This window comes from Terribium retamae, assembly GCF_022347545.1.
GTDB lineage: Bacteria > Pseudomonadota > Alphaproteobacteria > Rhizobiales > Rhizobiaceae > Mesorhizobium > Mesorhizobium retamae.
This window is the reverse complement of sequence record NZ_JAKREW010000024.1, coordinates 1-57671: the sequence shown is the minus strand read 5'-3', so window position 1 is coordinate 57671 and position 57671 is coordinate 1. Positions and strand designations below refer to the sequence as shown.

Below are 57671 nucleotides of genomic sequence, written 5' to 3'. Positions count from 1 at the left end.
AGCCGAACCCCATGGCACAGACGCCAACCACACCACGCGCAATGTGGTTGAGCGGCCGCTTGGTGGAAAAGGCGGTGCCCAATTCACGCCGAAAACCGAGGAAGATCAGGATCGGAAAAATGGCAAAGAAGGAACGATAGAAGACGATCTGGCCAGCCGGCAATTCACCGGCGGCCTTGATCAAGGACGACATTGCCACGAACACGGACACCGACAGGATCTTCAGCGTGATGCCGACCAGTGTGTGGGGTTGAACGGAAGATGTATTTGAGGTCACGGCATGATGGCGTCCTGCATCGCCGGTATGTCGAGATGCTTGTCGTCCCTGTGGTGGACATCGTTGGTATAACGGCTTTGTCCGACAGCATCGGCCTCGACGTGGCGGACTGAAGTGTCCGTCGCAGATTTGGGCGTGACGACAGTCACGGCAACCTCGCAGGGGATCGGAGAAGGCTGGGAAAGGCCTTGAGAGAAGCGTGGCAACAGTTTTGTCGACGGTGCGTTTCGTGTAAAGAGCCGCAACCCCATTTATCTTGTCCCAGCGGACGCCGGCTACGCCGAAATCATCGGGAAAAATCGACGCATGCGCACAGATACCGGCCAGGTCTTCAAGCTCGAAGACTATCGTCCCAGTGATTATCTGATCCCAAAGACCGAGCTGACTTTCTCGCTTTCCAAGGAAGCCACCCGGGTAACCACTGTCCTTACCATCGAGCGCCGGAAAGGCGTGGATGCCGGAACCGCGCTGGCCCTGGATGGCGATGAACTGAAGCTTGTCGGTGTTTCGATCGACGGCAAGGCGCTCGGGGCAGCCGACTATAGTGCTACACCGGACCAACTAACCGTCTTCGCGCCGCCGCAGTCCTTCCAGCTCACCATCGAAACGGAAGTTGATCCGTCGACCAACAGCACATTGATGGGCCTCTATCGCTCAAGCAATGTGTACTGCACACAATGCGAGGCCGAGGGGTTTCGCCGTATCACCTATTTCCTGGACCGACCCGACATTCTGTCCGTCTACACCGTGCGCATCGAAGCGGATCGCACCGAGGCGCCCCTGTTGCTTTCCAACGGCAATCCGGTCCAGCATGGTAACCTCGGCGAGGGACGGCATTTCGCCGTCTGGCACGACCCGTTCCCGAAACCGAGCTATTTGTTCGCACTCGTTGCCGGCAGTCTCGGCAAGGTGGCAGACGAATTCACCACCCTTTCCGGACGCAAGGTCGAGCTCGGTATCTATGTCGAGCACGGCAAGGAAGCACTTGCCGGCTACGCCATGGACGCCCTCAAACGTTCCATGAAATGGGACGAAGAAAAATTTGGCCGCGAGTATGACCTCGACGTCTTCAATATCGTTGCCGTGTCCGATTTCAACATGGGCGCAATGGAGAACAAGGGCCTCAATATCTTCAACGACAAATATGTGCTGGCTGACGAGCAGACAGCGACCGACGCCGACTTTGCCAATATCGAGGCGATCATCGCGCACGAGTATTTCCACAATTGGACAGGAAACAGAATCACTTGCCGCGACTGGTTTCAGCTCTGCCTGAAGGAGGGATTGACCGTCTACCGCGACCATGAGTTCTCGGCGGACCAGCGCTCTCGCCCCGTCAAGCGCATCGCCGAAGTGCGCACATTGCGTGCCCACCAGTTTCCGGAAGACCAGGGTCCGCTGGCACATCCGGTACGGCCGCGCCGCTACCGCGAGATCAACAATTTCTACACCGCCACGGTCTACGAAAAGGGTTCGGAAGTCGTGCGCATGATCCGCACTATCCTTGGGACCGAGGTCTTCCGCGCAGGCATGGATCTCTATTTCGAGCGCCATGACGGCGAGGCCGCCACCATCGACGATTTCCTCAAGGTGTTCGAGGACGTATCCGGTCGCGATCTTTCCCAGTTTGCGTTGTGGTATCATCAAGCCGGCACCCCGAATGTTACCGTCAGTTCCAGCTATGATCAGAGCGCACGCGCATTCACGCTCGAGATTGAGCAATCGCTGGCTCCAACGCCCTCGGAAAGCCGCAAGCGGCTGATGCACATACCGCTCGCCTTCGGCCTCGTCGGCGCAGATGGGAAGGATTTGCCCTACGACGGCGTCGAAGGCGCAACGGTCGAGAACAGTGTCATCCACCTGCGCAAACGGCATCAGTCGGTGCGCTTCACCGGCATCGCCGAGCGGCCCGTGCTTTCGCTCAATCGCGGCTTCTCCGCACCGATAACGCTTTCGCTGGAGCAGAAGCCTGAGGACTTGATCTTTCTGGCCGGCAACGACCGCGATGCCTTCTCACGCTGGCAGGCCTTCAACACATTGCTCACCGATGCCCTGATCTCGGGTTTCCGCAATATCCTTGGTGGAAAGCAGCCAGAGTTCGGCGAGCACCTTCAGGGGCTGGCCGGGCGCATCGCTGCAGACACATCGCTGGAGCCGGCCTTCCGCGCTCTGGCGCTGACCTTGCCCGGCGAATCCGATATCGCGCGCGACATCGGCAAGGGGATCGATCCGGATGCCATCCTGGCAGCGCGCCATGCCTGCGCCAGCACGATAGCCGCAGCCAACGAACAGGGCTTCAGATATCTCTACGAAGAGTTGCGCGACAGCGAGCCATTCCAGCCCGACGCGGACGGCGCAGGCCGCCGGGCGTTGCGGAACGTACTTCTCGACTATCTCGCACTGCTGCCGGGCGGTGCCGATCTCGCCGCGAGCCACTTCGACAATGCCACCAATATGACGGACAGAGCGGCTGCTCTCACTGTTCTCGCTCAGCGTCACAGTGATTCCGCCCAAGCCGATAAAGCCTTGAAACATTTCGAGAAACAGTATTCCACCGATGCACTGGTGATGGACAAGTGGTTCATCATCCAGGCTGGTGTGCCGGGGCCGCGCGCGCTCGAGACGGTGCGCGCGTTGACCGAACATCCGGCCTTTTCGATCGGCAATCCGAACCGCGTGCGTGCACTGATCGGAACCTTTGCCGGCGCCAACCAGACGGGGTTCCATCGCGCTGACGGCGAGAGCTACCGCTTCTTTGCCGACATTGTCCTGAAGGTCGAAAAGCGCAATCCACAGGTCGCCGCCCGGCTTGCCACTGCGATGCGGTCCTGGCGCTCGCTGGAGCCCGTGCGGCAAGACAAAGCCCGCGATGCCTTGGTGTCCATCCTCAAGCAGGAAAAGCTGTCGGCGGACTTGAAGGACATCGTCGAGCGCACACTGGCCTGAATATCTGAATGAAGCTTCTACCTTCCGCGTTAACAGACCGGCGCGGCTGATACCGACGCGATTTTCCGGGCAGCCTGCGCGGCCGCGCGGGAATATCGATCGATTTACTGATTCTTCAATCTTTTTTCTCCCCACCCACTGGACAAGGCGAATCACCTTTGATTCTTTAATGACGATTCGGAAGTACGGTGTTGCCGGGTCATCATCGGGGAAAATTCGGGGAGCCATTAAATGGCCAAGGCGGACGCGTTGCGCGCGCCCGGACGGGTAGCTTTTGAGTGGCGCAGCAGACCGCGCCGCGGCAGTGCCTTGATCGGCAATGCCCGGCTGATCGCTGGCCCCGCCTACGGCAAGCTGTTGGCTGCGGAGCCGGTACTGCGCCGGTTGATTCCTTCCTTGATCATCCTTTTCCTCATCGTCGTGGCCTGCCTTCGCTTCCTCTCGATGATGAGCTGGCATGACGATATCGAACGCAATGCCAAGACGATCCTTACCCTCTCGGCAGGCGAGCTTGCCAAGGCCGGCGCTGCGGCTCCTGCCGCCGATGCGCAGGAACTGCTGGAAGACGCCGTGCGTCAGGGATCACTCAGCGCAGAGCATGTGCTGGCGGTAACCGACAGGGATTTCAAGGTACTGGCCGTGTCGCCCAAGTCGACACGGTGGCAGGGCCGCGCTCTGGACAGCATCGTTTCCGGCGGGCAGCCGCTGTTCCTGTTCGGCGAACGCGCTGGCGTGCTCGAAGTCCATATCGGCGAAACGGCCTGGTATGCAGCGGTCGATGTCAGACCCGACGGCAAGGGCGCCGCTGCGGTTCTCATTCCACAGGAAGCCGTCTTTGCAGAGTGGCGTAAGGCCGTCTCCCTCAACGTCACCCTCTTCGTGCTTACCGCCGGCGTTCTGCTAATCGTGCTGTACGCATATTTCTGCCAGGTAACACGCGCCAAAAGCGCCGACCGTATCCTCGGCGACTCCCTGCAGCGCATCGACATGGCGCTGGTCAGGGGGCGCTGCGGTCTCTGGGACTGGGACATGGTGCGCGGCAAGATGTATTGGTCGCGCTCGATGTACGACATGCTGGGCTACGAACCTTGCGAGACGATGTTGTCCTTCGGCGAGGTAGACGAGATCATCCATCCTGAAGACGGCAATCTGTTCGAGCTGGCAGAGCGCATCGTGGCGCGCGAGATCGACCAGATCGACCAGGTCTTCCGCATGCGCCATGCCGATGGTCAGTGGGTGTGGATGCGCGCGCGAGCCCAGGTGATGGATCCTGATGCGCCTGAAATCCAGCTCATCGGCATCGCCGTCGACGTCACTGAACAACGGCATCTGGCTTTGCGCTCCGAAGCGGCTGACTTGAGGCTGCGCACCGCCATCGAGAACATCAACGAATCCTTCGTGCTGTGGGATGCCCATGAGCGCCTGGTGATGTGCAATTCAAAGTTCCAGCACGACAATGGCCTGTCCGACCGCAGCGTCATGCCAGGAACAGCGCGCGCCGAGATCGAAGAACGCATGCTGGCCTTCGCATCCGAACGGCGGCTGGCCAACACCAACGGCCCGCATGGCGGCATCACGATCGAGCGCCAGCTCGGCGACGGCCGCTGGCTTCAGGTGAACGAGCTGAAGACCCGCGATGGCGGCACCGTCTCGGTCGGTTCCGACATCACCCAGATCAAGCAGCACCAGGACAAGCTGATGGACAGCGAGCGGCGCCTGATGGCGACGATTCACGACCTCAGCCTCGCTCGCCGCGCCGAAGAAGAGCGCACCCGCGAACTGGTTGAACTGAACCGCAAATATATCCGCGAAAAGGACCGCGCCGAAGCCGCCAACCAGGCAAAGTCGGAGTTCCTGGCAAACATGTCGCACGAGTTGCGCACACCCCTGAACGCGATCATCGGCTTTTCGGAATTGATGGAACAAGCGCTATTCGGGCCACTGGGTTCGGAGCGCTATGAAGAATATGCCACCGACATCAATTCATCGGGGAAATATCTGCTCGGCGTCATCAACGACATTCTCGACATGTCGAAGATCGAGGCCGGCCAGTTCTCGATCGAGCGGGAGCAGATCGACCTCGGGCCGCTGATCTCGGAAACTGTGCGGGTGGTCTCGCTTCAGGCGGCGCAGAAGGCCATCACCGTGGAAACGCGCATCGCCGACAGTCTGTCGCTGGTTGCGGACCGCCGCGCCATCAAGCAGATCGTCATCAACCTGCTTTCCAACGCCGTGAAATTCACCGGCCAGGGCGGGCATATCGTTGTGAAGGCTCGCAACGCATCAGGTGCGCTGACGCTCACCATAGAGGATAATGGCTGCGGCATTCCCAAGACGGCACTCGGAAAACTCGGTCGTCCATTCGAACAGGTGCAGAACCAGTTCTCAAAGAACCACACCGGCTCCGGCCTTGGGCTCGCCATCTCACGTTCGCTGGCCGAACTGCACGGCGGCGCGCTGAAGATCCGCTCCACGGAGGGGTCCGGCACAATCGTGTCGGTGCGTATTCCCGTTCGCAAATTGCCACAACCTGTAAAGGCCGCGGCTTGAAGACTGTCCGGCGGCAAAACCGCCGGACCCGTCTTCAGTGAAGATTATTCGACCTCGCTCTGGCGATGGTGACGGTCCCCACGCTTCGGCAGTTCGTTCTTCCCGATCTTGCCGTCATTGTTCTTGTCTAACAGTGCAAACATCTTCTTCTGGTGCGCGGTGACGTCCTCCTGGGTCAGCACGCCCTCGCCCTTGCTGTCGTAGCGCTCGATCATACGCTTTGCCATGCGCTCGAAGCGCGCCTTTTCCAGCGCCGCGGCAAGCTGTTCGACAGTGACCTTGCCGCCATTGTCGGCGAGAATTTTCTTCAGTTGCGGATTCATGGCCTCCGAGAACTGATCGAAGTTGATACCGCCGTCGGAATCCCTGACTGCCTTCTGCAGACGCCAGCGCGACCCATCGCGCATATCACCGCCCTTGTCCTGCTCGGCATAGGCTGCGGTTCCAACCAGGCTTGCGAGGGTCACAAATGTAAAAGCAAGTTTTGTCGACTTTTTCATCGGTTTCTCCTGTTGCATCGTCACCCCCGATGCTCTGGAAAACGCCCCGAGGTGTCAGTTCCTCACGAGCGTTTCCCACGCAGCAAAAGGTCGAAATTCTCTCTCACCTTTTGCGACGTCTCTTTGAGGTGCGCTTCCAGCACCTTGAAGTCCGGCAGATCGGTCGCCGCCAGAAGCAGGTCTACCAAACCTGGCGGCACGTCATCGCGTTCAAATGTGCTCGTCAGGCACAACCTGATCATCTGGCTGACCGCTAAATAAAGCGAATATGCGTCGTGCAGTTCCTGCTTGATATCCGGCTCGGCAAATTCGGGGTCGAGCCGCGCTAAAGTCTGGATGGTACCAGGCGTGCGCATATCGCCTTCGAGCTGGCCGGTAATGGTCGCGACCTGGGCTATGAATTCCAGGTCGATCAAGCCTCCGGGAACTAGCTTGATGTCCCACAGATCGTGCGGCGGCTTTTCCTGCTCAATCAGCTTGCGCATTTCGACGGCCTCAGCTGCCACTTTCGCGCGGTCGCGCGGTTGAGCGAGGATTGAAGTCACCTCAGCATCGATTTCAGCGCAAAGTGCCTCGTCGCCGGCAATCGCCCTCGCCCGTGTCAGAGCCATCTGCTCCCAGGTCCAGGCTTCCTGCCTCTGATATTTGCGGAAGGCGTCGACATGCGTCGCCACCGGCCCCTTGTTGCCCGAAGGACGCAGCCGCAAGTCCAGTTCGTACAGCACGCCCTCGGCTGTTGGTGCCGAAACGGCAGCGATCAGGCGCTGCGTGAGGCGTGCAAAATAGTGCGACGGCGCCAGCGGTTTTTCGCCGTCGGATTCTTCAGCCTGCTCATCATGGTCGTAGAGAAGGATCAAGTCGACATCGGAGCCGGCAGTCAGCTCTCGGCTACCGAGCTTGCCCATGCCCAGGAGCGTCACCCTGCCGCCGGGCACGCGGCCGTGGCGCTGTGCGAACTCGTCCATCACGGCCTGCAAGGCGGCGCCGATGGTAAGGTCGGCCAGATCGGAGAACGCCCGGCCGGCACGCATCGAATCGATGGAGCCGGCAAGGAGACGTACGCCAATGAGAAACTTTTGTTCAGCCGCGAAGATGCGCAGCCGGTCGAGCACGTCCTCGTAGGGACGATCACCATCGATAAAGGCGGCAAGTCGTCCCGAAAGGTAGGCGCGGTTGGGCAACTCGGTCAGCAAGGCCGGATCGAGCAAGCCGTCGAACACATGTGGGCGGCGCGTAATGATCGCCGCCAGCCGGGGCGCCGCGCCCATGATCGTCGCCATCAGGCGCAGCAGACCGGGATTGGATTGCAGCAGCGAAAACAGCTGGATGCCAGCCGGCAAACCAGAGAGGAATTCGTCGAAGCGCATCAAGGCCTCGTCGGCGCGGCGCGTCTTGCCGAACGCTTCCAGCAAGGCTGGCGTAAGTTCGGTGAGGCGTTCGCGCGCCTCTGCCGACCGTGTCACGCGATAGCGGCCGAAATGCCAGGTGCGGATGACACGACAGATATCGCTCGGGCGCTGGAACCCCATCTGGTGCAGGGTTTGCAGTGTGTCGGGATCGTCGACATCGCCAGTGAAGACCAGGTTGCCGACACCGGCCGACAGTTCGGGTGCCGCTTCGAACAAGGCAGCATAGTGCCCCTCTACCTGCTGCAAAGCTGCACGGAAAGCAGCAGCGAAGCTATCGGCGTCCTTGTAGCCCAGCATGTGGGCGATTCGTTCCAGCCCCTCGTCATCTTCCGGCAACATGTGGGTCTGCTCATCCGCCACCATCTGGATGGCGTGCTCGACACGGCGCAGGAACCAGTATTGATTGGCAAGCACGTCGCGCGCTTCGGTCGTGATCCAGCCGCGCGCCGCAAGTTCCCCCAGCATCGGCACCGTCTCGCGTCCACGCAGCTCGGGAAACCGGCCTCCGGCGATCAGCTGCTGGGTCTGCACGAAGAACTCGATCTCGCGGATGCCGCCGCGGCCGAGCTTGACATTGTGGCCTTTTACGGCGACCTCGCCGTGGCCCTTGTGGGCATGGATCTGGCGCTTGATCGAATGGACGTCGGCGATCGCCGCATAGTCCATGTATTTGCGCCAGACATAGGGCTGGAGTTCCTTCAGGAAAGCCTTCCCGGCGGCGATGTCGCCGGCCACGGGTCGGGCCTTGATCATCGCTGCCCGCTCCCAGTTCTGGCCTCGCCCCTCGTAGTAGGTCAGCGCCGCTTCGATCGGGATCGCAAGCGGTGTCGAGCCGGGATCCGGTCTCAGCCTGAGATCGGTACGGAAGACGTAACCGTGTTCGGTACGATCCTGCAGAATGCGAACCAGCCTGCGGGTCAATCGCGAGAACATCTCGGTGCCATCCAGCGGATCGATCACCGCCGGCGCTTCGGGATCGAAGAAAACGACAAGGTCGATGTCGGAGGAAAAGTTCAGTTCATGGGCGCCGAGCTTGCCCATACCAAGCAGAACCCAGCCGGATTTCAGCGTGGGGTTTTCGGGATCGGCCAGCTTCAACTTGCCCTGTGCATGGGCGTCGCGCAGCAGGAAATCGACCGCCGCGCGAATAGAGGCGTCGGCAAGGTCCGACAGACGTCGCACGGTCAGCGCAGTCTCCGCGACACCGCTCAGATCATCCAGTGCGATCAGGAAATGTGCCTCCGCTTTCAAGCGGCGCAATTCCATCATCAGGTTCTGTTCGGAGGCATTTTCGGCGCGTGCCGCGGCCGCCATCGCCTTGTTGACTGTCTCGAGCCGCTGTTCAACCGTTTCGTCGAGCAAGGCGTCGAGTATCTGCGGCCTGCGCCTGGCAAGGTCACGCAGGAAGGGAGAAAGATCGAAGACCGCGGCAAGAAAATCCTGTGCCGGGCCCTTGCCGGACAGGAACTTTGCCAAACGCGGCAATTCATCTTCCTTGGCTGCGGCAACGATATCGGCGAGTTTATCGCGGGCATGCCCGGCATCGAGGGGTACGAGCCTGGTTTTCGGTTCGAGTCGCCAGTTCAGCTTGTCCCGGGCTGCCGCTGCACTTGCCGTCATCCGTTTCTCCCCTGCGCCGCTTCCCGTTCCGGAAAGCTCATGACGACACATAGTCCGGGATCGGCGGGTTGCAGATCAAGGGTACCCTTGTGGAATTTCATGATTGCCTTGGCGAGGCTGAGCCCGAGCCCCGATCCCGGCTGCGAACGGCTCTTTTCCAGCCGGACGAAACGCTCGGTGACACGTGCGCGATCGGCGTCATCCGGAATACCCTGGCCATTGTCGGCAACAACGAGATTGATCTTGCCTGCAATGTGCTCGAGCGAAACCTTCACCGCCGGTTTGACTGTCGCATCGGTGGAATATTTGATGGCATTGTCGACGATGTTCGAAAGCGCCTGCCCGATCAGTTCGCGATTGCCTTCGATCAGATATGGGCCGGTGACGTTGGCCTCCAGAGTCACGCCGGCTTCTTCCGCAACCGGCTCATAAAGTTCAACGACATCGCGCACGGTCGCTGCGAGATCGACCTGAGTCGTATTCTCGGACGAATATCCGGCCTCCAGCCGCGAAATCATCAGGATGGCGTTGAAAGTTTTGATGAGTTGGTCGGACTCAGCGATCGTACCTTCCAGCGCAGCTTTGTAGTCGGCCGCGCTGTGCTTGCCCGACAACACAGCCTCGGCGCGGTTGCGCAGCCTCGTCAGCGGCGTCTTGAGATCGTGTGCGATGTTGTCGGAAACTTGTTTCAGGCCTTCGTTCAAGGTGGCGATGCGCGCAAGCATTGCATTGAGATTCTCCGAAAGGCGGTCGAATTCGTCGCCTGCGCCGGTCACCGGAAGCCGACCGGTGAGGTCGCCACCCATGATGCGGCGACTGGCTTCCGACACGTTGTCTATGCGCTTCAACGCGGTGCGACCGACCAGGAACCAGATCAGCAACGCACCTAGGCCCATCATGCCCAGTGTCAAGGTGAGTGCCCGGCGCACAACGCTGCGGAACCGCTCTGGCTCGCCGAGATCGCGACCGACCAGCAGGATCATCTGGTTGGGCAGCCGCACCACGAGCGCTATGGCGTCGTGTCCTTTGTTGCGCCGAATCTGAGGCGATGCCTGCCCGGATGTTTTTCCGGCGTCATTCGCGCCTTGAGCCTGTTCGCCACCAGTGCTCTCGCCGTAACGCTCATAGGAGAACGGGATTTCGGTCCAGCCCTCCCGCGCGATCACCCCAGGCTCGATGCTCTGGACGTTGCCGGCCAGAACCTCACCGTTCGGATCAGCAATCATGTAGAGATTCGCGCCGGGCGCACGCGACCGCCGCTCCATGGTGCGCACGAGGAATGGCAGACCGCCACGCTGATAGGAGCGTGCGAGATCCGCCACCTCTTCGTTGATGGTTTCCTGGGTCTGCGCCGTCAGCATACGCGCCGACAGCGAGGTCATGTAGAAGACCAGGAGGACGGCACAGATCGCGAACAGCAGAAGATACAGCGCGGAGAGGCGCGCCGCCGTCGTCTTCATGATGGCTGGCACGGTAAGAGCCATTGGCGCTTAGCCGCTCTTCAGCATATAGCCGGCGCCGCGGATGGTATGCAGGATCGGCTTTTCGAAGCCCTTCTCGATCTTGCCCCGCAGTCGCGACACGTGCACGTCGATGACGTTGGTCTGCGGATCGAAGTGATAATCCCAGACATTCTCAAGCAGCATGGTACGCGTCACCACCTGGCCGGCATGGCGCATCAGATATTCAAGCAGGCGAAATTCCCGGGGCTGCAAGACGATCTCTTTGCCCGCACGCTTAACCGAGTGGGAAAGCCGGTCGAGTTCGAGATCACCACTCCTGTAGACGGTCTCGCTCTCCTTCACGCCGGCGCGACGGTTCAGCACCTCGACGCGCGCCAGCAGTTCGGAGAAGGCATAAGGCTTGGTCAGATAGTCGTCCCCACCCGCACGCAGACCGGTGACGCGGTCATCCACCTCACCAAGCGCGGAAAGGATGAGCACCGGCGTTGTATTGCCCCGCGACCGCAGCGCCGCGATCACCGAAAGGCCGTCGCGGCGTGGCAGCATGCGATCGACCACCATCACGTCATAGTCGCCGCTGTCGGCCAGCGCAAAGCCAGTCTCTCCGTCGCCGGCGACATGGGCGGTATGCCCCGCCTCCGTGAAGGCCTTTTCCAGATAGTCGGCGGCTTCCCGATCGTCTTCGATGACCAGAATCTTCATGGAGCCGTTATACGCAATTTCCGAAGCCGTTGCGGCAGACATCTCTGGACATCCTGTGATTTTGCGGCAGCGGGACAAGAGCCCCGCTGCCGCTGAGGTCGGACACTACTCACTGACACGCCGACCATGCTTCCTTCGCGGTGATCCGGGGGTGCGACACCACCGCTCTGGAGGCTGAGTTTCCGGATATGGGCCAGCCCGGTGGACGGCTCACATCCGAAGGACACCGGAAGGCAAAGGCAAACCGGCTTGCTCGGGTCCGTGCCCCCACGGACCGGGCATTCCCGGCAATATCCTTGCCTGCGGCGATCGATCAGCCCTTCGCGACCGGCAGCGTCACGAAGCGGTTGGTGTCTTCGCGGCTGATCTGCACCAGCACCTGCTTGCGGCCAGACTTCTGGGCTTCCTTCATCGCTGCGGAGATGTCGGAGGCGCCAGCCACTTCCTGGGCATTGACTGCAGTGATGACATCGCCCGGCTGAATGCCACGATCCGCGGCATCGCTATCGGGATCGACGTCGGTCACGACCACGCCCTTGCCGTCTTCGGACTTGGTGACGGTCAGGCCAAGGTCAGCCAGCGAGTTGGTGCCCGACGGTTCCGACGGCTTGCCGGCCGACGCCATCTTGTCGCCATTCGGCAATTTGCCAAGGTCGACCTTGATCGTCTCAGCCTTGCCGCCACGCCAGACAGTCACATCCACCGACTTGCCGGGCTGGTAGGCGCCGATCAGGCGAGCCAGTTCCTTGGTGGTTGCGACATCCTTGCCGTCAACCTGGGTAATGACATCGCCAGCGACGATACCCGCTTTCTTGGCGGGGCTGTCGTCCTGAGCACCGGAAACCAGTGCGCCCTTTTCAGTCTTCAGACCGAGCGACTCCGCGATATCGGCGGTTACCGGCTGGATTTCGACCCCAAGCCAGCCGCGCTCGACCGTGCCGCCCTTCATCAGCACTTCCACGACCTGCTTGGCGGTGGACGCCGGAATGTCGAAGGCGATGCCGACGCTGCCGCCCGAAGGCGAGAAGATAGCGGTGTTGATACCGACCACCTGGCCACTCTGGTTGAAGGTCGGGCCACCTGAGTTGCCGCGATTCACCGGAGCATCGATCTGGATGAAATCGTCGTACGGGCCGGCACCGATGTCGCGGCCGCGGGCGGAGACGATGCCGGATGTGACGGTACCCCCAAGGCCGAACGGATTGCCGACGGCGACCACCCAGTCACCAACGCGAACTTTGGAGTCGTCCGCGAACTCGACATAGGTGAATTTCTGGTCCTTTGCGTCGACCTTGAGCACTGCAAGGTCGGTGCGCTGATCGGTACCGACCAGCTTGGCGTCGAATTCCTTGCCATCGGTCGTGACGATGGTGAAGGCCGAGCCACCGTCGACCACGTGATTGTTGGTGACGATGTAACCGTCCTCGGAAATGAAGAAGCCGGACCCCTGCGCTACCGGACGCGGCTGGCGGTTCGGGTTTTCACGATGCTGGAAGCGCTGGCCGTTGGGACCACCACGGAACTCCTTGAAGAAGCGCTTGAGCTGCGGATTATCCTGGAAGAAGTCGGGAGCGTCGAACGGAAGGCCACCTTCGTCGGAAGCCGGCTGAACCTTGGCCTTCACCTGAACCGAAACAACGGCCGGCGAAACCTTCTCGACGAGATCGGCGAAGCCCGGCACCTGCGGGGCCTGGACGCTGACGGCCTCCGCCATGACGGGAGCCGTGCCGGTGGTGAGCGCACCGACGCCGATAGCGCCAGCGATGGCCAGTGAAGCGGCGGCGGCGGCCAGACGCGAACGAGTGCGGGAGGAAGTTGGGGTAGCAGTCATCGATCCGTTATCCTCTAGAAATGGATGCTCAAGCGGCATCCTTCGGGACAACAGATAGAGAAGACGACATTACCGCTTCATTTCCGGTAGATGAAACTTTGGTAATGTTGGCCGAGGTTATGAAGAGGCGCTTAGTCGTGCTTCAGAATCGCGTCGAGCTTCGCCTTTTCGTCCGCGCTCAACCCAGGCGTTTCCACGGCTTTTGGTCGACGCGCCGCCAACACCATGAATGCGCCCCCGACCAGAAGCAGCAGCACGGGCGCACCCCAGAGCAACGCGGTACGCCATTCGAAACGCGGCTTCAAAAGCACGAACTCGCCATAGCGCGAGACGACATAGTCGATGACCTGTTTGTCGCTGTCACCGGCTTTCAGCCGATCGCGCACCAGGACGCGCAAATCGCGCGCCAGATCAGCATCGGATTCGTCGATTGACTGGTTCTGGCACACCATGCACCGCAAACCAGCCGACAAGGAACGTGCGCGCGCTTCAAGTTCCGGATCGGACAACATCTCGCCAGGCTTGACGGCATAGGCACCGCCGGAGGCGAGCAGAACGAGTCCCAACATCAATCCGGCAAGAAAACGACGCATGCTCATGACGGACTGGCCACGGGCACTGGCTTGCTCTTGCGTCTGGCGGGAGCGCCAACGCGCAGGCGACGGTCTGCCAGCGAGACCGCACCGCCCATCATCATGACGAGACCACCCAGCCAGATCAGCGTCACCAGCGGCTTCCACCAGATGCGCGCAACGACCGAGCCATCCGCAGATTCATCACCAAGTGCGATGTAAAGCTGGCTGAAGCCTATCGTCTTGATGCCCGCCTCTGTGGTTGGCATCTGGCGAGCTGGGTAGAAGCGCTTGGATGAGCTGATCGTGGCGGTCACTTGGCCACCAGCGTTGATCAGTTGGAAGTGGGCGCGATCCTCGTTGAAGTTCGGCCCCTTCATCGGCTGAATTCCTTCGAAACGGATGGTGCGGCCGGCAACTTCCACGGTCTGTTGCGGCTTCATGGTCAGGATATGCTCCTCACCGAAGTTCAGCGTGCCCACCAGCCCGATCAGCGTGATGCCAAGACCGGCATGCGCAAACGCAGTGCCGAAGACCGAACGCGGCAGCCCCACGAGACGGCGCAGCATGACCGGGAACGTCACCGACCTGAAACCCGCCTTCATGGCAAGGTCGGTGGCTGCGCCAAAGATCAGCCAGACGGCGAGACCCGCACCGGTGGCAGCAAGCACCGAACCGCCATCGATGAAAAAGAGGGTGACCAACGCCGCCAGCAAAGCAGCACCGAAAGCGGCCATCAGGCGTTGGGCGACCGCGAGAAGATCGCCGCGCTTCCAGGCAAGCAATGGCCCGAAGGGCACTAGCAACAAGAGCGGCACCATCAAGGGACCGAAGGTCAGGTTGAAGAACGGCTCGCCGACCGAAATCTTGTCGCCCGTCAGGGCTTCAAGGGCAAGCGGGTAGAGCGTGCCGATCAGCACAGTCGCAGTGGCCGTGGTCAAGAACAGATTGTTCAGCACCAATGCTCCCTCGCGCGAGATCGGCTGGAACAGGCCGCCGGCAGTGAGCGAGGAGGCGCGTAATGCAAACAGCGCCAAGGAACCGCCGATGAAGAACAGCAAGATGCATAGGATGAAGATGCCGCGCGACGGATCCGTGGCGAAGGCATGGACGGAGGTGAGCACGCCCGACCGCACCAGGAACGTGCCGAGCAGTGACAACGAGAAGGTGAGGATAGCAAGCAGCAGCGTCCAGATCTTCAACGCAGAGCGTTTTTCCATGACGATGGCTGAATGCAGCAATGCCGTACCGGCCAGCCAGGGCATGAAGGAGGCGTTCTCGACCGGGTCCCAGAACCAGAAGCCGCCCCAACCGAGCTCGTAATAGGCCCAGTAGGAGCCGACCGCGATGCCGCCGGTGAGGAATATCCAGGCCACCAGCGTCCAGGGTCGCACCCAACGCGCCCAGGCGGCATCGATGCGGCCATCGATCAGGGCAGCGACCGAGAATGAGAAGCAGATGGAGAAGCCGACATAACCCAGATAGAGCAGCGGCGGATGCACGGCCAATCCGAGATCCTGCAGGATCGGATTGAGGTCACGTCCTTCGACCGGGGCCGGGATCAAACGGGCAAAGGGATTGGACGTGATCAGGATGAACAAGAAGAACGCAAGACCGATCGAACCCTGCACAGCCAGGACATTGGCCTTGAGGCTGGCCGGCAGATTGGCGCCGAAGGCCGCGACAAGGGCACCGAAGAAGGCCAGGATCAGAACCCACAAAAGCATCGAGCCTTCGTGATTGCCCCATGTTCCGGTGAGCTTGTAGATCATCGGCTGCAAAGAGTGCGAATTTTCCCAGACATTGACGACCGAGAAGTCCGAACCGGCATAAGCAACCATGAGGGCTGCGAAGGAAAGAGCCGTCAGAGCAAAGCCGGTAATGGCTGTTGGCGCAGCCACCGCCATCATCCGGTCACTGCCGATACGCGCGCCAACCAACGGCACGATGGTCTGGATCAGTGCGAGCGCAAAGGCCAGAACCAGAGCGAAATGACCGATCTCCACCATGCCCGCTATTTCACCTGTGTTTCCTGCCAAACACCCTTGGCCTTCAGTCCGTCGGCGACTTCCTTGGGCATATAACGCTCGTCATGCTTGGCCAGCACGCTATCGGCGACGAAAACGCCGTCGGAGCCGAATGAACCTTCGGTGATGACGCCCTGCTCTTCGCGAAACAAGTCGGGCAAAATCCCGGTGTAGGTCACCTTCACCGTATCATGCGTGTCAGTGACGGCAAAAGAAACCGTGGTCCCCTGGCCGCGCACGATCGTGCCCTTTTCCACCAGCCCGCCGAGACGGATACGCTGGCCTGGCGCGAGATTGGCAACGGCAAGGTCGCCAGGCATGTAGAAATACGATGCTTTCTGACCGAGTGCATAGAAGGTCAACCCCGCAGCCAGTGCCAGGAAGCTCAGCCCCGCCACGATCACCGACAATCGCTTCTGCTTGCGCGTCATCCCCTACTCCGTTGCCGTGAGACCGAGTGTCCCGGCAAAGGCCGTGAACTGCTTCGCCTCCGGGCTATCAGCACCGAAAACCGTTATACCCCGCCGAAGGGCTGCCCGCGCTTCGTCGGTCTTTCCCAGCACCACATACGAACGAATGAGACGCATCCATCCTTCCGTATCGCGCGGGTTCTGTTTCAGCTTCTCGTCGAGACTGGCAACCATTGTCTCGATCATGGCGCCACGCTGCTCCTCCGAGAGCGAAGAAGCGGCCGCCATGTCTTCTTGCGACGGACCGCCCGCAGACGGGGCAGGATTGCCATCCAGGCTCGCCAGCGCTTGTTCAACAGCCCTGCGCCACGGAGAGTCCGCCGGCAACGTCGCCTGAACCTTCTGAAGCGTGGCGATCGCCTCTTCCTTGCGGCCTTCCTGCGAGAGCGCCAAAGCGAGATAAAAATTCGCCTTCGGGTTGTCTGCTTCAAGTTTCAACGCCGCCTCGAACACCGACTGCGCTTCAGCCGAGACGACGCCTCCGGCGCCGTTGACCATTGCCTCGCCAAGGCCGATCTGGCGAGCAGCAGTAGCCCCTTCGAGCCTGATCGCGTTGCGGTAGGCAGTGACGGCATCGGCGAAACGGCCGATGCGCAGATAGATCGGGGCCAAAACGTCCCAGCCTCGGCCATCGGAGGGATTTTTCACCAGGTGCGCTTCGGCTCTTGCGACCAGCTCGTCGACGGAGCTCTCTGCCGGATTCTTGGCCAGGCGCTCCGCCAAGGGCTGTGGCGGCACGTCAGGGGAGCCCAGACGTGCATAAATTCCCCAACTGAGCAGCGGTACGGCCAGCACGGCGACGACGGAGAAGACACGTACAGTCTTTGAAACGGCCACGGAAGCGTCAGCGGCGGCTTCGTGGCTGCCAAGACGAATGATGCGGCGTCCGATCTCGGCACGCGCCTGCTCGGCTTCAGCGGCCTGGATCAGCCCGCGCTCCAGGTCGCCTTCGATTTCGCCGAGTTGGTCGCGATAGACTTCGAGATCGTGGGCGTTTTGGGAATCCCGCCCCCTCGCCCCTCCAGCGAGAGGCAACAGCACGGCCAGGCTCGCGCCCAGCGTCAGCACCGCGGCTATGACCCAAAACAGCATGGAACTTCCAATAGCGGTCCGGCTTCGTCCTGCCAACACAAGCGTCCTGCGACGCTTTGACAGAATTGCGGTCAGGCAGCTTTGATCGAGCGCAAATACCCAATCATGATGGAAGTTTGGATCCGGCGGCTTCCTATGTCAGCGGTGTCCAGCTGCCATCGGCATTGCGACAGGCAGTGCCGCGCGCAATCTGGCCGGCACCGCCCGAATAGACGGTATGACGATACTGGCGGCAATCCTGCGATCCGACGCGATATGGCTGCGCAGCCACCACCTCGCCATAGCGGCTCTGATCACCCTTCCAGGTTACCGTCTGCCCGCTCGCGGTGTACTCCAGCGCCTTGTATTCGGCCTCCAGCGCCTTGCGCTTTTCAGCCGCATTCAGGTTCGCGCCGATATTTCCGCCGATCAAGCCGCCGCCCATCTCGGAAAGTACGGTCGAGGCAACCGAGGCGCTGTCCTTGCCGGATTTCGGTGCGATGTCAGGTCCATCCGACCCAGTCGTGGTGCAGCCGGCCAACGCCAGCATTCCGGCTACAAGGCCAATGCGAATCGTCATGCTGTCAAAATTCCCCTCTTCGCCGCGCAATCGGCGAAGCCGCGGCGATAGCCTCGATATTGGGCTGAAATTGGGCCGCAGGCCACCCCATATTGCCGATCTTCACTGGACGCTGCGCAGGCGCACAATCGCCTTCAGCCCACCGAGCGGCGAGCGCTCCAAGGCCAATGTCCCTCCATACTCCTTGATCAGGTCGGCCACGATGGCCAGTCCCAACCCTGTCCCGGGTTTGGTTTCGTCCAGGCGCTTGCCGCGCTGCAGGGCCTCGCGCGCCTTGTCTTCCGGAATGCCTGGGCCATCGTCCTCTATGAGGATTTCGAAATGATCGCCGCCATCTCCAGCGACCGCAAGCGGCCTCGCGGTGATCCTGGCGGTGCCGCGCGCCCACTTCATCGCGTTTTCGAGCAGATTGCCCATGATCTCCTCGAGATCCTCGCGTTCGCCGGCAAAGATAATTGCTTCCGCTGGCAAGGAAAGGGAAAGCGCAACCTTCGGATTAAGTTTCTGCATCACCCGCACCATGCGCTCTGCGAGTGGCGCCACAGGCGTGCGGTAGACGACACTGTCGCGTTGGGCAGCGATGCGCGCCCGCTGCAGATAATGTTCGACCTGTTTCTGCATGGATGCTGCCTGGTCGGTGATCAGTTGACCCTTTTGGCCGCCAAGCGCCCGCCCCTCGTTCAACAGCACTGCGAGCGGTGTCTTCAGCGAGTGGGCAAGATTACCCACCTGGGTGCGCGAACGCTCGACAATGCGTTTGTTGTTCTCGATCAGCGCATTGGTTTCATTGGCCAACGGCTCGATTTCGGATGGGAAATTGCCGCCGAGCCGCTGTGCCGTTCCCTCGCGCACCATGGCGAGCGCGGCCCGAACACGCCGCAACGGCTGCAGGCCAAGCAGGATGGCAATGGCATTGATGGCGATCATGCCGGCGCCGAACAATGAAAGATAAGTGAGCAGCCGCCCTTGGAAGGAGCGGATTTCTTCCTCCAACTCGCTCTTGTTGCCCATGACCCTGAAGCGGGCGATGTGGTTCTTCGCATCGAGTACGAACTCGCTCTCGAAGACCTGCAGTCTTTCGCCCTTCAATCCCCGCGTCGAATAGCTGCGCTGGAAGCTGGAGTTGAAGGGCACTTCACTGATGCTTGGCGAGGGCAATGTCTGCGCAATCATCGAAGACGAACGCAGATGGCCGCTGACCCCTTCCGACGCCGGTTCCACCGACCAGTACCAGCCGGAAAAGGGTTCGGAAAAACGCAGATCCCCGAGGTCCGGTGCACCGATCAAAACGCCTTTATCGGAAATACCGACAGACCCGATCAGGTTGAACAAATGCGCCGAAAGCAAACTGTCGAAGCCACGCTCGCTGGCTTGGCGGTAGAGTGTGGTGATCAGCGTGAAGATGACGATCAGCGTCACTACCGCCCAGATCGAAGAGAAAGCGACGACGCGGAACGTCAGCGAGCGCAGCCAGAAACGCAACGGCGCCCTTTTCTTGGTCCGTGTGGTGGTGGCAAGCGGTTCCGCCTTACGCCTCCGGTTCACGCATGCGGTAGCCCATGCCGCGCACGGTCTCGATCATGTCGACACCCATCTTCTTGCGCAGCCTTCCGACGAAGACTTCGATCGTATTGGAATCGCGGTCGAAATCCTGATCATAAAGATGTTCGACCAGTTCGGTGCGCGATACGACCTCGCCCATGTGATGCATCAGGTAAGCAAGAAGACGGAATTCATGCGAGGTGAGTTTCAAAGGCACCCCGTCGACATCGGCCTTGGAAGCCTTCGTGTCCAGACGCAGCGGACCGCAGCTAAGCTCGGAAGAAGCATGCCCGGCTGCGCGGCGGATCAGAGCGCGCACACGCGCCAGAATTTCCTCGATATGGAAAGGCTTCGTCACATAGTCATCCGCGCCGGCATCGATACCGGAGACCTTGTCGCTCCAGCGATCGCGCGCCGTCAGCATCAGCACGGGCATCTTGCGACCGTCACGGCGCCAGCGTTCCACGACGCTGATTCCGTCCATCTGCGGCAGGCCTATATCGAGCACGACGGCATCATAGGGCTCCGTGTCGCCGAGATAGTGCCCTTCTTCGCCATCATAGGCGCGATCGACGACGTAACCAGCATCGACAAGCGACTCGGCGAGTTGCCGATTCAGTTCCTTGTCATCCTCGACCACCAGTACGCGCATCCTGCCTCGTGTCGTTCTGTTCGATTGTTCAGTAAGGATATAAGCCGATTCCAGGTTGCGGAAAACGACTGCTCAGCCTGCCGGAACCACCATCTCGGCCCGCCGTGGACGCTCGCCATCCTTACCCGGCACGAGCACGACGATGACACAGACCGCCTGCCCGCCCCGCGTGGCGGATGAAGCCTTGGCAAGTGTGCCTCCGTTCTGGGCCGCGACTTCCTGGCCGATCGCATAGCAGTCGGCGGCTATACTCATCACCTGCTTGGCGTAGACAGGCGACGAGATCGGCAGTGCGCCTGCCGGCGGAGCAACCAGCAGCCCGCCGACGCCAAGCGCCAGCACAAATGACCGAAGAAGGAAACGGAACCTGTTCATGGCGCCTTTATTAGCGCACCGGGGCTGAACACGAAATGAACACCGGCCGCAATGTCTTGTGTTCTGAACCCGTCGGGGAAGCGAACTGCACGACCTTAACCGATCCAAACCGCGACCGACAACAGTCCAAAACCAACCTGGACCCACCAGGGTTCAGGCAGCATCCTCGATCACAGCGCGATAGCGGACAAGGCCGTGGTGGACGGCGAGATCGTCGTCATGGCGGATTTCGGAGAATTCAAAACGTAATTTGATCAGATGATGGGTTCCCAACGCCAACAACCCGGCGTCCAGCCGTTGCCGGATCAACCGCATGATCGCCTGCGTCTCATGCCTGCCCTTGGCCTTCGACCAAACCTGCAGCGTGATCAACTGTTCAGAACCGCTCTCGGTGGCTGTGCTCCAGTCGTAGACACCTGTGCGGCCAACGGTGAGATACGGAAAGATGACGTTGGCGGGCTCCTGATCAAATATCTTCGCGCCTCCCAGTGCCGACGTCAGCAGGGTGTCGCCCTTCAGTCGGTCGAACAGCACCTTGTGCAGATCAGCGGCAGCTGCACCTCTGCTCATCGCCGCTTGCGCTCCAGCCATCCGAGGACGCTTTGCTTTCTTCGCCATCGGCGCAGCGTACGCTCGTTCGGCAGCCGCCGCCAGATCAGGCGGCCCCATAGCCAGCAGACGAGGCGCTCCATCGATCCCGAACTGCGAACGGATTCGGAAGAGCGCGGCTTTGCCCGTATGGCTCTCGCGACTATGGTCGTCGGCGATTCCGAACCAGCTGTATTGGGCATCATATGAAACTTGGCTTCATCGGCACCGGCGCACTGACCGCCGCGATCGTTACCGGATTGAAATCCTTCGCCGATAGTTCGGTCTCTGTTCTTTTGTCGCCTCGCAACGAGGAGATAGCGACTGGTCTCGCCTCGCGATTCGCGGATGTGCATGTGGCGCCCGACAACCAGGCAGTGCTCGACGGCAGCGATACCGTTATGCTGGCGGTTCGTCCGCAACTCGCGCATGAGGTGATCCCGTCGCTGAAATTCAGACCGGATCATCATGTCGTCAGCCTTATCGCGACGATTTCGCTCCAGGAGATAGCCACACTGGTTGCGCCGGCGCAGCGGCTCGCCAAGGCGTTGCCAATGCCGATGATCGCATTAAGACAAGGGGCCACGATCATCTGCCCGCCGGACAAGGACATCGCCGCCTTCTTCGGCAAACTTGGGAAATCCATCGAGGTCGAGGACGCACGCGAGTTTGACGCCCTCAGCGTCGCGACTGCGACCTATGCCAGCTATTTCAAGTATCTCGATACCGTGCATAGCTGGCTGAGAAGCCAAGATGTCGATGAAAACAAGGGACGCGACTACATCGTCTCGCTCTTCAAGGCGCTGGCAAACGCTCCGGATACGGCACCCGATGCCGGGTTCATGCATTTGTCGCAGGAATACGCAACGCGCGGGGGCATCAACGAGCAGATCCTGCGCGAACTCGCCGATGCCGGGCTTTTTGATATTTTTGCCCAGAGCCTGGACAATGTGCACAAGCGCATCACGGCATCGCAAGCATAGTCGCTGCGGCATGTAGTGAGGTTGGCCGACCCCGCACGAGGCCGGCCACTCAGAGAGCCTATTTCGACAGCCGGTTGTACTTCTTCAGCGCTTCTTGAAGGCGATCATGCGGAATGGCGAAGGAGACATTGTCGTCGCGACCTTTCATGGTCTCCGCCGCAACCATCGCGTTGATGATCGCCTCTTCCGTGGCGTCGGCAGTTGCATGGAAGAGCGGGTTCATCTTGTCGTTGGAAACCATTTCGACCGTCGTGTTCTTCTCCTGATTGAAAGCCTCGGGATTCGCAGTCGAGAAAGTGATGAAGATATCGCCACTGCCGTTGCCCCCATAGCCGCCGGTCTTAGCGATGCCGAGCGGCACGCGGCGCGCGAGACGCTTCAGTTGATGCGGCAGCAGCGGCGCGTCGGTCGCGACCACAACGATGATCGATCCTGCTTCCTCGCGTTTCCATGACACGTCCGGCATCAGATCGGTGATCTCCTTGCCGACCGGAACGCCTGCGACAGTAAGGTCCGCGCGAGAAGCGAAATTACCCTGGACGAGCACGCCGACATTATAGCTGCCATCCTCAGCCGACAGCTTGCGCGAAGCGGTGCCGGTACCGCCCTTGAAGTTGAACAAGTTCATGCCGGTGCCGCCGCCGACATTGCCTTCGGCGATCGGGCCGGATTTCGCCGTATCCAGTGCCGTGTAGACATGCTCCTTCTTCACGTGCATGCCATTGATGTCGTTCAAGATCCCGTCCCAGGTTTCGGCCACAACCGGCAGCCGCCAATAAAGATCGCGGAAATGCGGACCGACCAGATTGTTTTCCGCCTCCCAGGAAATCACTGAGTCCCGCACCACACCGACGCTGTGCGTGTTGGTGATCATGATCGGCCCTTCGAGGAAACCGCTTTCCTCGATCCAGGTCGTTCCTGTCATTTCTCCATTGCCGTTCAGCGAATACCAGCCGGCGAATGATGGACCGAAGGCCTTGCCGCGCGGCAGAATTGCCGTGACGCCGGTACGCACCGGCCCCTTGCCGACCTGGATCTTGCCCTCGCCCTCGATGATCGTCGAATAGCCGACGGTGACCCCCGGTACATCGGTAATTGCGTTGTTCGGTCCGGGCGTCCCTACGAACGGGATACCGAGATCGCGAGCGCGTGGCTTGTCGGCGGCCGAAGCAGCAGCCGCGCTCATGGCCAGAGCCATGCCGCACATCGCCCCGACCAAACTCCTGTTTGCACGTTCCATAGTGTCTCCTCCACTTTGATGAAAACGCGCTCAGTCCTCCTTTGATCTTTCGACCAACCAAGCGACGAACACTTATCGCCATCAGGAAGCGGAAGCGGCAACCACGATTGACGCAACGTCAATGCAAAGGCGAATTCTGGACCAAAGGCTGGAGCCAGCTTGGCAAGCCGGCCGCTGTGTGGCTCGATAGTCATCTCCAAAAAAGAATGGCCCGGCCAAGGGCCGGGCCATTCTTCGGTGAAACATCACCTCGATAAAAAGAGCGAATGACTGGAGGTCAAGCCGGCACCCGCTAAAGGAGGATTGTCTTAGAAGTCGCGCTGGAAGCGGAGGATGCCGCCGACGCTGCTGTCCTTGTCTGCACCGGACCAGCTACCGCGATAGTCGGCATCGCCGAACTTGCCTTCGTTGACGTAATCAACTTCGGCCGTGACGGTGAAGCCCGGAACCAGCTGATGCGCGACGTTGACGGCGACGCCGAGGGTCTCGCCTTCGTCATACGACACCTGCGCATTCAACGAAGTCTTCTCGCTGAACTTGTAAGTGCCGCCGCCCCAGACGGCCCAGTTGCCACCCCATGGCTTGTAGAAGCTACGGTAGATGTTGTCGTCGGTACCGTAGCCGCCCATGATGAAGAGCGAGATCTGGTCGGTCGCGTTTACGTCCAGGCGAACCTTGCCGGCCCACTCTTCCCAGGAGCTGTTGTAGGCGACGACACCGGAGATGCCGCCCCAGCCCTGGGTGTACTTGGCGCCGAGAACGACGTTCGGAACGTAGCTGTCGATCGTCTGGTCATTGTCGTCGGTAAAGACCCAGTTGCCGTCACCGTCCTTGACGTAGGTGTCGTAGCTGCCCGAACCCTGTTCAAGCGACACGAGCGCGGAGAAACCGTTGCCGGCATCGAAGGTGTAGCTGATCAGGTTGGTATCGAACTCGCCGTAAGGAACGAGCGTATCCTGGATGACGTTTGCGGCATAACCCGAGAAGGTGTCGTAGGCCGACTCGTCCTTACCGACGCGCAGGCCGCCGAGCTGGATCCAGGCCCACTTGAGCTGGATGTCGCCCTTGTTGCCGGCTTCGCCGCTACCGTCGCGGTTGCCGAAGTTGAAACGGGTTTCGGTAAACGTCTTCAGGGTGCCGTATTCGGTTTCCTGGCCGGTCCAGGTACGCAGGGCCAGACGGGCGTTCTTCTGCCAGGTGTCCTGCTCATCGCCATCGAGGCGATCACGGGTCTTGGCACCGTCGAACGAACCGATATCGCCAAGGCCAGCGTCGTAACGGACATAACCGCCGATACGCAGGCAGGTCTCGGTGCCCGGGATGTAGAAGTAGCCGGCGCCGTAGACGTCGCAGATCTTGACGTATTCAGCCGGTTCCGGCTCTGCGACGACAACGGCGTCGGCGGCGCGAGCGCCGGAAACGGCGATCAAAGCCGCTGCCGAGCCGAGAAGAAGGGTGTGGATTTTCACTGATATCCCCTGTTCACACTTAAGGACCGTCAAGTTCCCCCAGTCGCAAGCAAAACGCTGCCGGAAGTTCCCGATCCGAACGGGTCGGACTATGCATAATTTGCGGCCGCGACCCCGATAACAAAAATGTTACCGATCTGTAACATCCTTAATTCAATATAAGTATCCATTTCGATACCTTAAATCTATATATCCCTGATTTCATTGTACAATTGCTTGTGTGCTGCGATTCATATGGAATAGTATTAATTTTGATACCAGTTGCGACCACATCCACCCATCGCGAATAGCGTCTTATTCGTGTTGCAATGATGCCACAATCGGTCAAGCGACCATAGAACGAGGCGACTTGGTCTGCTTCTGATCGAAAATTTGTTGTGCGTGATGAATCGCATGAGCATTGCTCTCGGACCAATCGCGCAGCACGCTCAAGGGCAACTTCAAGGAATTGCCCAACGCCGTAAGGCTATATTCGACCCCGGGAGGGGCGGTATCGACGAGGTGTCGGCTGACGAGCCCGTTGCGCTCAAGTCGCCGCAAGGACTGTGTAAGCGTCTTCTGACTGATACCGGCTATCTGTCGTTTGAGTGCGTTGAAACGTGCCGCACCGCCATCGAGATAAATTCGCCTCAGGACGAGCAGGGTCCATTTGTCGGAGAAGAGTTCGAACATCATGTCGCCATCGACGGCCCGGCGGTCGGCGGCATGATCGTTCATCTTAGTCTCCTGGCCTGCATTCCCCCCAATCAAAACCGGCGCAGTAACAATCGCAGGCGATTTTGGTTCCGTCACGATTTTCGGATTTTTGACCTCCCTGCATCCGCTTCCCAGAAGGTTCGGTTTCCGCAACACGTTGCGATTTCTGAGGCTCCCCTGAACCGGCCATCGGTGTTTCGAACGTGGAGCTCCAGCGATTGCACCAATCCAAACCGATCTCTGCACCAAAGATTGGCGCAAGTCCAAGCCAAAAGGACAAGGGCAACGAGTGCTGAATGACAGGGGATCTAGCCCAGTTGGATCAGCCCTGCATCCGTCGGTTTGAATCCACAGGCGCGGAAATAGAAGTCCCGCAAATGCGGATCGAAGTCGACATGCAGCCATTCGCAACGCGAAGCCCGGGCATACTCGGTCGCGACCCGCACGAGCTCGGACGCGTGCCCTCGACGACGATGGGTCGGAGATATCATCGTGTCGAGCAGGAAGGCATGCACGCCGCCATCCCACGCGACGTTGACAAAGCCAACAAGCTCGCCCGAAGCGCGTGCAGTCACCCAGCCAAGACTGAAACGATTGACTTGGGACCACCAGTCGTCATCGAAAAATGCATGCTCGAAGCATTCGGCATGCAGCACATTCATTTCGCCGTTTTCGAAGGCACCACGCCATTCAAAATTCGGCCGGCGAAGATCGGGCTGGTCATGAGAAGGCTGCGTCATGCGTCTTTATCGCTGGACGCTGCCTGCAGGACAACTGCGTATGCAAATCTGGACCTGCCAGTTGCTGTCTGATGTCGTTGCCCGCGGTTGTCCACGCCGCCGCAAAGATCATGAAAGGGCAGCCATCTCCGTAGTGTCTTGGCCGAAGGGAGCAGTGAGGCCGCACACGCCTTTACCCTCCCTTCACCAATCGCGCGTCCAATGGCATGGCTCTTGCCAGCGTCGCTGCAATCGACGAATAGTCGGCGGTGATCGTACAAGGTCCGGCTGCGTTCCCGATTGCGCGGCAAACGAGTATAGTGGCGCCAAGGCGCAACCAGCGTGTAACCAGCCTCGATGAGCACTCCCCAGGAACCGCGCAAGAAAAGAGGCCCGATTGCAGCCTGGCTCCTGTCGCTGGACGCGTGGCTGGATTCCAGCCTTTATGAACTGCGCTATCGCGGCGGCGAATTTTGGGAAGCCGCCACCATCTTCTTCCGCCGCTTCAAGGTCACGGGCTGGCGGCGTTGGCTGATCGAGGCCCTCTCGGAGGGTTTCACGCTTGGTGCCGTTGCCTCCGTCGCCATGCTGGCGCTGGCCCTGCCGGCCTTCGACGAAACGTCGAAGGATTGGCGCGCCCAAGGCGATTTTGCCGTCACCTTCCTCGACCGCTACGGCAACGAGATCGGTCAGCGGGGCATCATCCAACGCGATTCCGTGCCGGTCGATCAGATGCCCGATCATGTTATCAAGGCGGTTCTTTCAACTGAGGACCGGCGCTTCTTCGATCACTACGGAATCGACTTGTTTGGCCTGGTGCGCGCCCTGACGGAAAACATGCGCGCCAATTCAGTCGTGCAGGGCGGCTCCTCGATCACGCAGCAGCTCGCCAAGAACCTGTTCCTCACCAACGAACGCACGTTGGAGCGCAAGGTCAAGGAAGCGTTTCTATCGCTATGGCTGGAGGCCAATCTTTCCAAGAAAGAGATCCTGCAGCTCTATCTGGACCGCTCCTATATGGGCGGCGGCACGTTCGGCATCGAGGCCGCAGCCGACTTCTATTTCGGGAAGAGCGTGAAGGACCTGACCCTGGCCGAGGCGGCGATGCTCGCCGGCCTGTTCAAGGCGCCGACCAAATACGCCCCGCATATCAATCTGCCGGCGGCCCGCGCCCGCGCCAATGTCGTGCTCAACAACATGGTCGACAGCGGCTTCATGTCGGAGGGCCAGGTGCTGCAGGCCAGGCTTCACCCGGCCAATGTCGTTGACCGTGGCGAGCGCAAGAGCCCGGACTATTTTCTTGACTGGGCCTTCGACGAGGTCAAGAAGATCGCGCCCAAGGGCACGCATTCGCTGGTCGCCCATACTACATTCGACGCAAACATCCAGGATGCTGCCGAGGAATCGGTCGAGTTTCACCTTCGCCAATATGGCAAGGAATACCGTGTCACCGAAGGCGCGGTGGTGGTCATCGAAACCAATGGCGCGGTGCGTGCCATTGTCGGCGGCCGCGATTATGGCGCCAGCCAATTCAACCGCGCCACCAGGGCACTGCGCCAGACAGGTTCCTCATTCAAGCCTTATGTCTACGCGACCGCGATGGAGCATGGCTTCACGCCGGACTCCGTGGTGTCGAGCGGGCCGATCAGTTGGGGCAGTTGGTCGCCAAAGAATTACAGCGGCAGTTTCGGTGGCAAGATCACGCTGCTCAATGCTTTCGTGCGCTCCATCAACACCGTACCGGTCAGGCTCGCCAAAGACTCCCTGTCCATACCGCCCATCAAGAAAATGGCCGAGGATATGGGGGTGGAATCGCCGCTGGAATCGCACAAAACGATGGTGCTCGGCACTTCCGGAATGACGGTGATGGACCAGGCGACCGGATATTCGGTCTTTGCTCAGAACGGTTATGTCGGCACCCGTCATGGCGTCACTCAACTCGTCACCCACACCGGCGAAGTGGTCTATGACTGGGCCAAGGATGCGCCTTCGCCTCGCCGCGTGCTTTCCGAACAGGCGTTGCGGTCGATGAATTCCATGCTGACCCAGGTACCTGTTATCGGCACGGCACGCCGTGCCGCCCTGCCCAACATTGTCTCCGGCGGCAAGACCGGCACCACACAGAGCTATCGCGACGCCTGGTATGTCGGCTTCACCGGCAACTACACGGCAGCAGTTTGGCTGGGTAACGACGATTTCCGTCCCACCAACGAAATGACGGGCGGTTCGCTGCCGGCCATGATCTGGCAACGCATGATGGTCTACGCCCATCAGAACATAGACCTGAAACCGATCCCTGGTATCGATCAACCTTTCGTCGACAAGACGGTGGCGGCGAAGGCCGAGGAAGCGCAAAAGAAGCAGGCTGCGGAAGAAGAGGCCAGGATTGCGGCGGAACGGCCGCCTGTGCTGTCCAGCCGCACGACGCAGACATTGCGCGCGCTCTCCAACACCTTCGAGGCGGCTCCTGCACTCACCCCACCGGCTTCGTCAGAAAAGCTCTCGGCGCTGTGACGGTTGCGGAAAACGCCAGGCTTGTCTGCAACTCCTCCCGCCGCTATGTCGCGATGAACACCAGAGCGTTTCGCTTTTTCACGGAAACGCGGACGCGCTCTAGCTTTTTGTTCCTACGCAAAACCGCTACGCACTTTTGCTGGAACTGTTCCTGTCCTGATGAGCCTTCATGCTGAAAAACGCATTGCTGACGCTGCTGTCTTTAGCTATCGCCATCGGGCTCGGCGGCGGCAGTGTCTGGTATACACTTGATGCTCAGAGCGGTGCCGGCGCGATCCGCATCGGACCTTGGACTGCCTTCCCCGACATCGGCACGCTGGACGCCGATCCATATTCGCAGGCGCGAGTGGCACGCCAGGGCGCACTGACCCTCGGCCGTGCCGAGGGCCTTTCCTTCATCGCCGAAACCGATTCGAGAGGCGAGGATCTCCTGCGCGAATGCAGCTACACGATCGAAGGTGGCTTCCCGACGGCACGCTTCTGGACGCTGTATGTCGCCGACCAGGCGCTCGATCCGATTGCTTCCGGCCGCCCGCACCGGGCTGTCCTGCACTCGCATGAGATCTTGCGGCAGCCAGACAATTCTTCAGTCATTACCGTGGCTCCGAACGCCGCGCCCGGCAACTGGCTGCCGATCTCCGGCTCGGGACCGCTACGTTTTGTGATGAATTTCTACGACACCCCGATTGCAGCCTCGACCGGGCTCTCCGACGTGAAGCTGCCCACCATCGTCAGGACAGGCTGCAATGGGTAAGCTCCTGCACGCCATCCTCGTCGGCCTGGTCGGTGCCGCGATCGTGCACATCGTCGTGCTTTTGCTTGTGCCGCAGTTTTCGGAACGAGACGCATGGTCGAATCTCGCCATGAAAGCGGATTTCTACACGATGACACGGCTCGACGCGCAGCCCGGCAGTCCCACGCCCATCAAGTCGATCGATCCATCGTTCTACGCGGCAGCCTGCCGCTTCGATCTTGCCGATGGCATGGTTCAAGTGACGGCCCCGGGCCCGGTGCCGTTCTGGTCGGTCTCGGTGTATGACCGCAACGGCCACAACATCTACAGTTTCAACGACCGCTCTGCGACCAAAGGACAGATGGATGCGGTCGTGCTGACGCCAGCGCAAATGATCGAGGTGCGTAAAGCGTTGCCGGACGGTTTCGAAGGCTCCATCTTCGTCGAAGCCCCTATCGACGAAGGTATTGTCGTGTTGCGCGCTTTTGTGCCGGATGAAAGCTGGCGGCCCACGGTCGCAAAGTTTCTCGACCAGAGCTCCTGCGAACTGCAGCAGTTCTGACGATAGCGGACTTCCTTGTCTCAGTGACGCGGCAACGGCGCCGGTGTCGGCGTCGTGTTTGTTGCAGTCGCGCCAGCTTCCTGCGGCCGCTCGTAGCGGACGCCGGGGAAGATGATCACGGCCGCAGCCGTATCAGCACTGCGTGGAAGTCTGTTCGGTGCCGCCGACCGCGGCGTGAAAGACAGTATCTGTCCCATGGTTCGCGCATTCCTCTCAGGTTGTACCCAGAGCACAAACGCAACGCCTCCTTCTGTGATTAGGCTCTCAGAGGGTTAACGGAGCGCTAACGGATCGTCGCTAATTTGAAGATTGTTCGCGCGCTTCCTTTGCCGAGTCATGCTCCGGCGGAAGGAAGGCGGATCGTGTGATTTGTACAGGCGTGACCCGTGTCCTCTTCCGACTTCCGGCAAATTGCTATGCGGACAGAAACGCGAAAGGCCGAGCGGCTGTTTCGCGCTGCGATTTCAGCATTCTGCTCGCTGCCGCGCCCGTCACGTCGTGAGATCGCACAGTTGGAAGACCTTGCGCTGCCGCTGTTCGACGATGTTTCCGACGAGGCGTTGCGTTTCGGTGCGGCAGCTCTATCTGAAACCGAATATGCCCCCCGCCAGCTGGTGCTCAGGCTGGCCGATGCAAAGGTCGACGTCGCGGCTCCCCTGCTGATCCGCTCCGTGGTGCTGACCGACGTCGATCTCATCGCAATCATCGGCCGACATGGCCTGCCGCATGCGCGCGCCATTGCCCGCCGCAAGGATCTCAACCCCGCAATCAGCCATCTGATCCGCGCGCTGGAGAGACCTGCGCTGACGGTCGCGCAGGACGCCGACAAGGCAGCGGAGAAAACGGCACCCACGAAGCCAAAGCCTGGAGAGGCGGCGGATGATGCCCGTCACAGACTGCGTGCCATCATGGCCGACAGGCACGTTTCCACCACAGCAGCCGCGAAACAGACCGGAACGCGGGGCTGCAGTCCTTACCAGAAGCTTCGCGAGACGGCACTCAGCGGCAACACCGCCTTCTTCAAGACCGCACTCGCCGATGTCCTGCAGATCGATTTCGCCACGGCGCATTCGATCGTCGCTGCGGAGGACTATTCGCGGCTGCTCGCCGCGTTGCGCGCGCTAGACCTCGGCGATGATCCCGCCTTCCTCATCGCTGTCACCGTCTTCCCCGGCCTGTTCCCGCATCCACAGGCGATCCGTCTGTTCCTCGATCGCTATCGCCTGCTGCCGCCGGAAGTCGCACGCAACCAGCTCAGCCAATGGCAGGCGGAAGCCATGTCGCCGGGCTTGCGTGACGCCCGTCAGACGACGGCCAATTCCGATGTGCCCACAGGGACGCAGCCGGAGGCCGGCAAATTCTTCAAGACGTCGTGATTGCGATCAGTTCGTCGATCCGCACTGATCCCGGCTCGATCTCCACCACCCAGATGTCGGGATCGAATTTCTTTTCGCGCTCCAGCCTTTTGGTGACGATCTCTTCGTCCAGCGTCGTCTCGAGCTTGCTGAACAGCCGTTCGTCCGGTCTGGCGTCGTCGTAGCTGGTCTGCGGCGCTGGTCCGTAGAGCGTCACCTCGCCAAAGCGGTCTCGCGTCAGGACGAACACAGCACCGGCTTCGGTGGCGCCACGCTGTATGATCGCTGCGAAGCCGGTCGAAGCGAAGACCCTGCGTGTGAGTGCAGACACCCAGAGGTCCGTGGTTACACGCATGGACGATCTCCGCCCACGAGACTGCGTTGTCTGAAAAAGCTGATCATGAATTGATGCTGTAGCAGCGCGAACGCCACTGTCCAGCCTGTTGCCGCTTCAATTGGTCAGGCCGATCTCGCGCATCTTTGCGTATACGGCTTCATCCGGTTCGCCGGTCTCGGGCAAGCCGAACAAGGACTGGAACTCTCGGATGGCAGCTTTCGTGCGGGCGCCGATCATACCGTCTGTCTTGATGTCGTCATTGCCGAAAGCGCGCAGTCCCGCCTGGATCTTGACGATACGGGCATCGAGGCTGGGTTGATCCCGTATGGCGTTCGCGGCCGTTGGCTTGGCCACACCGCCGGTCAACTCGTCGCGCGGAGCAGGCTGCGGCACGACGGAAGCGGTGGTGCCGGCAATGCCGAGTTGGTCCAGCAGCGCCTCGTCGATGGTGCCGGAAACCGGCAGTCCCATCTTCTGCCGGTAGGCTTCGATCGCTTTGCGCGTCGCCGGGCCGGTCAGACCATCGATCGTGCCGTCGTAATAGCCGATATTCTTCAGAACGCCCTGCACGCGCTGCACGATCGGGTCGGCCTTGGCACCCACCACCGGAACGGACTGTGTGGCTGACGCCTGCGGTTCCGGGCGCTCGATGTTGATTGTCGTTTCCGGTTCCTGCGGAGCCGTCGCCGGAAAATTCTGAAAACTGCGTGTGGCGAAGAAGGCGCCTGTATGCAGGCCGGGCTGATACCAGAGCGCGTTGGCCGATACGTAGAACAGCGTCACCAGGAAAGCGGTCGATCCGCCCACCAGGACGGGGTTGTTGGCGATCGCTTCGCCCAGTGCCGCGGCACTGGTCTGCAACATGCCGGGGCGCTTGTTGCGCGCACCCTTTTTAGGCTGTCTTGCGGAGCGGGCTGCCAAGGCCAACCTCCTTTTCAGTCTTGGGCGGATGAGCGATCGGCAGCACCGTCGGCTTTGACGCGCTGCCCTTCGGACCGTCTACGGGAAGGCTGATCGTCACTTTGGTGCCCTCGCCCAGAGCGCTTTCCACCGACATCGTACCGTCGTGCAGGCCGACGAGACCCTTTACCAGCGACAGGCCGAGCCCAGTGCCTTCGAAACGCCGGGTGTAATCATTCTGGATTTGCATGAAAGGCTTGCCAAGATTGCAGAGATCCGCCTCCGCGATACCGATGCCGGTGTCGCTGACCCAGAAATGCAGCCGTGAACCGATGCGGCGCGCGCCAATAGAAACGGCACCACCATCTGGCGTGAACTTGATGGCGTTCGAGGTCAGGTTGATCAGAATCTGCTGTACGGCTCGACGGTCTGCGTTGATCTCGCCGGCATCGGCCTGCACTTGCGTTGTCAGCTTGATGTGCTTCGTTTCGGCCTGAATGCGCATCATCGACTGGCACATCTCGACAGCCTCGGCAAAACGGAACGGTTCGGGCTGAGCCGAATAGGCGCCCGATTCGATGCGGGAAACGTCGAGGATGGAGGTGACCACAGCCAGGAGATGCTGGCCGGAATCGCGCACCAGTTCGACATATTCCTTCTGGCGAGGGTCTTTGAAGCCGCCGAAGATTTCGTTGAGCAGCATGTCGGAGAAGCCGATGATGGCATTGAGCGGTGTACGCAGCTCATGGCTGACGGCAGCCAGGAAGCGACCCTTGGCGACATCGGCGCCCGCCGCGGATTCGCGAGCGGTGGCCAGCGCATCCTTCAGATCCACCGTCTCGTCATTTGCGCGCAGCAGCGCGACGATCTCTTCGCCCGCACGCATCAGTTCCAAGGCGAACGGCCGGTGGTTTCCGCCGGCGCCGGCGGCATCGATCCTCGGTAAACGCATACGAAGTTCGACCCGACGCAGCGTGGCCCCTTCCCGCATATCGGCGAGTGCCGACAGATAGGCAACGCGGTCGGCCAAGTGAACCCGGTCGAACAATCCGGTGCCGGACAACAATTCCGGCGCGAGTTTCAAAAGCGTGCGCGACTGGGACGATGCGTCCAGTACCTCGCCATTCCGGCCGATACGCAGCACGACAGCGTCGATGACATCTTCCAGCTGCGCCGGTTCCTGCACAGTATCGCTCGCGCCCAGAGACATCTTGAGCCCGCGCATGCGCGGCAGCCAGCTCAGGCCCCACGCAACGGGGAACAACCAGTGCCAAGCTGCCGGTGCCTCCACTGGCAGCAAGGACGTCAGCACGGACGGCAGGATGATTGCTGCGATCGCCCCGACAAAACCGAAACCGGCTGCGCGACGGGTACCGCCGACAAACAGCGCCTCTGCAGGAAGCGCGAGCGCCAGGACAAGCAAGGGTGAAGCAAGCCCACCGGCGGCGGCAATAAATCCTGCCAGGCCAAGCGACGCAGCACCGAGCGCCACGCAAGCAGTCGGCATGAGCCGCCCGGTTGCGGCTACCAGCAAAGCCATGAACCAGGAAAGACCGAAGACGGCGAAAATGGTGGCGACCGTGACACCGGCACCCAGCCTCGCCGTGACCAGCACCACTGCCATGCTTGCAGCTAGGAAGGGGACGGCCAACATCAGACCAATGAAGCGACGCTGCATGCGACGCGCAGCAGAATCGGCGACGCGCGTATGCACGAGGCGCTCGCAGCCAGCGGCAACGGCGTCGGGCAGATCAACATAACGGGTCGCAATCGAATTCAACGCAACGCACTCTCAAACGTAACGTCTGCTTCTTCGCAGATCACTTTTGGTTGGTTCGAAACTCGCATTCAGCGTTTAAGGAATGAATAAAACGAGCCCGGGCGAGGCGATCTCCCAGCCAAATATCGGCATCCCAAGGCATCCGTGCCCAGCCGTTTGTGCTCATGGTAAACGCCCGGTTAGCCGAAGCGATTTTCCGGCATTTTTGGGGTTTCGGGGTACCGTCGGAGACGGGGTCTAAAAATAGCAGTAAAAGCAAAGGTTTAGATGGTTATCACCGGCCTAACGGAAAGAACCGCCTTTTAGCCCGATCTGAATCAAAAACCGTCCCTTTCCCGATTGCATAAAATTTGAAGAAAATTCTCCGGCATGCTGCAAGCCGTTCTTTGTGTGGTTATGCCAGGATCATCCTCAACAATGAGATCGCGCCACCGATGAGCGATCCGGTCGCAACGAGAGGGTAAAGTCATGTTCTTCCTGCTTAGAGCCGCTTTCTGGTTCTCGCTGGTTCTGCTTGTGCTGCCCTTCAGCTTCAACTCTGAAGACAAGACCGGCGAAAGCGTCAATCCAATCCAGGCACTGCTGGCCGCCCGCGATGCCGTCGGCGACATTGCCGGCATGTGCGAGCGCAAGCCCGATGTCTGCGAGACCGGCAAGGCTGCAGTACACACCATCACGGTTCGGGCCAAGGAAACCGCGCGCATCGCGGCTGACATGCTGGACGAACGGCCGGAAGAGCAAGTCGCACGACCAGCTGAAACCATTCCTGCCGCCGATCACGCGACCATTACCGGCAGCGTCATTCCGACACCATCCGCCCGTCCCGATCCGAACAGCTGATCTCGATCCGCCTCGCTTTGAGAGCCTTGATCCCTTGCCGACCTTCGACATCACCGCAGGCTGCCTCCCTCTCGGCGTCTGCGGTTTTTCTTTTTCCGTGACTGTGCACAGCGTCGTGACTATATCCGCTTCATGACGACGACAATCGACGCTATCCGCGATGACTTCTCCCTGCTCGACGAGTGGGAGGACCGCTATCGCTACGTGATCGAACTGGGTGAATCGCTCGCTGAGTTTCCAGAAAGCGCACGCGTACCCGCTAACAAAGTGCCGGGTTGCGTGAGCCAGGTGTGGTTGACCACGGAACGCAGCGGCGACGTCGACCCCGTACTGACGTTCCAAGGCGATTCCGACGCCCACATCGTTCGCGGGCTGGTGGCGATCATGCTGGCGTTGTTTTCTGGGCGTCCGGCAAGCCAAATCCTGAAGACTGACGCGGATGCCACGCTGAAGACCTTGGGGCTCGATGAGCACCTGTCTCCCCAGCGGGCCAATGGCCTTCGCTCCATGGTCAAGCGCATCAAGCATGACGCCGAAACCGCGCTGACACAGGCTGCCTGAGCAATCTATCCAGATCTCGGATTTCTACGTCGTCGCCGCGCAGCAGCCGCCCCGCGGTTTCGGCAGCCGCAGGCACGAACATCGACAAAGCAAAGCGGCGCCTGAAGGCGCCGCAGAAGCTAGTGAGCGTGAGATTATGGCCTAGCGGGTCTTACGCTTGCGGCCCAGCCCCATCTTCTTGGCAAGCTGCGAGCGGGCCTCGGCGTATTTCGGTGCCACCATTGGGTAGCTCGCATCCAGGCCCCACTTTTCGCGGTATTGGTCCGGCGTAAGCCCATAATGGGTCATCAGGTGACGCTTCAGCGACTTGAACTTCTTGCCGTCCTCAAGACAGACGATATATTCGTCGTGAACCGAGCGCTTCGGATTGACAGCCGGCTTCTGCTTATCGGCAGGCGGCTGTTCCACGGTCCCACCCACACGACCAAGTGCGGCATGAACATCAGCGATGAGATTGGGCAACTCACCAACAGGAACAGGATTGTTGCTGACATAGGCGGCGACGACGTCCGCGGTGAGCTCGATCAACATATCGCTGTTCTTCGGGGGCGTTTCGGCAATATCCATGTGGTTCTGGTCCCAACGAGAGTTAAGTCTTGCCCATTCTAGAGAGGGCGTTGCACGATTCTGCACAGGGCGCGCCCATGAGTCGTGTCACGACGCCTTAATGGACTTGATAGTCAAGTAAGTCAATTCATCAGCTGACTATATTAATACTAATCAAGCAAATATTCTTGGACGAATGGATATTTTCCGTACTATGTACACATTTCTCGTCATCGCATTGCCCTAATCGAATGACACTCCTGTAGAATTTCTTGAACTATTTCCTGATCAACAGCCGAAGGTTCAGCCGCGCAGCCTTGCAACGCCACCTTGGGCGGCAACACGCGTCGCCATACTGACCAAAACGATCAAGAGCCCTTGAACCCAAAGCGACCACCGTGTTCAGTCGAAGCATGGATTCTACACGCGAGACACGGATGACCCGAACAGCACTATTTCCGTCGGTCGAAGCCCCGAAGGCGAAGAAGCATCACCACTCCGACACCCATCATGGCATCACGCGGACCGACGATTATGCTTGGCTGAGAGCAGGCAACTGGCAGGAAGTGTTCAAGGATCCGTCCCTGCTTGCGCCCGAAATTCGCAGTCATCTCGAAGCCGAAAATGCCTATCAGTCGACCCTTATGGCCGATACGGTCGATCTGCAGAAAGTGCTGTTTTCCGAGATGAAAGGGCGCATCAAGGAAGACGACTCTTCCGTCCCGATGAAGGACGGGCCCTTTGCTTACGGATCTTCTTTTAAATTGGGTGGCGAACAGCCGCGTTACTTTCGCACGCCGCGCGACGGCGGGGAGCAGGAAATTCTGCTCGACGGCGATCTCGAAGCTGAAGGCAAGCCCTATTTTCGCCTCGGTGGAGTCGATCATTCGTCGGACCACAAATGCCTGCTTTGGTCCTTCGACGACAAGGGTTCAGAATTCCACACCTTGCTCGTGCGCGACATCGAGACGGGCAAGGATCTTGCCGATCGCATTGCCGACACCGGCGGTAGCGGCGTCTGGAGCCAGGACAACAAAGGCTTTTTTTACACCCGTCTCGACGCCAACCACCGCCCCTCCAAGATATTCTTCCATGCGATCGGCAGCGACAGCCAAGAAGATCGGCTGATCTATGAAGAACAGGACCCCGGTTTCTTCATGAATGTCGGCGGGACGCGCAGCAATGAATGGATCATGATCGGCATCAACGATCACGAGACATCTGAATATAGGCTGCTGTCGGCGAGCGATCCGCTTGCCGAGCCAAAACTGGTTGCCGCTCGTGAAACCGGACTGCAATACGATCTTGAGGAAGGCGGCGACGTTTTTTTCATCCTCACCAACGCCGACGGCGCCAAGGATTTCAAGATCATGTCGGCGCCGGTCCACGATCCTGTTCGAGCCAACTGGACAGAGGTTGTCGCGCACGAGCCCGGCCGGCTGATCCTGTCCGTGATCGGATTCAAGGATTATCTGGTGCGGCTGGAGCGCAAGGATGGGCTTCCTCGCATCGTCGTGCGCGAACGGGAGAGCGGCGAGGAACATCTGATCTTTTTCGATGAGGAGGCTTTCTCGCTCGGCTTGTCCGGTTCCTACGAATACGACACCGACGTGATGCGCTTCACCTATTCGTCGATGACGACGCCAGCGCAGGTGTTTGATTACGACATGCGCACGCGGCAACGTACGCTTCTGAAAACGCAGGAGGTGCCCTCCGGCCATGACGCACGCAACTATGTCACCCGCCGGGTGATGGCGCCTTCCCACGACGGCGAACTGGTGCCTGTGTCGCTGATCCACCATCGCAATACCGCTATCGACGGCACGGCGCCTTGCCTGCTCTATGGCTACGGCTCCTATGGCATCACCATTCCGGCCTCGTTCAACACCAATTGCCTGTCGCTCGTCGACCGCGGCTTTGTCTATGCAATCGCCCATATCCGCGGTGGCAAGGACAAAGGCTATGCCTGGTACGAGGACGGCAAGCGCGCCCAGAAGGCGAACACGTTCAAGGACTTCATCGCGGTGGCCCGGCACCTGGTTGCCGAGCGCTACACCAGCAGCGAACGCATCGTGGCGCAAGGCGGCTCCGCAGGTGGCATGCTGATGGGAGCGATCGCCAACATGGCACCGGAGGCTTTCGGCGGCATCATCGCGGAGGTCCCGTTCGTCGACGTTCTGACCACGATGCTCGATGAAACTTTGCCGCTGACGCCGCCAGAATGGCCCGAATGGGGCAATCCGATCGCCTCGGAAGACGACTACAAGACGATCGCCGCCTATTCTCCCTATGACAATGTGGGCGGCGCAAACTATCCACCGATCCTGGCGGTGGCCGGCCTGACCGATCCGCGCGTCACTTATTGGGAGCCGGCGAAATGGGTTGCCAAGCTCCGCGAACTGAAGAGCGGCGACAACCCGGTCCTGTTCAAGATCAACATGGACTCCGGCCATGCCGGTGCGTCGGGGCGTTTTTCGCGACTGGAGGAAGTCGCGCTGAACTACGCGTTCGCGCTGAAGGTAACGGGCAAGCAGACCGCGTAGCGGCCGGCTTGCCACTCGGACGGCCTGCACATAGAATGGCTGAATGCTTCACTATTCGTCCAAGTCGTCGCCGCCACCCGTCCCGACAGACGCGCTGAGCCAAATCCTCCAGGATTTTCGGCTCAGCGGCGTCAGCTACGGCCGTTGCGAGCTTAGGCATCCATGGAGCATCACCTTTCCCCAGCAACCTTTGCTGCGGTTTCACTTTGTCAGTGACGGGCCATGCTGGGTGCACACCGAAGCGGAGGGCTGGCAGGAATTGCGCGCGGGCGATCTCGTGCTGCTGCCACAAGGCGTCGAGCACCGCCTGGCCAGTTCGCCGGAAGTTACCGGCAACTGCATGACGAGTTGCGAGGTCACCCAGCTTGGCGGCAATGTCTGTGAGGTGGTGCAGCAGGGCGAAGGCGCCCCCAGCGTCTTGTTTTGTGGCTCGATGGCGTTGGGAGCCTATGCTTTGCACCCGCTGATCAGCCTGATGCCCGTTATCATCAAAGGCTGCGACGTGGCCGCCAACGACCCGATCATCAGTCCCCTGCTGGAGGCCATGGCCCAGGAGGCATGCCAGCCCAAGATGGGCGGCGCCACGATATTGTCGCGTATGGCCGACCTGCTTACCGCGCGGCTGATACGCTGCTGGGTCAAATGCCATGACAGCTCAACTACCGGGTGGCTCGCTGCCATTCGCGACCCCCATATCGGACGCGTGCTTGTGGCGATGCATCGCGACCCCGGGCATAACTGGACCCTGGAGAGTCTCGCCGGCCTGGCGGGTCAGTCGCGCTCGGTTTTCGCGGAGCGCTTCAGTGCCGTCCTTGGGGAAGGCGCCGCGCACTATCTGGCTCGCCTGCGCATGCAGCTCGCGAAGGAATTGCTGGGACAGGGCGATCTTTCCGTCGCCGAAGTCGCCACCCGCCTGGGCTATGAGTCCGAAGCCTCCTTCGCGCGCGCCTTCAAACGCATCACCAATGTCTCGCCGGGTGTTGTGCGGCGCACAATTTCCGGACGAATGGACATGGAATTCGGATTTTAAGATACAGATCATCCCAAAAAGCTTGGTTATGAAGAGCTCCAAACTTTGGAGACCTTCATATGACGGACACAACCCTATCGCTTGATCGCGCCGCGATAGATATTGAATCGGGCGCGTCGGAAGAAACGTCCTGGAGCGCCGCGACCTGGCTTGCCGTTCTGTCGATGGCCGCCACCAGCTTCGCGCTGGTGTCGGCTGAATTCCTGCCGGCGGGCCTTTTGACACCAATGGCGCGCGACCTGGGCATCAGCGAGGGAACGGCTGGGCAGGTCGTCACCGCCACCGCCTCGGTCGGCGCCGTGGCGGCGCTGCTGAGCAACGTTCTCATCGGCAAATTGAACCGCAAGACGGTGCTGATCGTCCTCAGCGCGCTGGCGATCGGCTCCAACATTCTTTCGGCACTGGCAACGGACTTCTGGCTGCTGCTGCTGGGTCGCGCCGGGCTGGGCATCTCGCTCAGCGCCTTCTGGGCGTTGTCGGTCGCTGTCGTGGCGCGGCTGGTTGGCGCCAATGCGACCGGCCGGGGTATGGCCATCGTCACGCTCGGCGTCTCGCTGGCCACCATCGCGGCCCCGTCGCTTGGTGCGCTGATCAGCGACTGGCTGGGCTGGCGTGTCGCCATGGCGATGACGGCGGGGCTCGCCGCGCTCGCCATGCTGCTGCAGTTCATCAGCCTGCCGACCCTTCCGGCGGCCGCGAGCAACAGCCTGACCGACGTGCTTCGGCTGACGCGTCGGCGCCGCATCCAGTTCGGCATGCTGGCCATCCTCGTGCTGATGACCGGGCACTTCGCGGGTTCGGTCTATGTGCGCCCGTTCCTCGAGAAGGTGACACTGCTCGGCACGGGACCGATCGCGCTTGCGCTGCTCGGATTTGGCATTGCCGCCGTGGTCGGCAACGTTGCCGGCGGGCGCATGGCGGACGCTAATATCCGCATGGCTCTGGTTACCACCTCGATCCTGATGGGGCTCGCCGCGCTCGCGCTGGTGGTATGGGGTGCGCATATCGGCGTTGCCTTCGGTTTCGTCACGCTCTGGGGCTTCGCCTTCGGCATGGCACCGGTCGTGTTGCCGACCAATCTGTCGCGCGCGGCGCCTGACGCGCTGGAGGCCTCCGGCAGCCTGATGGTCGTCTCCTTCCAGGTCGCCATTACCACCGGCGCGGTTGTCGGCGGTTATATCGTGGATACCTACGGCGCTTCGGCGCCTTTGACCCTCACCGCCATTCTCGCAGCGGTAACAACGGCCCTGGCGCTGCTGCAGCCGCGCGGATAACCCCCCTTATCCTGCCCCGCCGGCGCACATGGCGGGGCAGCAGAAGCGTCGAAAGCCTCTAATTCTGCGGTTTCGCCGCCTGGTATCCATCCTTATGCTCAGGGATGGCCTTCAGATACGCCGCGATCGCGGCGCGATCTTCAGGCGTGAGTTGCGCCATGTTCTGTTGCACGTCGGCCATGGCGCCACCGGCCGAGTCGAATTCCGGCGTGAAGCCGGTTTCGAGATAATTGGCAATGTCGGCGGCAGACCAGTCGCCGATGCCTCCCTCCCCACCGGTGATGTTCGGTACGACGCCGCCACCCTCGGCCGCTTTCGCGCCGGCAAGCCATTCTGCCTTCTTCGTCCCGCCGAACATGTCACGCGGGGTATGGCATTCGCCGCAGTGGCCGGGCCCTTCAACCAGATAGCGACCCGCCAGCACGTCAGCTGAAGCATCGGCGGCGAGCGCAACCACCGGGCTGCTATTCAAATAAAACTGCTTCCACAGACCGATGCCGCGCCGGATGTTGAAGGGAAAGGAGAGCGTTGGCGCGGCGGCCTCACCAGGAACCGCCGGCAACGTCTTGAGGAAGGCATAGAGATCGGCAACATCGGACAGCTTCATGCGGGCGTAGGAAGTGTAGGGAAATGCGGGGTAGAGATGCTCGCCGGCAGGAGAGACACCCCGCATCATCGCGTTGGCAAAATCTTCCATCGACCAGGCACCTATGCCGTCGGCCTTATCCTGAGAGATGTTTGGGGCAACGAACGTGCCGAATTCCGTCTTCAGTTCGAGCCCGCCGGCAAGTTCGAGCCTGGCTTCTCCTTCCGCTTTCGGTCGGGCGTGGCAGGACGTGCAGCCGCCAGCATAGAAGATGCGTTTGCCGCGCGTGGCATCGCCCGGGCGGAGCTCCAGCACATCGCCGGCCGTCAGCCGAACCGGTTCCGATAACCACCAGCCAACGCCTGCCACGACCGCAGCCAGCGCCACGACGGCGCCGGCTATCTTTCCCAGCATCGGATCAGCTCTTCTTCAGGCGATAGACCTTGTGACAAGCGCCGCAATTGGCCGCGACCTTGCCGAAACTCTCCTTCAGCGCGTCGACATTCGCGGGCGCGGCTGCGACGGCAGCCTTCACATCCGCCAGATACTTGTCCTCGGCCGCTTTGAAGCCGGCCATGTCTTCCCAGATCTTGGGTGAAGCCTCGGTCTTGCCCTGGTCGCTGCCTGCTGGGAACAGTGCCGCAACGTCGAACTTATCGGCGTTGGCTTCCAGCGCTTTCAACTGCTCCAGAACTGCGGCGGCATCGAAAGCCTCCTCACCTTTGACGACCTTGGAAAGGCCGCCAACGATCTTGCCCCGCTCCTTCATGGAAGCTTCGCGATCGGCGATGGGATCGGCAAGGGCCGTGCCGGCACCAAGCGCAAAGGCAGAGATGGCAAGTATCAGCTTTCTCATAAATACCTCCGAATGGATCAAACTAAGGGATACCCCCAGCCGCTAACGACCACATTGGAACAGAAATTCCCGTCATTTGTCTTCACCCCTAGGTCACGCTTTTGTGAATTCTCGTCGTCGCCTATGATGTCGGTGTTGGAATTGAGAGCGAGCCCGCTCCGAAGGCTCGTTCGACCGGCCTTCCGTTCCCCTCAACACGGTCTTTCTGGAGGCGAATCATGAACATCAATCGTCGAACCTTCGGCCTCGGTGCTCTTGGCGCTGGCGCCTTGTTTCTTTCCGATGCATCCCCCTTCCGCGTTGTTCCAGCGATAGCGGAACCCGTAGCCCAACCCTTGCCGGCAGCGCATCGCTTCCAGCTTGGAGAATTTGAAATTACCGCGCTCAGCGACGGCTATACCCCGCTCGGCCTCGAGCTTTTCCCCGCGGCCGATCCCGCTGTTGCGGAGGCCATGCTGACGAAAGCCTTCTTGCCGCCGAAGATCGTGCCCACCTCCGTCAATGCTTTCCTGCTGAAGAAGGGAGAACAGACCATTCTCATCGATACCGGCGCGGCCTCTGTGATGGGCCCGTCGCTCGGCCATGTGCCGGAAGGCCTCGCCGCTGCGGGCGTCAAACCCGATGCGATCGAGACCGTCATAATCACACACCTTCACGGCGACCACGCCAATGGGCTGTTGGCGGGCGCAAACAATGCCGCGTTTCCCAATGCGGAGATCGTTCTTTCAAAGCCGGAACTGGCGTTCTGGACCGATGACGGCATCATGTCGAGAGCGCCGAAGGAGGTGCATCCCTTCTTCGAGGCGGCCCGCGCCGATGTCGCGCCCTACAAGGGCAAGATCCGGCAGATCGAGGGCGAGGCCGAGATCGCACCGGGCATTACAGCCGTTCCCGCGCCCGGCCACACCCCTGGGCATGTTCTTTTGCGGATAAGCTCGGGCGACGCCAACCTGCTCATCATCACCGACGTCATTCATTCGGCGGCGCTGCAGTTCGCCAAGCCGGAATGGGCGATCGCCTTCGATGTCGATCAGAAACAGGCGATCGAGACGCGGAAGAAAGTGCTCGACATGGCCGCTGCCGATAAGATGCTCATTGCCGGCAGCCACCTGCCCTTCCCCGGCTTCGGCCATGTTTCGCGCGAAGGCGATGCCTTCGGCTACATTCCTGCGCACTGGCCTTCGCTCTAGAATTGTCTGGCCGCAACAAAAAAGGGCTCCGCGCCGATGCGGAGCCCTCATTTTCCGAAGAGCGAAAACTCACTTTGCCTTTTCGTAGAGTTCCAGCACGTAATCCCAGTTGATCAGGCTGTCGACGAAGGCCTCGAGATATTTCGGGCGGGCATTGCGGTAGTCGATGTAATAGGAATGCTCCCATACGTCGACGCCGAGGATCGGGGTCGCGCCGTGCACCAGCGGGTTCTCGCCGTTCGGGGTCTTGGAGATCTCAAGCTTGCCATTCTTGACCGAAACCCAGGCCCAGCCCGAGCCGAACTGCGTGGTACCGGCGGCAATGAAGTCGGCCTTGAACTTGTCGTAGCCGCCAAGATCGCTGTCGACAGCGGCCTGGAGCGCGCCGGGCAGTTTGTTGCCGCCGCCGCCCTTCTTCATCCATTTCCAGAAGTGGACGTGGTTGTAGTGCTGGGCCGCGTTGTTGAAGAGACCGGCATTCTTGCCGAACGACTGCTTCACCACTTCCTCGAGAGACAGATTGTCCAGACCGGCTTCGGCTGCCAGCTTGTTGCCGTTGTCGACATAGGCCTTGTGGTGCTTGTCGTGGTGATATTCCAGCGTCTCTTTCGACATGAAGGGCTGAAGCGCCTCATAATCGTAAGGCAGGGCGGGCAATTCGAAGGCCATGGATAAGCTCCCTTGTGGCAAAAAAATCAGTGTCGATACCGAACTAAGATAGGGTTGGATCGGGCAGCGACAACTCCGAAAAACCGGAGCGCCGGCCATCTTCTAAAGCATGTCGCGCCAAAGTGTGTAGCGGTTTTGCGATAAGGACATGCGCAAAATCGAAGGCCTGATGCGTAACGAGCGAATCTGACAGATCGCAGTGCACTTCAGGCTCTCAATTCACCGGTGTTGAATGGGCCCAGTCCCAATACAGCGCGCGCGCCTTCTTGGCGACCGGGCCGGGCTGCAGATCACGGTCCTCGAAGCGCGTTATCGGAACCACTTTCGAGTGATTTCCGGTCGAGAAAATCTCGTCTGCCTCGCGGAAATCCTTCACCGTCAGCGTCTTCTCGGTGGTGCGGAAGCCATAGTCGGCAAGCAACTTGATGGTGCGCGCCCGAGTGATGCCCGAAAGGAAGGTGCCGTTGGCCACCGGCGTGAAGACGTGGCTGTCCTTGACCATGAAGATGTTGGACGAGCCTGTCTCGGCGACGTTGCCGAGCATATCCAGCACCAGTGCGTTGTCGAAGCCGCGCGCCTTGGCTTCCAGAATGGAACGGCCATTGTTGGGGTAGAGGCAGCCGGCCTTGGCATCTGTCGGCATGGTCTCCAGCGACGGGCGCCGGAACGACGACACGCCGATGGAAAATCCGGCCGGTGGCAGCATCGGCGCTTCATAGAGGCACAAGCAGAAGCGCGTCGATTCCGGATCAGCCGGCACGCCCATGTAACCCCCGTGCTCGGCCCAATACATCGGCCTAATGTAGACGGCGGTCTTGCCGTCGAACTTCTTCAACCCGTCCCAAGTGAGGCCGATGATTTCTTCGGGCGTTTTCGTTGGCTTCAGGCCTAACGAAATAGCCGATGCGTTGACCCGGGCAGCGTGGCGGTCGAGATCCGGCGCAACGCCCTCGAACCAACGCGCGCCGTCGAACACGCTGGACGCCAACCAGAACACATGACTGCGCGGACCGACCAGCGCCACGTTGCCCTCATGCCAGTCGCCATCGACGAAGGTCCATGTGGTTGAAAGCGCCGCTGCTGCCAAAGTCATCGTCATATCCCATCCTTGCCGCAATGCCGGGAGATTGGGCGCGCGGCAACAACACAGTCAACCGGCATCGGGTCGAATTTGGTAAGGCCAGCACAGCGGGGATCTTCCTCCTTTGGTCCACGCCGTCACGTAGATGTGATTGGGCAACCTCTAGGGACAGCGGATGTCCGCCTACGCAAGCCGGGGCGCCCTCAAAACCAAAACGAATTCGCTTCCCTCAGCCGCAAGAGCACCGAAAATTGCGTTGCCTATCGGCAACAGTTGTCCGTCCGTCATCGCCTCGCCGCTTTTTGTCCACCTTGCCGCCCGATTTAGAAACGCCTATCGCGCCAACTATAAAAGGAAGCAACCATGCGAGCTTTGGCCCGTTCATGCTTTCTTCGACATATCGAACTACTCCAAGGCCATCATGATCAAGACGCCACCCGCCCTCTCGATGACCCGTCGCGGGTTCCTGAACACCGCTTTGGTCGGCGCCGCGTCGATGGCGCTCGCTGCCTGCACCACCGTTTCTCGGGAGCCGCCGCCTGTCACACCGGTCGCGCCGCCTCCCCCGCCGGATCCGGTTCTGCCGGAATATGCGATCATGTACGGGCCAGTTGTGGACGAGAATTACGAGATTCCAGGCATTCCCTACAGCAAGATCGACCAGCAGTTTCTGCGCCAGGTGGTCCCCGATCCGACCGGCGAGAAGCCCGGCACCGTCGTTGTCGAAACCTCGACGCACTTCCTCTACTTCGTGCTGCCCGGTGGCCGCGCGCTTCGATATGGCGTTGGCCTTGGTCGCGCGGGTTTCGCCTGGTCGGGCGAGGCCGTCATGCAATGGAAGCGCAAATGGCCGAAATGGACGCCGCCGGAGGAAATGATCCAGCGCCAGCCGGAGCTCAGAAAATTCAGTGCCGACAATGGCGGCATGCCGCCCGGCCTGAAGAACCCGCTTGGTGCCCGTGCGCTGTATCTCTTCCAGAACGGTGAAGACACGCTCTACCGCCTGCACGGTTCGCCGGAGTGGAGTTCCATCGGCAAGTCTGTTTCCTCGGGCTGCGTACGCCTGATGAACCAGGATGTGATCGACCTCTACGACCGCGTGAAAAACGGCGCCAAAGTGGTTGTCACCGACATCGCAGGCCGCCCGGTTGCGCCGGCTCCGGCCGACCAGGGCATTCCGATCGATGAAGGTGTGCCAGAGGCGCGCCTGTTAGGCCCCGCCGGGCGTTCCTGGTTTTAGTTTGCGCACGCCTCATATCGCAAGCCTGCACCCGGCCGCCGTCTCCCCGACGGCGGCCTTTTTGTTGAATGATTTGGATGGGCCGAACCCCAGCGGCGGTCGAGCTCTGGGATTGACAAAGGGCTAACCATTTTCGCGCTCCGGTTGCGGTCATCGCGTCGAAATACGTCATTTGCCGTATGCCCGGAAAAGAATGCGCCTGCCATGAACAGCGCATTGGATATGAGCCAATCCCGGAGAGGAACGGATGCGGATGCTCACGGAAAACCAGCGCAAATCGCTAAAGGACATACGCGCGCTGTTAAGTCGCCACAATGAAACAGCCGCGCGGGACGGCCACAGCGTCCTGGCTTACCTGCTTGAACTGGCACGGGTTGAAGCCAACGATCTTCTGCGGCAGGACCGTGACCCGAGTCGCCGAACATAGGTCAAGACAGGCCGCTCGACCCGCTATGGGCGTTAAGGCGCCGCCCACCCCTTACCGACGCGAGAGGCTGCCCAGAATGCCGCGCACGATAGCGCGGCCGAGCGACGACCCGACCGAACGCACCACCGACTTGATGGCGGCTTCCGTGACGGTCTGCCGGTTCGAGGAGCGTGGCGCGCGTTGCTGGCCGGAAGGCTGGCGGCTTCCGCCTCCGAAATCCGGCAGCGTCCAGCCTGAGCCACCCTGCTGCGGAGCCTGTGCTTCCGCCGCCTTCTTCTGCAGTATCTCGAAGGCCGATTCCCGATCAACCGTTTCGTCATACTGGCCGGCAACAGGACTTTCAGCGATCAGCCTGCGGCGCTCTTCGGCGGTGATCGGACCCAGTCTGGAGGATGGTGGACGGATCAGAGTGCGCTGGACCATGGACGGCGCTCCCTTCTCTTCCAGAGTCGAGACCAGTGCCTCGCCGGTGCCAAGCTGGGTAATTGCCTTCGCGCAGTCAAAATCTGGATTCGGCCGGAAGGTTTCGGCCGCAGTCCTAACCGCTTTCTGCTCGCGCGGAGTGTAGGCACGCAACGCATGCTGAACGCGGTTGCCGAGCTGAGCGAGGACCGTCTCCGGCACATCGAGCGGATTCTGCGTGACGAAATAGACGCCAACGCCCTTCGAACGGATAAGCCTCACGACCTGTTCGACGCGGTCGACCAAAGCCTTTGGCGCGTCGTCGAACAAAAGATGCGCCTCGTCGAAGAAGAAGACGAGCTTCGGCTTGTCGGGATCGCCGACTTCGGGAAGCTGCTCGAACAGTTCCGACATCAGCCAGAGCAGGAAGGTGGCGTAAAGACGCGGATTTGCCATCAGCTTGTCGGCGGCGAGAACATTGATGGCGCCACGCCCGTCACGTGTCGTGCGCATGATATCGGCAATTCTCAGCGCCGGTTCGCCGAAGAAATTTGCGCCGCCCTGCTGTTCCAGGATGAGCAATGAACGCTGGATGGCACCGACCGAAAGCTTGGTGACGTTGCCGAAACGCGCTGCGATCTCGCTGGCTCGCTCGGCGATGTTGGCGAGCAGTGCCTGCAGATCTTTCATATCGAGAAGCAGAAGGCCCTCTTCGTCAGCGATACGAAAGGCGATGTTCATCACGCCCTCCTGCGCTTCGGTAAGGCTCATCAACCGCGACAGAAGCAGGGGACCCATCTCAGAGACCGTGGCACGGATAGGATGGCCCTGCTCGCCGAACAGATCCCAGAAAATGACCGGGAATTCCTGGAATTCGTACGGATCGAGCTTCACGTCCTTTGCACGCTTGACCAGGAAATCCTTGCCCTCGCCCACCGCTGCGATTCCGGAGAGGTCGCCCTTGATGTCGGCGCAGAACACGGGCACGCCGGCATTCGAGAAGCTTTCCGCCATGATCTGCAGTGTTACCGTCTTGCCGGTGCCGGTGGCGCCAGTGACAAGGCCGTGGCGGTTGCCATAACGCAGGAGAAGGTTCTCAGGCTTCTGGTAGCTGTCGTCCGGCTTGCGGCTGGCGCCCAGGAAGATGCTCGTTTCGTCAGCCATGTCTCGTCTCCGCAAAGCCGCTGTGCAAATCGTCACAAACCCGTTCCGACGCAGGTATAGTAACGCGGTCGCCAAATTCAAAGGCGTTAGTGACTTACTTGCGACATTGGCTGCATTGCGATGCGCGGCAATGGACTTTAGAGTGATTTGAAAGTGGCTGATGCGGCCGGCAAACGAGGACAGGTGATGGGCAGCAAAGCCGTCGACGAACCGAGCGAACCCGACAATCCGCAACGGCAGCGCTGGCTGGCGCTTGCCGAAAAAGCCCTGGCTGGCGCCTCCTTCGAGGAGAAGCTGGTCTCGCACACCGACGACGGCATCCGCATCGACCCGCTCTATCAACGCGCGACCGGCCGCGACCACAGCTTGCGCGCCAATCCGCTGAAACCCTGGATCATTTCGCAACGCGTTGACGATCCCGATGTCGAGCGTGCCCACGCGCAGGTTGCAGAAGATATAGCGCAGGGCGCGACAGGCCTGTCATTGGTCTTCGAAGGTGCGCCGAACTCGTTCCGCTATGGGCTGCCCTATGCACCCGACACCATCGAGCGCGTGCTCGAAGGCGTGCCGCTGGATGAGACCTATCTGCGCGTCGACGTGCACCCGGCCAGCCGCGCCATGGCGGATTGGCTGACGGCGTTTCTCGCCAAACGTCGTGTCGATCCGGCAAGACTCAATCTCTCTTTCGGCATCGACCCGGCGGCGATCTTCGCAGGCACCGGAAGGTTGCGCATGTCGATAGAGGCGTTGCAGGCTTCGATGCCGCAATCGCTGGCGCATTTCTTCGCCATGGACGTGCCAGGTGTGCTTTTGGAAGCCGACGGGCGCGTATTCCACAATTCCGGTGCCACCGAGGCGCAGGAACTCGGCATCATGCTGGCTTCGGCGGTGTCGTATCTTCGCCTTTTCGAAGAGGCACGCCAGGCGCTGATCTATGCGGCGCCGCATATCGGCTTTGCGCTTTCGGTCGACCAGGACCAGTTTCTCTCGATCGCCAAGATCAGGGCGCTGCGCAGGCTTTGGTCCCGCGTGCTCGAGGCAAGCTCGATCCCGCCTGCATCTGCTAGCGTCCATGCCGAAACCTCGTATCGTATGGTGACCGCGCTCGACCCGGAAACCAACATCCTGCGTTCCACCATCGCCTGTTTCGCAGCTGCGGCAGGCGGCGCCGATTCGATCTCGATTCTGCCGCACACCATCGCCCATGGCTTGCCGGCCGCTTTCGCGCGACGCGTGGCGCGCAACACCCAGCTCGTGATTGCGCGCGAAAGCCATATCGATCATGTCAGCGACCCGGCCTTCGGTTCGGGTGCCATCGAGGCGCTGACCGATAGTCTTTGCGAGGCGGCCTGGAATGAATTCCGGCAGATCGAGAAGGAAGGTGGTGTGCTCTCCTCCCTCAAGGACGGCCATATCCAAGGCCGCATCGTGGCTGCCCGAAAGGCCCGCGCGGAAGCCTACCAGCGCGGCGAACGCACCATTGTCGGCACCACGCTGCACCCCTTGAAGACGGAACAAACGGTCGAGACGCTCGATGCCACGCCACGCACCGCACCGATCGACGGAACGGTGTTCTGCGAAGCGTTACCGCCCGTGCGAGACGACCTGGTGGCCGGAGGCCTGGTTTGATCCCAGATTTCAGCAGCATGGCCTGGATGGCGCCGCGTACGCCGTCCGTGACGGTCAACGGCATCTGGGAAACGCCGGAAGGCATCGCAGTCAAGCGCCAATACGACCGTGCCGATCTCGAAGGGCTCGGCGATCTCGATACCTATCCTGGTCTCGCGCCCTTCGTGCGGGGTCCGTATCCGACCATGTACGTCCAGCAGCCCTGGACGATCCGGCAATATGCCGGTTTCTCGACGGCGGAAGAATCCAATGCCTTCTACCGGCGCAATCTTGCTGCTGGCCAGAAGGGCCTTTCCATCGCCTTCGATCTTGCCACCCATCGTGGCTATGACAGCGACCATCCACGCGTCGCCGGCGATGTCGGGATGGCCGGTGTCGCAATCGACTCCATCCTCGACATGCGCCAGCTTTTCGACGGCATTCCGCTCGGCGAGATGACCGTCTCGATGACCATGAACGGCGCAGTGCTGCCGATCCTGGCGCTTTACATCGTTGCCGCCGAAGAACAGGGCGTTGCGCAGAAAGATCTCGCCGGAACCATTCAGAACGACATTCTGAAAGAGTTCATGGTGCGCAACACCTATATCTACCCGCCCAAGCCCTCGATGCGGATCGTGTCGGACATTTTCTCCTACACGTCCAAGAACATGCCGAAATTCAACTCGATCTCGATCTCTGGCTACCACATGCAGGAAGCCGGCGCGACGGCCGATCTCGAACTCGCCTACACCATCGCCGACGGCATCGAATATGTACGGGCCGGTGTCGCCGCGGGCCTCGACATCGACAAGTTCGCGCCGCGGCTTTCCTTCTTCTGGGCGATCGGCATGAACTTCTTCATGGAGGTCGCCAAGCTGCGCGCGGCGCGCCTGCTCTGGTCAGAACTCATCGAGAAGAATTTCGCCCCGAAAGACCCACGCTCGGCATCGCTGCGCACCCATAGCCAGACATCCGGCTGGTCGTTGACGGCGCAGGATCCCTACAACAACATCGTGCGCACGATGATCGAGGCGATGGCGGCGACGCAGGGCCATACCCAGTCGCTGCACACCAATTCCTTCGACGAGGCGCTGGCCTTGCCGACCGACCATTCGGCCCGCATTGCCCGCAACACGCAGATAATCTTGCAAAGGGAAAGCGGCACCACCCGTATCATCGATCCATGGGGCGGTTCGGCCTATGTCGAGCGGCTGACGCATGAGCTGGCCACACGCGCCCGCGCCCATATCGAGGAAGTGGAAAGACTGGGCGGCATGGCTGCGGCCCTCGAAAAGGGCATTCCGAAGCTGCGCATCGAAGAGGCAGCGGCACGCACGCAGGCCCGGATCGATTCCGGCGAACAGGTGCTGGTCGGCGTCAATGCCTTCCGCCCCGAGCGGGACATCGAAGTCGACGTGCTGAAGATCGACAATGCCGAAGTGCGAGCCAGGCAATTGTCGAAGCTGCAGCAGCTGAAAGGCACGCGCGAGGTGGGCGCCGTCGAGACAGCGCTCGATGCGTTATCAAAAGCCGCACAAGGCGACGGCAACCTGCTGGAATTCGCCATTCGTGCCGCCCGCGCCAAAGCGACCGTCGGCGAAATCTCGTTGGCGCTGGAAAAGGCCTTTGGGCGCCATGTTGCTTCTGTCCAGATGATCTCCGGTGTCTATCGCGCAGCACTCGGTGAGAACCCGGAAGTCGACCGGCTGCAGGAAAAGATCATCGCTTTCGAGAAGAAACATGGCGCCAAGCCGCGCATATTGGTCGCCAAGCTAGGCCAAGATGGTCACGACCGCGGCCAGAAGGTGATCGGCACTGCCTTTGCCGACCTCGGCTTCGACGTGACAGTGGGCGCCATGTTCCAGACGCCGGAGGAGATCGGCAAGCTGGCTGTGGAGAACGACGTCCACATAGTCGGCGTTTCTTCGCTCGCCGCGGGCCACCTGACGCTGGTTCCGGAACTGAAAACCGTGCTGAAGAAGCTCGGCCGCGAAGATATGCTCATCGTGGCCGGCGGTGTGATTCCGCCACAGGATTTCGATGCCGTGCTGAAGGCCGGTGCGGCTGAAATCTTCCCGCCCGGTACGGTTATCCCGGAGGCGGCGGAGCGGCTGGTGGACAGATTGTTGGATTAAAAGCCGAGGTCGCCCCGACGCGATCGGCTATTTCAACCCGGCGACTTCCCATTCCCGGCCATTCACAGTCACCGTCTCGCCGATGCTCTTGCCGAACAGCGCCAGCGCCATGGGCGAGACATGCGAGATCGAGCCCTTGGCGGGGTCAGCTTCGTCCTCGCCGACAATCTTCCACGTCACCTGCTTGCCCGCCTCGTCCTCAAGCGTAACACTCATGCCGAAGCGCACGACACTGCCGTCGGGCTCGGGAATGGAGAGTTCCGCGTTTTCACGCCGGGCGTTCCAATAGCGCAGGTCGCGTGAGACCAGCGCGATGCGCTCGCGATCGCTCGCCGCCTCGGCGTTGGCCAATGCAGCGCGTAAGGACGCCACTTCGGCATCGATCATTGCCAGGCCATCGACAGTGACTAGGTTGCGATGCGGGCTGACCGGACGCTCGCCAATACCAGCGATGGCGTTTTCGCTGTCTTCTTCGCGGGTGAAAGCTCTGCTCATAAAAAGAATTTAGGGCTGACTAGCCAGCTTAACAAGCTTGGTGATCACGCATGACGCGATCCCTCGCCGGTCGTCATTGGACTGACAATGACTGGCGTCCCATCTGGTCAGCCAGTCTCTGGCATGGCACGGTTCCTGCTCTGCGAGCCGGGAACAGGGAATCGTGCCAATGCTGAACAGACGCCGTCTCCTCGGCCTTGCTGGAGCCGCCGCGCTCGGCCTGACGACGGCTTCGGCAGGAGCGGCCAAGCAAACGGTAGCAAAACAGACTCCAGCGAAGACGGGCGGAATCGATCCAGCGACCTACGGGGTGCGGCCCGGTGCCACGGACGACCAGAGCAAAGCCTTCGCAAAAATGCTGAAAGCTGCCAGCGATGCCAATCAGCAGATCACGCTTCCCCCTGGTTCCTATATCGTTTCAGGGCTCGTTCTACCGCCACGCGTACGGCTTGGCGGCACTGCGGGTGCGACCCGCCTGATCCATGGCGGTGGCGGACCGTTCATTTCGGCCGAGAATGTGGACCACGTCGCCTTTTCGGGCTTGGTCTTCGACGGCGCCAATCAATATCTCGGCGAAAGCGTTTCCGGCCTTCTCGATCTGCGCTCGGTGAAGGCCTTGTCGATCGACGACTGCCAGGTGAACGGTGCCTCCAAGAACGGCATCGCGCTACAGCGCGCAGCAGGGCGCATAGAGCGCTGCACGATAACCGGCGCCGCTGATGCCGGTCTCTGGTCGGTCGATGCCGCTGGCCTCGCCATCAACGCCAACGTTGTCAACGACTGCGCCAATGGCGGCATCCTGGTGCATCGCTGGCAGGTCGGCGAAGACGGCACTATGGTGAGCGGGAACCGCATCGCTCGCATCGGCGCGCGCAATGGCGGAACTGGACAAAACGGCAACGGCATCAATGTGTTCCGTGCCGGCGGCGTGCTCATCTCCAGTAACATCGTAAGCGACTGCGCGTTTTCGGCGATCCGCGCCAACTCAGGTTCCAACGTGCAGATCATCGGCAACAGCTGCCTCCGCTCCGGCGAGACGGCGCTCTATGCCGAATTCGCCTTCGAAGGTGCAGCGATTGCCAACAATGTGATCGACGGTGCGGCCAATGGCATCTCGGTCGTCAACTTCAACGAGGGCGGGCGCATGGCGACCTGCAGCGGCAACATTGTGCGTAATCTTTCCACCACGGGCCCCTATCCGGCGGAAGTGGGTGGGTTCGGCATCGGTATCGGTGTGGAGGCCGATACCACCGTAACCGGAAATGTGGTGGAGGAAGCGCCGCAATGCGGCATGCAACTCGGCTGGGGACCGTATCTGCGCAATGTGGTGGCGACCGGGAACGTCGTGCGCAAAGCCGGGATCGGGATAGCGGTGAGCGTCGTTGACGGCGCGGGACCAACGATCATCACCGACAATGTGCTACAGGACGTGCTGCATGGCGCGATCATCGGCAAGCGTTGGGCGGAACCGGTGACTGCCGACCTCGCCGAGATCGGCAATGCCGGCTACGCGCATCTCACCGTGGAACGGAACCGTGTTAGCTAGATCAATTCCAGGAAAAGTGGCTAACGGTTTTCCCTCGGGAAGTGCGTAAAAACAGAAAGTTTGAGCGTTTCCGTGAGAAACGGAAACGCTCAAACGTCAAACCAGCGCGGCGGTCGGACGCAGCAGCCCGACCCGGGCGCCCAGCCGACTTTCTACCGGTGGGTTTGCGAATTCGACCAGCTTCACCGCCAGCTCAGCGTCTGCCTGCAGAAGCTTTGCCAGTACGGCTGCGATCATCACGCCGGCAGCGCGTTCGGCACCATCGTCGCACTTCAGCGCGATGCCGAACCCAAGTTCCGGCAGTGCCGCGCAGAACACGCCTTCCGCGCCAATCTTGACGAAGATTCGTCCAGGCGCTGCCTGCATCAGCTTCGTATCGATACGGTCGGTGCCGGCGACTAGGAAGGGCTCGGCCATGCAAGCCTCGACGAGCCGCTTCGCTGCCTTGGCGCGCTCTAGTCCGAGGGTGTTGCCCGTCGCCATCCTGGCGAAACCCGCCGCGAAACTGCGCAACGGCACGGCATAGGTGGGGATCGAACAGCCATCGGTCCCGCAGTGGGAGGCATTGTGAGCGGCCCCAGTCACCGTTTCCATCGCCTCCTTGATCATCTCCTGCATGTGATGGCCTGCTCCCACATAACCGCGGTGGTCGATACCGGTATGGCAGCAGGTGCATATGAAACCGGCATGTTTGCCCGAGCAGTTGTTGTGCAGGGGATTGGGCTCTCCGCCGGCGCGGGCAAGCTGGATGCTGGCATGGTGATTGGAAGGCCAGTGCGAGCCGCATTCCAGTGCGCTGGAATCGAGTCCGGCTTTTGCGAGCATGGCGGCCGCCAGTTCCACATGTTCCGGTTCGCCGGAATGAGATGAGCAGGCCAGCGCCAGTTCGCGGTTGCCGAAGCCATAGGCATCTGCGGCGCCGCTCTCCACAAGCGGCAGCGCCTGGATGGCCTTTACCGCCGAGCGGGGAAAGACCGGGCGGGCAGTGTTGCCGATGTCCAGCACCGTCTTGCCATCTGCGTCCACCACCGCCACCGCACCACGGTGGGCGCTTTCCACCACAGCTCCGCGCAACACCTCGACCAGAACCGGATTGGCCATGGAATCCTCGCTTCGATTTCGCACCGAACGGGTAGCGGCTTGCCGCGTCTCGTGCAACCGGCAAGCATTGGCCTCATCGCAAAGCGCCTGAGGCCCATTCTCGGACAGACCAGAGCCGGCTGACCGAAATCTACGGCTTCAACACGATCATCGCGCAAGCCTTTCGATAAACAAGGAGATTCGGTTCAGCGGGCCAGACAGGGGGGCATGGCGAATGGCGCGGAAAACACAACCAGAACGCTCACTCTTGACTCGCCACCCACCCGACTATGTATATACATATCATATCTCACATGGATCAAAGACCGTCTCGCGGGAGGAGGAATCATGGCAGCGGCATCAACGGGCGTGGCCGAACGACGCACGATCGACCGAATTCCGGAAAGCGAGCGGCACGGATCGCCCCTCAATCAGTTCACTCTTTGGTTCGGCGCGAACCTCCAGATCACTGCGGTTGTCGACGGCGCCTTGTCCATTGTTTTCGGGGCCGAGGCGCTGACTGCGATCATTGGCCTTGCTATCGGCAATTTGCTCGGCGGTGCGGTCATGGCGCTACATTCGGCGCAGGGCCCTCGCCTCGGTCTGCCGCAGATGATTTCCAGCCGGGCACAGTTCGGGGTGAAAGGCGCTGCACTGCCGCTGATCCTGACCGTGCTGATGTATCTGGGGTTTGCCGCGACCGGCACCGTGCTGTCGGGTCAGGCGATCAATCTGATGTTCGGGGTGCAGGCGCCGGCTTTCGGCATGCTGATCTTCGGTCTGGCAACCATCCTGGTCGCAATCGTCGGCTATAACCTCATCCATGTGATCGGCCGCATCGCCACGATCGTCGGCATCCTCGGCTTCGCATACCTCACCTGGCAACTGGTCTCACAATATAACGTGTCGGAAGCGTTCGGCCAAAAGCCGTTCACCCTGGCCACCTTCCTGCTCACCGTCGCCCTCGCTGCCGGCTGGCAGATGACCTTCGCGCCCTATGTCGCCGACTATTCGCGATATCTTCCGACGGAGACGCCGGCCAGCACTACCTTCTGGTCGACGCTGCTCGGCTCGACGATCGGCGCGCAGATCGCGATGAGCTTCGGCGTGGTCGTCGCAGCACTCGGCGGCAAGTTCCTGCAGAACCAGGTCGGTTTCATGGGCGAACTCGCCGGCCTGGGATTGGCTGCAATGCTGACCTATGTCGTTATCGTCACCAACAAGCTCACGGTGAACTGCCTGAACGCCTATGGCGGATCGATGACCATGCTGACCACCGTCAGCGCCTTCACCCGTCAGGAGCGCGTTTCACAGGCCGTGCGTATTGCCTATATCATTGCCTTCGTGGCAGCCTCGGTGGCGATCGCCATCTTCGCCAGCGCCAACTTCCTGTCGGCGTTCAAGAACTTCGTGCTGCTGCTGCTCGCCGTCTTCGTGCCGTGGAGCGCTATCAACCTGGTCGACTACTACCTGATCTCGAAAGAAAAGGTCGATATCCCGGCACTTTACGACAGCGCGGGTCGTTACGGCGCCTACAACTGGACCGCGCTGGGCTGCTATCTCTTCGGCGTGGTTGTGCAGATTCCGTTCCTGAACCAGGCCCTCTATGAGGGACCAATCGCCGTGATGCTGGGGGGCGCCGATATCTCCTGGATCGTCGCCCTGGTGGCAACCTCGGTGGTCTATTATTTCCTGGCGCGCGGTAACGCCAACGTGCCTCAGACGATGATCCTGCCCAAGGACGCCTCTGTGCGGGCATGATTCAATATCCCCGATCGGTATATGCCGAGAGTCAAAACGGGGCCGGGGGGGGGGGGGGGGGCGCCCCCCGGGTTTTTAATAGAAAAAATGAGGGGGGAAAAAAGGGGGGGGGGGGCGCGAAATTTGGGCCCCCCCCCCCCCCCCGGGGTGGTAGGGGCGCCCGGGGGGGGAGGG

At 60.7% G+C, this 57671-nt stretch carries 50 protein-coding genes (1 of these 50 running past the window's edge); 18 read left to right on the top strand and 32 right to left on the bottom strand.

Annotation, left to right across the window (positions count from 1 at the left end; all coding sequences use genetic code 11):
* Window positions 1–277, bottom strand: partial view of a DMT family transporter gene (locus tag L4923_RS20645; RefSeq protein ID WP_239368597.1) — the start only. 674 nt of this gene lie to the left of the window's left edge; 277 of the gene's 951 nt are visible here — the first part of the coding sequence; the start codon lies at window positions 275–277; its stop codon lies off the left edge, out of view.
* Window positions 274–426 (bottom strand): hypothetical protein, encoded by a 153-nt coding sequence (locus L4923_RS20640; RefSeq protein WP_239368595.1) that lies wholly within the window; start codon window positions 424–426, stop codon window positions 274–276. The genes L4923_RS20645 and L4923_RS20640 overlap by 4 nt, the downstream gene beginning before the upstream one ends.
* Before the next feature lie 157 nt (window positions 427–583).
* Here L4923_RS20640 and pepN point away from each other — a divergent pair, with 157 nt between their 5' ends.
* Window positions 584–3223 (top strand): aminopeptidase N, encoded by a 2640-nt coding sequence (gene pepN, locus L4923_RS20635; RefSeq protein ID WP_239368593.1) that lies wholly within the window; start codon window positions 584–586, stop codon window positions 3221–3223.
* Window positions 3224–3454: 231 nt separating this feature from the next.
* Window positions 3455–5773: a PAS domain-containing sensor histidine kinase gene (locus tag L4923_RS20630; protein WP_239368591.1), complete on the top strand. Its 2319-nt coding sequence runs from the start codon at window positions 3455–3457 to the stop codon at window positions 5771–5773.
* A 44-nt stretch (window positions 5774–5817) separates the two neighbouring features.
* Here the strand turns inward: L4923_RS20630 and L4923_RS20625 are convergent, their stop codons facing one another.
* From L4923_RS20625 to L4923_RS20560, 14 genes are all read right to left on the bottom strand, one after another.
* The gene (locus tag L4923_RS20625) at window positions 5818–6273 is read right to left on the bottom strand and encodes an EF-hand domain-containing protein (protein WP_239368589.1); all 456 of its coding nucleotides are present in this window, start codon (window positions 6271–6273) and stop codon (window positions 5818–5820) included.
* 62 nt (window positions 6274–6335) lie between these two features.
* Window positions 6336–9302, bottom strand: a complete 2967-nt coding sequence (locus L4923_RS20620) for a bifunctional [glutamine synthetase] adenylyltransferase/[glutamine synthetase]-adenylyl-L-tyrosine phosphorylase (RefSeq protein ID WP_239368587.1) — start codon at window positions 9300–9302, stop codon at window positions 6336–6338.
* Window positions 9299–10786: a sensor histidine kinase gene (locus L4923_RS20615; protein WP_239368585.1), complete on the bottom strand. Its 1488-nt coding sequence runs from the start codon at window positions 10784–10786 to the stop codon at window positions 9299–9301. The genes L4923_RS20620 and L4923_RS20615 overlap by 4 nt, the downstream gene beginning before the upstream one ends.
* A 6-nt stretch (window positions 10787–10792) precedes the next feature.
* Complete coding sequence (locus L4923_RS20610) at window positions 10793–11467, bottom strand: response regulator transcription factor (protein WP_239368656.1); 675 nt, start codon at window positions 11465–11467, stop codon at window positions 10793–10795.
* Between the two features lie 313 nt (window positions 11468–11780).
* Window positions 11781–13298 (bottom strand): Do family serine endopeptidase, encoded by a 1518-nt coding sequence (locus L4923_RS20605; RefSeq protein ID WP_239368583.1) that lies wholly within the window; start codon window positions 13296–13298, stop codon window positions 11781–11783.
* A 131-nt stretch (window positions 13299–13429) separates the two neighbouring features.
* Window positions 13430–13897, bottom strand: coding sequence for a cytochrome c-type biogenesis protein (locus L4923_RS20600; RefSeq protein WP_239368581.1), 468 nt, complete (start codon window positions 13895–13897; stop codon window positions 13430–13432).
* On the bottom strand, window positions 13894–15879 hold the full coding sequence (locus tag L4923_RS20595; protein ID WP_239368579.1) for a heme lyase CcmF/NrfE family subunit: 1986 nt from the start codon (window positions 15877–15879) through the stop codon (window positions 13894–13896). The genes L4923_RS20600 and L4923_RS20595 overlap by 4 nt, the downstream gene beginning before the upstream one ends.
* A gap of 5 nt (window positions 15880–15884) precedes the next feature.
* Window positions 15885–16328 (bottom strand): cytochrome c maturation protein CcmE, encoded by a 444-nt coding sequence (ccmE, locus tag L4923_RS20590; RefSeq protein ID WP_239368577.1) that lies wholly within the window; start codon window positions 16326–16328, stop codon window positions 15885–15887.
* A 3-nt stretch (window positions 16329–16331) separates the two neighbouring features.
* A complete protein-coding gene (gene ccmI / locus L4923_RS20585; RefSeq protein ID WP_239368575.1) occupies window positions 16332–17459 on the bottom strand; it encodes a c-type cytochrome biogenesis protein CcmI in 1128 nt (375 codons plus the stop codon).
* Between the two features lie 133 nt (window positions 17460–17592).
* Window positions 17593–18018, bottom strand: a complete 426-nt coding sequence (locus tag L4923_RS20580; protein WP_239368573.1) for a hypothetical protein — start codon at window positions 18016–18018, stop codon at window positions 17593–17595.
* 102 nt (window positions 18019–18120) lie between these two features.
* Window positions 18121–19563: an ATP-binding protein gene (locus L4923_RS20575; RefSeq protein WP_343303759.1), complete on the bottom strand. Its 1443-nt coding sequence runs from the start codon at window positions 19561–19563 to the stop codon at window positions 18121–18123.
* Complete coding sequence (locus L4923_RS20570; protein ID WP_239368571.1) at window positions 19547–20212, bottom strand: response regulator transcription factor; 666 nt, start codon at window positions 20210–20212, stop codon at window positions 19547–19549. The genes L4923_RS20575 and L4923_RS20570 overlap by 17 nt, the downstream gene beginning before the upstream one ends.
* Window positions 20213–20284: 72 nt before the next feature.
* A complete protein-coding gene (locus L4923_RS20565) occupies window positions 20285–20587 on the bottom strand; it encodes a hypothetical protein (protein ID WP_239368569.1) in 303 nt (100 codons plus the stop codon).
* Between the two features lie 153 nt (window positions 20588–20740).
* Entirely contained in the window at window positions 20741–21157 is a 417-nt protein-coding gene (locus L4923_RS20560) for a DUF3168 domain-containing protein (RefSeq protein ID WP_239368567.1), read from the bottom strand.
* Window positions 21158–21381: 224 nt separating this feature from the next.
* Here L4923_RS20560 and L4923_RS20555 point away from each other — a divergent pair, with 224 nt between their 5' ends.
* On the top strand, window positions 21382–22158 hold the full coding sequence (locus L4923_RS20555; RefSeq protein WP_239368565.1) for a pyrroline-5-carboxylate reductase: 777 nt from the start codon (window positions 21382–21384) through the stop codon (window positions 22156–22158).
* A gap of 58 nt (window positions 22159–22216) precedes the next feature.
* Here the strand turns inward: L4923_RS20555 and L4923_RS20550 are convergent, their stop codons facing one another.
* The 4 genes from L4923_RS20550 to L4923_RS20535 form a co-directional block, all read right to left on the bottom strand.
* Entirely contained in the window at window positions 22217–23398 is a 1182-nt protein-coding gene (locus tag L4923_RS20550; protein ID WP_343303756.1) for a DmpA family aminopeptidase, read from the bottom strand.
* Between the two features lie 308 nt (window positions 23399–23706).
* On the bottom strand, window positions 23707–24867 hold the full coding sequence (locus L4923_RS20545) for a porin (protein WP_239368563.1): 1161 nt from the start codon (window positions 24865–24867) through the stop codon (window positions 23707–23709).
* Window positions 24868–25191: 324 nt separating this feature from the next.
* The gene (locus L4923_RS20540) at window positions 25192–25584 is read right to left on the bottom strand and encodes a winged helix-turn-helix transcriptional regulator (RefSeq protein WP_239368561.1); all 393 of its coding nucleotides are present in this window, start codon (window positions 25582–25584) and stop codon (window positions 25192–25194) included.
* 287 nt (window positions 25585–25871) lie between these two features.
* Window positions 25872–26225, bottom strand: a complete 354-nt coding sequence (locus L4923_RS20535) for a GNAT family N-acetyltransferase (protein WP_239368559.1) — start codon at window positions 26223–26225, stop codon at window positions 25872–25874.
* Between the two features lie 414 nt (window positions 26226–26639).
* Between L4923_RS20535 and L4923_RS20530 the strand changes: the two genes are divergently transcribed.
* The 3 genes from L4923_RS20530 to L4923_RS20520 all read left to right on the top strand — a co-directional run bounded on the left by L4923_RS20530 (window position 26640) and on the right by L4923_RS20520 (window position 30091).
* Complete coding sequence (locus L4923_RS20530) at window positions 26640–28796, top strand: transglycosylase domain-containing protein (RefSeq protein WP_239368557.1); 2157 nt, start codon at window positions 26640–26642, stop codon at window positions 28794–28796.
* Between the two features lie 169 nt (window positions 28797–28965).
* A complete protein-coding gene (locus tag L4923_RS20525) occupies window positions 28966–29550 on the top strand; it encodes a DUF1214 domain-containing protein (protein ID WP_239368555.1) in 585 nt (194 codons plus the stop codon).
* Window positions 29543–30091: a DUF1254 domain-containing protein gene (locus L4923_RS20520; protein ID WP_239368553.1), complete on the top strand. Its 549-nt coding sequence runs from the start codon at window positions 29543–29545 to the stop codon at window positions 30089–30091. The genes L4923_RS20525 and L4923_RS20520 overlap by 8 nt, the downstream gene beginning before the upstream one ends.
* 20 nt (window positions 30092–30111) lie before the next feature.
* On the opposite strand, the gene L4923_RS20515 is transcribed toward L4923_RS20520, so the two are convergent.
* Window positions 30112–30288, bottom strand: a complete 177-nt coding sequence (locus L4923_RS20515) for a hypothetical protein (protein WP_239368552.1) — start codon at window positions 30286–30288, stop codon at window positions 30112–30114.
* Between the two features lie 219 nt (window positions 30289–30507).
* Here L4923_RS20515 and L4923_RS20510 point away from each other — a divergent pair, with 219 nt between their 5' ends.
* Window positions 30508–31467, top strand: a complete 960-nt coding sequence (locus L4923_RS20510; RefSeq protein ID WP_275448503.1) for a DUF2336 domain-containing protein — start codon at window positions 30508–30510, stop codon at window positions 31465–31467.
* On the opposite strand, the gene L4923_RS20505 is transcribed toward L4923_RS20510, so the two are convergent.
* The 3 genes from L4923_RS20505 to L4923_RS20495 form a co-directional block, all read right to left on the bottom strand.
* On the bottom strand, window positions 31454–31801 hold the full coding sequence (locus L4923_RS20505; RefSeq protein ID WP_239368548.1) for a DUF1491 family protein: 348 nt from the start codon (window positions 31799–31801) through the stop codon (window positions 31454–31456). The two genes, L4923_RS20510 and L4923_RS20505, sit on opposite strands and share 14 nt — an antisense overlap.
* A gap of 96 nt (window positions 31802–31897) precedes the next feature.
* On the bottom strand, window positions 31898–32647 hold the full coding sequence (locus L4923_RS20500; RefSeq protein ID WP_239368650.1) for a peptidoglycan-binding protein: 750 nt from the start codon (window positions 32645–32647) through the stop codon (window positions 31898–31900).
* 28 nt (window positions 32648–32675) lie between these two features.
* Window positions 32676–34361 carry an ATP-binding protein gene (locus L4923_RS20495; protein ID WP_239368648.1) on the bottom strand — a complete coding sequence of 562 codons (1686 nt, stop codon included), beginning with the start codon at window positions 34359–34361 and terminating at the stop codon, window positions 32676–32678.
* A 570-nt stretch (window positions 34362–34931) separates the two neighbouring features.
* Between L4923_RS20495 and L4923_RS20490 the strand changes: the two genes are divergently transcribed.
* Both L4923_RS20490 and L4923_RS20485 read left to right on the top strand, forming a co-directional pair.
* The gene (locus tag L4923_RS20490) at window positions 34932–35303 is read left to right on the top strand and encodes a DUF5330 domain-containing protein (RefSeq protein WP_239368546.1); all 372 of its coding nucleotides are present in this window, start codon (window positions 34932–34934) and stop codon (window positions 35301–35303) included.
* A gap of 132 nt (window positions 35304–35435) precedes the next feature.
* On the top strand, window positions 35436–35864 hold the full coding sequence (locus tag L4923_RS20485) for a SufE family protein (protein WP_239368544.1): 429 nt from the start codon (window positions 35436–35438) through the stop codon (window positions 35862–35864).
* 141 nt (window positions 35865–36005) lie between these two features.
* Here the strand turns inward: L4923_RS20485 and L4923_RS20480 are convergent, their stop codons facing one another.
* Window positions 36006–36431, bottom strand: a complete 426-nt coding sequence (locus L4923_RS20480) for a Ros/MucR family transcriptional regulator (protein ID WP_239368542.1) — start codon at window positions 36429–36431, stop codon at window positions 36006–36008.
* Window positions 36432–36847: 416 nt separating this feature from the next.
* On the opposite strand from L4923_RS20480, the gene L4923_RS20475 reads away from it, so the two are divergent.
* From L4923_RS20475 to L4923_RS20465, 3 genes are read left to right on the top strand one after another with little or no spacing between them, the layout of a single operon-like run.
* Complete coding sequence (locus tag L4923_RS20475; RefSeq protein ID WP_239368540.1) at window positions 36848–38953, top strand: S9 family peptidase; 2106 nt, start codon at window positions 36848–36850, stop codon at window positions 38951–38953.
* A gap of 43 nt (window positions 38954–38996) precedes the next feature.
* Entirely contained in the window at window positions 38997–39983 is a 987-nt protein-coding gene (locus tag L4923_RS20470; protein WP_239368538.1) for an AraC family transcriptional regulator, read from the top strand.
* A 59-nt stretch (window positions 39984–40042) separates the two neighbouring features.
* Window positions 40043–41257 (top strand): MFS transporter, encoded by a 1215-nt coding sequence (locus L4923_RS20465; protein WP_239368536.1) that lies wholly within the window; start codon window positions 40043–40045, stop codon window positions 41255–41257.
* Window positions 41258–41315: 58 nt separating this feature from the next.
* On the opposite strand, the gene L4923_RS20460 is transcribed toward L4923_RS20465, so the two are convergent.
* Window positions 41316–42257: a c-type cytochrome gene (locus tag L4923_RS20460; RefSeq protein ID WP_239368534.1), complete on the bottom strand. Its 942-nt coding sequence runs from the start codon at window positions 42255–42257 to the stop codon at window positions 41316–41318.
* A gap of 4 nt (window positions 42258–42261) precedes the next feature.
* Window positions 42262–42699, bottom strand: a complete 438-nt coding sequence (locus tag L4923_RS20455; protein WP_239368532.1) for a c-type cytochrome — start codon at window positions 42697–42699, stop codon at window positions 42262–42264.
* A 218-nt stretch (window positions 42700–42917) separates the two neighbouring features.
* Between L4923_RS20455 and L4923_RS20450 the strand changes: the two genes are divergently transcribed.
* Complete coding sequence (locus L4923_RS20450) at window positions 42918–43889, top strand: MBL fold metallo-hydrolase (RefSeq protein ID WP_239368530.1); 972 nt, start codon at window positions 42918–42920, stop codon at window positions 43887–43889.
* A 69-nt stretch (window positions 43890–43958) separates the two neighbouring features.
* Here the strand turns inward: L4923_RS20450 and L4923_RS20445 are convergent, their stop codons facing one another.
* Both L4923_RS20445 and L4923_RS20440 read right to left on the bottom strand, forming a co-directional pair.
* Window positions 43959–44558 (bottom strand): superoxide dismutase, encoded by a 600-nt coding sequence (locus tag L4923_RS20445; RefSeq protein ID WP_239368528.1) that lies wholly within the window; start codon window positions 44556–44558, stop codon window positions 43959–43961.
* Between the two features lie 214 nt (window positions 44559–44772).
* Window positions 44773–45651, bottom strand: a complete 879-nt coding sequence (locus L4923_RS20440) for a branched-chain amino acid aminotransferase (RefSeq protein ID WP_239368646.1) — start codon at window positions 45649–45651, stop codon at window positions 44773–44775.
* Between the two features lie 409 nt (window positions 45652–46060).
* Between L4923_RS20440 and L4923_RS20435 the strand changes: the two genes are divergently transcribed.
* Window positions 46061–46879, top strand: a complete 819-nt coding sequence (locus L4923_RS20435; RefSeq protein WP_239368526.1) for a L,D-transpeptidase — start codon at window positions 46061–46063, stop codon at window positions 46877–46879.
* A gap of 478 nt (window positions 46880–47357) precedes the next feature.
* On the opposite strand, the gene L4923_RS20430 is transcribed toward L4923_RS20435, so the two are convergent.
* On the bottom strand, window positions 47358–48872 hold the full coding sequence (locus L4923_RS20430; RefSeq protein WP_239368524.1) for a helicase HerA-like C-terminal domain-containing protein: 1515 nt from the start codon (window positions 48870–48872) through the stop codon (window positions 47358–47360).
* A 186-nt stretch (window positions 48873–49058) separates the two neighbouring features.
* Between L4923_RS20430 and L4923_RS20425 the strand changes: the two genes are divergently transcribed.
* Complete coding sequence (locus tag L4923_RS20425) at window positions 49059–50501, top strand: methylmalonyl-CoA mutase subunit beta (RefSeq protein WP_239368522.1); 1443 nt, start codon at window positions 49059–49061, stop codon at window positions 50499–50501.
* Entirely contained in the window at window positions 50498–52615 is a 2118-nt protein-coding gene (gene scpA / locus L4923_RS20420) for a methylmalonyl-CoA mutase (RefSeq protein WP_239368520.1), read from the top strand. Before L4923_RS20425 ends, scpA begins: the two co-directional genes overlap by 4 nt.
* 27 nt (window positions 52616–52642) lie before the next feature.
* On the opposite strand, the gene greA is transcribed toward scpA, so the two are convergent.
* Entirely contained in the window at window positions 52643–53110 is a 468-nt protein-coding gene (greA, locus tag L4923_RS20415) for a transcription elongation factor GreA (protein ID WP_239368518.1), read from the bottom strand.
* Window positions 53111–53279: 169 nt separating this feature from the next.
* Here greA and L4923_RS20410 point away from each other — a divergent pair, with 169 nt between their 5' ends.
* Window positions 53280–54656, top strand: a complete 1377-nt coding sequence (locus L4923_RS20410; RefSeq protein WP_239368516.1) for a TIGR03808 family TAT-translocated repetitive protein — start codon at window positions 53280–53282, stop codon at window positions 54654–54656.
* A gap of 96 nt (window positions 54657–54752) precedes the next feature.
* On the opposite strand, the gene L4923_RS20405 is transcribed toward L4923_RS20410, so the two are convergent.
* Window positions 54753–55757 carry an asparaginase gene (locus L4923_RS20405; RefSeq protein ID WP_239368514.1) on the bottom strand — a complete coding sequence of 335 codons (1005 nt, stop codon included), beginning with the start codon at window positions 55755–55757 and terminating at the stop codon, window positions 54753–54755.
* A 327-nt stretch (window positions 55758–56084) separates the two neighbouring features.
* On the opposite strand from L4923_RS20405, the gene L4923_RS20400 reads away from it, so the two are divergent.
* The gene (locus L4923_RS20400; protein ID WP_239368512.1) at window positions 56085–57497 is read left to right on the top strand and encodes a purine-cytosine permease family protein; all 1413 of its coding nucleotides are present in this window, start codon (window positions 56085–56087) and stop codon (window positions 57495–57497) included.
* The last annotated feature ends 174 nt before the right edge of the window (window positions 57498–57671 follow it).

What these genes read in the sequence shown, in the direction of transcription:
- L4923_RS20465 (WP_239368536.1), top strand. Translation starts at nt 40,043, where the DNA reads ATGACGGACACAACCCTATCGCTTGATCGCGCCGCGATAGATATTGAA.
- L4923_RS20565 (WP_239368569.1), bottom strand. Translation starts at nt 20,587, where the DNA reads ATGAACAGGTTCCGTTTCCTTCTTCGGTCATTTGTGCTGGCGCTTGGC.
- L4923_RS20535 (WP_239368559.1), bottom strand. Translation starts at nt 26,225, where the DNA reads ATGAATGTGCTGCATGCCGAATGCTTCGAGCATGCATTTTTCGATGAC.
- L4923_RS20570 (WP_239368571.1), bottom strand. Translation starts at nt 20,212, where the DNA reads ATGCGCGTACTGGTGGTCGAGGATGACAAGGAACTGAATCGGCAACTC.
- L4923_RS20485 (WP_239368544.1), top strand. Translation starts at nt 35,436, where the DNA reads ATGACGACGACAATCGACGCTATCCGCGATGACTTCTCCCTGCTCGAC.
- L4923_RS20475 (WP_239368540.1), top strand. Translation starts at nt 36,848, where the DNA reads ATGACCCGAACAGCACTATTTCCGTCGGTCGAAGCCCCGAAGGCGAAG.
- L4923_RS20460 (WP_239368534.1), bottom strand. Translation starts at nt 42,257, where the DNA reads ATGCTGGGAAAGATAGCCGGCGCCGTCGTGGCGCTGGCTGCGGTCGTG.
- L4923_RS20625 (WP_239368589.1), bottom strand. Translation starts at nt 6,273, where the DNA reads ATGAAAAAGTCGACAAAACTTGCTTTTACATTTGTGACCCTCGCAAGC.
- L4923_RS20495 (WP_239368648.1), bottom strand. Translation starts at nt 34,361, where the DNA reads ATGCAGCGTCGCTTCATTGGTCTGATGTTGGCCGTCCCCTTCCTAGCT.
- greA (WP_239368518.1), bottom strand. Translation starts at nt 53,110, where the DNA reads ATGAGCAGAGCTTTCACCCGCGAAGAAGACAGCGAAAACGCCATCGCT.
- L4923_RS20620 (WP_239368587.1), bottom strand. Translation starts at nt 9,302, where the DNA reads ATGACGGCAAGTGCAGCGGCAGCCCGGGACAAGCTGAACTGGCGACTC.
- L4923_RS20515 (WP_239368552.1), bottom strand. Translation starts at nt 30,288, where the DNA reads ATGGGACAGATACTGTCTTTCACGCCGCGGTCGGCGGCACCGAACAGA.
- L4923_RS20445 (WP_239368528.1), bottom strand. Translation starts at nt 44,558, where the DNA reads ATGGCCTTCGAATTGCCCGCCCTGCCTTACGATTATGAGGCGCTTCAG.
- L4923_RS20555 (WP_239368565.1), top strand. Translation starts at nt 21,382, where the DNA reads ATGAAACTTGGCTTCATCGGCACCGGCGCACTGACCGCCGCGATCGTT.
- L4923_RS20480 (WP_239368542.1), bottom strand. Translation starts at nt 36,431, where the DNA reads ATGGATATTGCCGAAACGCCCCCGAAGAACAGCGATATGTTGATCGAG.
- ccmE (WP_239368577.1), bottom strand. Translation starts at nt 16,328, where the DNA reads ATGACGCGCAAGCAGAAGCGATTGTCGGTGATCGTGGCGGGGCTGAGC.
- L4923_RS20440 (WP_239368646.1), bottom strand. Translation starts at nt 45,651, where the DNA reads ATGACTTTGGCAGCAGCGGCGCTTTCAACCACATGGACCTTCGTCGAT.
- L4923_RS20455 (WP_239368532.1), bottom strand. Translation starts at nt 42,699, where the DNA reads ATGAGAAAGCTGATACTTGCCATCTCTGCCTTTGCGCTTGGTGCCGGC.
- L4923_RS20490 (WP_239368546.1), top strand. Translation starts at nt 34,932, where the DNA reads ATGTTCTTCCTGCTTAGAGCCGCTTTCTGGTTCTCGCTGGTTCTGCTT.
- L4923_RS20615 (WP_239368585.1), bottom strand. Translation starts at nt 10,786, where the DNA reads ATGGCTCTTACCGTGCCAGCCATCATGAAGACGACGGCGGCGCGCCTC.
- L4923_RS20580 (WP_239368573.1), bottom strand. Translation starts at nt 18,018, where the DNA reads ATGACGATTCGCATTGGCCTTGTAGCCGGAATGCTGGCGTTGGCCGGC.
- L4923_RS20610 (WP_239368656.1), bottom strand. Translation starts at nt 11,467, where the DNA reads ATGAAGATTCTGGTCATCGAAGACGATCGGGAAGCCGCCGACTATCTG.
- L4923_RS20430 (WP_239368524.1), bottom strand. Translation starts at nt 48,872, where the DNA reads ATGGCTGACGAAACGAGCATCTTCCTGGGCGCCAGCCGCAAGCCGGAC.
- L4923_RS20505 (WP_239368548.1), bottom strand. Translation starts at nt 31,801, where the DNA reads ATGCGTGTAACCACGGACCTCTGGGTGTCTGCACTCACACGCAGGGTC.
- L4923_RS20500 (WP_239368650.1), bottom strand. Translation starts at nt 32,647, where the DNA reads ATGTTGCAGACCAGTGCCGCGGCACTGGGCGAAGCGATCGCCAACAAC.
- L4923_RS20560 (WP_239368567.1), bottom strand. Translation starts at nt 21,157, where the DNA reads ATGAGCAGAGGTGCAGCTGCCGCTGATCTGCACAAGGTGCTGTTCGAC.
- L4923_RS20405 (WP_239368514.1), bottom strand. Translation starts at nt 55,757, where the DNA reads ATGGCCAATCCGGTTCTGGTCGAGGTGTTGCGCGGAGCTGTGGTGGAA.
- ccmI (WP_239368575.1), bottom strand. Translation starts at nt 17,459, where the DNA reads ATGCTGTTTTGGGTCATAGCCGCGGTGCTGACGCTGGGCGCGAGCCTG.
- L4923_RS20540 (WP_239368561.1), bottom strand. Translation starts at nt 25,584, where the DNA reads ATGAACGATCATGCCGCCGACCGCCGGGCCGTCGATGGCGACATGATG.
- L4923_RS20410 (WP_239368516.1), top strand. Translation starts at nt 53,280, where the DNA reads ATGCTGAACAGACGCCGTCTCCTCGGCCTTGCTGGAGCCGCCGCGCTC.
- L4923_RS20550 (WP_343303756.1), bottom strand. Translation starts at nt 23,398, where the DNA reads ATGGAACGTGCAAACAGGAGTTTGGTCGGGGCGATGTGCGGCATGGCT.
- L4923_RS20400 (WP_239368512.1), top strand. Translation starts at nt 56,085, where the DNA reads ATGGCAGCGGCATCAACGGGCGTGGCCGAACGACGCACGATCGACCGA.
- pepN (WP_239368593.1), top strand. Translation starts at nt 584, where the DNA reads ATGCGCACAGATACCGGCCAGGTCTTCAAGCTCGAAGACTATCGTCCC.
- L4923_RS20450 (WP_239368530.1), top strand. Translation starts at nt 42,918, where the DNA reads ATGAACATCAATCGTCGAACCTTCGGCCTCGGTGCTCTTGGCGCTGGC.
- L4923_RS20525 (WP_239368555.1), top strand. Translation starts at nt 28,966, where the DNA reads ATGCTGAAAAACGCATTGCTGACGCTGCTGTCTTTAGCTATCGCCATC.
- L4923_RS20630 (WP_239368591.1), top strand. Translation starts at nt 3,455, where the DNA reads ATGGCCAAGGCGGACGCGTTGCGCGCGCCCGGACGGGTAGCTTTTGAG.
- L4923_RS20435 (WP_239368526.1), top strand. Translation starts at nt 46,061, where the DNA reads ATGATCAAGACGCCACCCGCCCTCTCGATGACCCGTCGCGGGTTCCTG.
- L4923_RS20425 (WP_239368522.1), top strand. Translation starts at nt 49,059, where the DNA reads ATGGGCAGCAAAGCCGTCGACGAACCGAGCGAACCCGACAATCCGCAA.
- L4923_RS20530 (WP_239368557.1), top strand. Translation starts at nt 26,640, where the DNA reads ATGAGCACTCCCCAGGAACCGCGCAAGAAAAGAGGCCCGATTGCAGCC.
- L4923_RS20510 (WP_275448503.1), top strand. Translation starts at nt 30,508, where the DNA reads ATGCGGACAGAAACGCGAAAGGCCGAGCGGCTGTTTCGCGCTGCGATT.
- L4923_RS20605 (WP_239368583.1), bottom strand. Translation starts at nt 13,298, where the DNA reads ATGACTGCTACCCCAACTTCCTCCCGCACTCGTTCGCGTCTGGCCGCC.
- L4923_RS20600 (WP_239368581.1), bottom strand. Translation starts at nt 13,897, where the DNA reads ATGAGCATGCGTCGTTTTCTTGCCGGATTGATGTTGGGACTCGTTCTG.
- L4923_RS20595 (WP_239368579.1), bottom strand. Translation starts at nt 15,879, where the DNA reads ATGGTGGAGATCGGTCATTTCGCTCTGGTTCTGGCCTTTGCGCTCGCA.
- L4923_RS20520 (WP_239368553.1), top strand. Translation starts at nt 29,543, where the DNA reads ATGGGTAAGCTCCTGCACGCCATCCTCGTCGGCCTGGTCGGTGCCGCG.
- L4923_RS20470 (WP_239368538.1), top strand. Translation starts at nt 38,997, where the DNA reads ATGCTTCACTATTCGTCCAAGTCGTCGCCGCCACCCGTCCCGACAGAC.